56 protein-coding genes (2 of these 56 running past the window's edge) are annotated in these 55,359 nt (G+C 65.8%); 24 read left to right on the forward strand and 32 right to left on the reverse strand.

The annotated features are described in order from the left end of the window. The 4 genes in view from Hhyl2_RS02285 to Hhyl2_RS02300 are tightly spaced (at most 49 nt apart) and all read right to left on the reverse strand, a layout consistent with a single transcriptional unit that may run on beyond the window. Positions 1-914, reverse strand: partial view of an SLC13 family permease gene (locus tag Hhyl2_RS02285; protein ID WP_483549099.1) — the beginning only. It extends 1,015 nt beyond the left edge of the window; only the first 914 of its 1,929 coding nucleotides appear in the window; its start codon is at positions 912-914; its stop codon lies off the left edge, out of view. A 32-nt stretch (positions 915-946) separates the two neighbouring features. Further along, positions 947-1,990 (reverse strand): DUF7972 family membrane protein, encoded by a 1,044-nt coding sequence (locus Hhyl2_RS02290; RefSeq protein ID WP_483549100.1) that lies wholly within the window; start codon positions 1,988-1,990, stop codon positions 947-949. Positions 1,991-2,030: 40 nt separating this feature from the next. Further along, entirely contained in the window at positions 2,031-3,959 is a 1,929-nt protein-coding gene (gene thrS, locus Hhyl2_RS02295; protein ID WP_483549101.1) for a threonine--tRNA ligase, read from the reverse strand. A gap of 49 nt (positions 3,960-4,008) precedes the next feature. Continuing rightward, positions 4,009-4,569 carry an HTH domain-containing protein gene (locus Hhyl2_RS02300; RefSeq protein ID WP_483549102.1) on the reverse strand — a complete coding sequence of 187 codons (561 nt, stop codon included), beginning with the start codon at positions 4,567-4,569 and terminating at the stop codon, positions 4,009-4,011. Positions 4,570-4,718: 149 nt separating this feature from the next. On the opposite strand from Hhyl2_RS02300, the gene Hhyl2_RS02305 reads away from it, so the two are divergent. Beyond that, positions 4,719-5,150, forward strand: a complete 432-nt coding sequence (locus tag Hhyl2_RS02305; RefSeq protein WP_483549103.1) for a universal stress protein — start codon at positions 4,719-4,721, stop codon at positions 5,148-5,150. Positions 5,151-5,158: 8 nt separating this feature from the next. On the opposite strand, the gene Hhyl2_RS02310 is transcribed toward Hhyl2_RS02305, so the two are convergent. From Hhyl2_RS02310 to Hhyl2_RS02320, 3 genes are read right to left on the reverse strand one after another with little or no spacing between them, the layout of a single operon-like run. Further along, the gene (locus tag Hhyl2_RS02310; protein WP_483549104.1) at positions 5,159-6,868 is read right to left on the reverse strand and encodes an Ig-like domain-containing protein; all 1,710 of its coding nucleotides are present in this window, start codon (positions 6,866-6,868) and stop codon (positions 5,159-5,161) included. Continuing rightward, on the reverse strand, positions 6,865-9,015 hold the full coding sequence (locus tag Hhyl2_RS02315) for a type II secretion system F family protein (protein ID WP_483549105.1): 2,151 nt from the start codon (positions 9,013-9,015) through the stop codon (positions 6,865-6,867). The genes Hhyl2_RS02310 and Hhyl2_RS02315 overlap by 4 nt, the downstream gene beginning before the upstream one ends. Further along, the gene (locus Hhyl2_RS02320; RefSeq protein WP_483549106.1) at positions 9,016-10,896 is read right to left on the reverse strand and encodes a type II/IV secretion system ATPase subunit; all 1,881 of its coding nucleotides are present in this window, start codon (positions 10,894-10,896) and stop codon (positions 9,016-9,018) included. Between the two features lie 204 nt (positions 10,897-11,100). On the opposite strand from Hhyl2_RS02320, the gene Hhyl2_RS02325 reads away from it, so the two are divergent. From Hhyl2_RS02325 to Hhyl2_RS02345, 5 genes are all read left to right on the forward strand, one after another. After that, the gene (locus Hhyl2_RS02325) at positions 11,101-12,639 is read left to right on the forward strand and encodes an RAD55 family ATPase (RefSeq protein ID WP_483549107.1); all 1,539 of its coding nucleotides are present in this window, start codon (positions 11,101-11,103) and stop codon (positions 12,637-12,639) included. Next, positions 12,640-13,194, forward strand: a complete 555-nt coding sequence (locus Hhyl2_RS02330) for a DUF7504 family protein (protein WP_483549108.1) — start codon at positions 12,640-12,642, stop codon at positions 13,192-13,194. 51 nt (positions 13,195-13,245) lie between these two features. After that, entirely contained in the window at positions 13,246-13,758 is a 513-nt protein-coding gene (locus Hhyl2_RS02335) for a gamma carbonic anhydrase family protein (protein WP_483549109.1), read from the forward strand. 15 nt (positions 13,759-13,773) lie between these two features. Beyond that, a complete protein-coding gene (locus Hhyl2_RS02340; RefSeq protein WP_483549110.1) occupies positions 13,774-15,735 on the forward strand; it encodes a glutamate-cysteine ligase family protein in 1,962 nt (653 codons plus the stop codon). A gap of 67 nt (positions 15,736-15,802) precedes the next feature. Further along, complete coding sequence (locus Hhyl2_RS02345; protein ID WP_483549111.1) at positions 15,803-16,276, forward strand: redoxin domain-containing protein; 474 nt, start codon at positions 15,803-15,805, stop codon at positions 16,274-16,276. Positions 16,277-16,304: 28 nt separating this feature from the next. On the opposite strand, the gene Hhyl2_RS02350 is transcribed toward Hhyl2_RS02345, so the two are convergent. The 4 genes from Hhyl2_RS02350 to Hhyl2_RS02365 form a co-directional block, all read right to left on the reverse strand. Beyond that, positions 16,305-17,348, reverse strand: a complete 1,044-nt coding sequence (locus Hhyl2_RS02350) for a dipeptide epimerase (protein WP_483549112.1) — start codon at positions 17,346-17,348, stop codon at positions 16,305-16,307. Further along, the gene (locus Hhyl2_RS02355) at positions 17,345-18,355 is read right to left on the reverse strand and encodes an N-acetyltransferase DgcN family protein (protein ID WP_483549114.1); all 1,011 of its coding nucleotides are present in this window, start codon (positions 18,353-18,355) and stop codon (positions 17,345-17,347) included. Before Hhyl2_RS02355 ends, Hhyl2_RS02350 begins: the two co-directional genes overlap by 4 nt. Before the next feature lie 52 nt (positions 18,356-18,407). Continuing rightward, positions 18,408-19,301 carry a Vms1/Ankzf1 family peptidyl-tRNA hydrolase gene (locus tag Hhyl2_RS02360; RefSeq protein WP_483549115.1) on the reverse strand — a complete coding sequence of 298 codons (894 nt, stop codon included), beginning with the start codon at positions 19,299-19,301 and terminating at the stop codon, positions 18,408-18,410. A gap of 77 nt (positions 19,302-19,378) precedes the next feature. After that, positions 19,379-20,119: an HNH endonuclease gene (locus tag Hhyl2_RS02365; protein WP_483549116.1), complete on the reverse strand. Its 741-nt coding sequence runs from the start codon at positions 20,117-20,119 to the stop codon at positions 19,379-19,381. Between the two features lie 144 nt (positions 20,120-20,263). Here Hhyl2_RS02365 and Hhyl2_RS02370 point away from each other — a divergent pair, with 144 nt between their 5' ends. The 6 genes from Hhyl2_RS02370 to Hhyl2_RS02395 all read left to right on the forward strand — a co-directional run bounded on the left by Hhyl2_RS02370 (position 20,264) and on the right by Hhyl2_RS02395 (position 24,774). Next, entirely contained in the window at positions 20,264-21,100 is an 837-nt protein-coding gene (locus tag Hhyl2_RS02370) for an RAD55 family ATPase (RefSeq protein ID WP_483549117.1), read from the forward strand. Positions 21,101-21,167: 67 nt separating this feature from the next. After that, positions 21,168-22,031, forward strand: coding sequence for a hypothetical protein (locus Hhyl2_RS02375; RefSeq protein WP_483549118.1), 864 nt, complete (start codon positions 21,168-21,170; stop codon positions 22,029-22,031). Then, positions 22,024-22,884, forward strand: coding sequence for a DUF8135 domain-containing protein (locus Hhyl2_RS02380; protein WP_483549119.1), 861 nt, complete (start codon positions 22,024-22,026; stop codon positions 22,882-22,884). The genes Hhyl2_RS02375 and Hhyl2_RS02380 overlap by 8 nt, the downstream gene beginning before the upstream one ends. A 32-nt stretch (positions 22,885-22,916) precedes the next feature. Then, positions 22,917-23,240, forward strand: a complete 324-nt coding sequence (locus Hhyl2_RS02385; RefSeq protein ID WP_483549120.1) for a transcription factor S — start codon at positions 22,917-22,919, stop codon at positions 23,238-23,240. 24 nt (positions 23,241-23,264) lie between these two features. Next, on the forward strand, positions 23,265-23,807 hold the full coding sequence (locus tag Hhyl2_RS02390; RefSeq protein WP_483549121.1) for an NUDIX hydrolase: 543 nt from the start codon (positions 23,265-23,267) through the stop codon (positions 23,805-23,807). 61 nt (positions 23,808-23,868) lie between these two features. Continuing rightward, positions 23,869-24,774, forward strand: a complete 906-nt coding sequence (locus tag Hhyl2_RS02395; RefSeq protein WP_483549122.1) for a hypothetical protein — start codon at positions 23,869-23,871, stop codon at positions 24,772-24,774. 5 nt (positions 24,775-24,779) lie between these two features. Here the strand turns inward: Hhyl2_RS02395 and Hhyl2_RS02400 are convergent, their stop codons facing one another. Next, on the reverse strand, positions 24,780-25,325 hold the full coding sequence (locus Hhyl2_RS02400) for a cupin domain-containing protein (protein WP_483549123.1): 546 nt from the start codon (positions 25,323-25,325) through the stop codon (positions 24,780-24,782). A 51-nt stretch (positions 25,326-25,376) separates the two neighbouring features. After that, positions 25,377-26,249: a ZIP family metal transporter gene (locus tag Hhyl2_RS02405; RefSeq protein ID WP_483549124.1), complete on the reverse strand. Its 873-nt coding sequence runs from the start codon at positions 26,247-26,249 to the stop codon at positions 25,377-25,379. A gap of 137 nt (positions 26,250-26,386) precedes the next feature. Here Hhyl2_RS02405 and crtD point away from each other — a divergent pair, with 137 nt between their 5' ends. From crtD to Hhyl2_RS02425, 4 genes are all read left to right on the forward strand, one after another. Continuing rightward, positions 26,387-27,874, forward strand: a complete 1,488-nt coding sequence (gene crtD, locus Hhyl2_RS02410; protein ID WP_483549125.1) for a carotenoid 3,4-desaturase — start codon at positions 26,387-26,389, stop codon at positions 27,872-27,874. Further along, positions 27,871-28,755, forward strand: a complete 885-nt coding sequence (locus tag Hhyl2_RS02415) for a prenyltransferase (RefSeq protein WP_483549126.1) — start codon at positions 27,871-27,873, stop codon at positions 28,753-28,755. Before crtD ends, Hhyl2_RS02415 begins: the two co-directional genes overlap by 4 nt. Further along, positions 28,748-29,614, forward strand: coding sequence for a bisanhydrobacterioruberin hydratase (gene cruF, locus Hhyl2_RS02420; protein ID WP_483549127.1), 867 nt, complete (start codon positions 28,748-28,750; stop codon positions 29,612-29,614). The genes Hhyl2_RS02415 and cruF overlap by 8 nt, the downstream gene beginning before the upstream one ends. Before the next feature lie 61 nt (positions 29,615-29,675). Beyond that, entirely contained in the window at positions 29,676-30,776 is a 1,101-nt protein-coding gene (locus tag Hhyl2_RS02425) for an NADH:flavin oxidoreductase/NADH oxidase (protein WP_483549128.1), read from the forward strand. Positions 30,777-30,797: 21 nt separating this feature from the next. Here Hhyl2_RS02425 and Hhyl2_RS02430 read toward each other — a convergent pair whose 3' ends face one another. From Hhyl2_RS02430 to Hhyl2_RS02440, 3 genes are all read right to left on the reverse strand, one after another. Further along, positions 30,798-31,793, reverse strand: coding sequence for a DUF368 domain-containing protein (locus Hhyl2_RS02430; RefSeq protein ID WP_483549129.1), 996 nt, complete (start codon positions 31,791-31,793; stop codon positions 30,798-30,800). Positions 31,794-31,842: 49 nt separating this feature from the next. Then, positions 31,843-32,898 (reverse strand): hypothetical protein, encoded by a 1,056-nt coding sequence (locus Hhyl2_RS02435; protein WP_483549130.1) that lies wholly within the window; start codon positions 32,896-32,898, stop codon positions 31,843-31,845. Between the two features lie 91 nt (positions 32,899-32,989). Beyond that, positions 32,990-34,300, reverse strand: a complete 1,311-nt coding sequence (locus Hhyl2_RS02440) for a phosphoribosylamine--glycine ligase (protein ID WP_483549131.1) — start codon at positions 34,298-34,300, stop codon at positions 32,990-32,992. Positions 34,301-34,377: 77 nt separating this feature from the next. Between Hhyl2_RS02440 and Hhyl2_RS02445 the strand changes: the two genes are divergently transcribed. Then, positions 34,378-34,650, forward strand: coding sequence for a DUF7553 family protein (locus tag Hhyl2_RS02445; protein ID WP_483549132.1), 273 nt, complete (start codon positions 34,378-34,380; stop codon positions 34,648-34,650). A gap of 5 nt (positions 34,651-34,655) precedes the next feature. On the opposite strand, the gene Hhyl2_RS02450 is transcribed toward Hhyl2_RS02445, so the two are convergent. Then, complete coding sequence (locus Hhyl2_RS02450) at positions 34,656-35,597, reverse strand: hypothetical protein (RefSeq protein ID WP_483549133.1); 942 nt, start codon at positions 35,595-35,597, stop codon at positions 34,656-34,658. Further along, the gene (locus tag Hhyl2_RS02455) at positions 35,594-36,034 is read right to left on the reverse strand and encodes a hypothetical protein (protein ID WP_483549134.1); all 441 of its coding nucleotides are present in this window, start codon (positions 36,032-36,034) and stop codon (positions 35,594-35,596) included. The genes Hhyl2_RS02450 and Hhyl2_RS02455 overlap by 4 nt, the downstream gene beginning before the upstream one ends. A 188-nt stretch (positions 36,035-36,222) precedes the next feature. Between Hhyl2_RS02455 and Hhyl2_RS02460 the strand changes: the two genes are divergently transcribed. Continuing rightward, on the forward strand, positions 36,223-36,966 hold the full coding sequence (locus Hhyl2_RS02460; protein ID WP_483549135.1) for a class I SAM-dependent DNA methyltransferase: 744 nt from the start codon (positions 36,223-36,225) through the stop codon (positions 36,964-36,966). 600 nt (positions 36,967-37,566) lie between these two features. On the opposite strand, the gene Hhyl2_RS02465 is transcribed toward Hhyl2_RS02460, so the two are convergent. From Hhyl2_RS02465 to Hhyl2_RS02480, 4 genes are all read right to left on the reverse strand, one after another. After that, positions 37,567-38,811 carry an ornithine cyclodeaminase, nickel-pincer nucleotide-dependent gene (locus Hhyl2_RS02465; protein WP_483549136.1) on the reverse strand — a complete coding sequence of 415 codons (1,245 nt, stop codon included), beginning with the start codon at positions 38,809-38,811 and terminating at the stop codon, positions 37,567-37,569. An 80-nt stretch (positions 38,812-38,891) separates the two neighbouring features. Then, a complete protein-coding gene (locus Hhyl2_RS02470) occupies positions 38,892-39,275 on the reverse strand; it encodes a hypothetical protein (protein ID WP_483549137.1) in 384 nt (127 codons plus the stop codon). 49 nt (positions 39,276-39,324) lie between these two features. Beyond that, entirely contained in the window at positions 39,325-40,617 is a 1,293-nt protein-coding gene (locus Hhyl2_RS02475) for a YgdI/YgdR family lipoprotein (protein WP_483549138.1), read from the reverse strand. Beyond that, the gene (locus Hhyl2_RS02480; protein ID WP_483549139.1) at positions 40,617-41,348 is read right to left on the reverse strand and encodes a hypothetical protein; all 732 of its coding nucleotides are present in this window, start codon (positions 41,346-41,348) and stop codon (positions 40,617-40,619) included. Before Hhyl2_RS02480 ends, Hhyl2_RS02475 begins: the two co-directional genes overlap by 1 nt. Before the next feature lie 91 nt (positions 41,349-41,439). On the opposite strand from Hhyl2_RS02480, the gene Hhyl2_RS02485 reads away from it, so the two are divergent. After that, positions 41,440-42,135 (forward strand): SOS response-associated peptidase, encoded by a 696-nt coding sequence (locus tag Hhyl2_RS02485; protein WP_483549140.1) that lies wholly within the window; start codon positions 41,440-41,442, stop codon positions 42,133-42,135. Between the two features lie 55 nt (positions 42,136-42,190). Next, positions 42,191-43,120, forward strand: coding sequence for a cysteine synthase A (cysK, locus tag Hhyl2_RS02490; protein WP_483549141.1), 930 nt, complete (start codon positions 42,191-42,193; stop codon positions 43,118-43,120). 7 nt (positions 43,121-43,127) lie between these two features. Here the strand turns inward: cysK and Hhyl2_RS02495 are convergent, their stop codons facing one another. The 4 genes from Hhyl2_RS02495 to Hhyl2_RS02510 form a co-directional block, all read right to left on the reverse strand. Then, on the reverse strand, positions 43,128-43,544 hold the full coding sequence (locus Hhyl2_RS02495; RefSeq protein ID WP_483549142.1) for a hypothetical protein: 417 nt from the start codon (positions 43,542-43,544) through the stop codon (positions 43,128-43,130). Positions 43,545-43,605: 61 nt separating this feature from the next. Beyond that, complete coding sequence (locus tag Hhyl2_RS02500; protein ID WP_483549143.1) at positions 43,606-44,217, reverse strand: translation initiation factor IF-2 subunit beta; 612 nt, start codon at positions 44,215-44,217, stop codon at positions 43,606-43,608. Positions 44,218-44,279: 62 nt separating this feature from the next. Continuing rightward, positions 44,280-45,248 (reverse strand): quinone oxidoreductase family protein, encoded by a 969-nt coding sequence (locus Hhyl2_RS02505; protein WP_483549144.1) that lies wholly within the window; start codon positions 45,246-45,248, stop codon positions 44,280-44,282. Between the two features lie 143 nt (positions 45,249-45,391). Further along, positions 45,392-46,492, reverse strand: coding sequence for a CapA family protein (locus Hhyl2_RS02510; protein WP_483549145.1), 1,101 nt, complete (start codon positions 46,490-46,492; stop codon positions 45,392-45,394). Positions 46,493-46,586: 94 nt separating this feature from the next. On the opposite strand from Hhyl2_RS02510, the gene Hhyl2_RS02515 reads away from it, so the two are divergent. After that, positions 46,587-46,772, forward strand: coding sequence for a hypothetical protein (locus tag Hhyl2_RS02515; RefSeq protein ID WP_483549146.1), 186 nt, complete (start codon positions 46,587-46,589; stop codon positions 46,770-46,772). Next, positions 46,769-47,182 carry a hypothetical protein gene (locus tag Hhyl2_RS02520; protein ID WP_483549147.1) on the forward strand — a complete coding sequence of 138 codons (414 nt, stop codon included), beginning with the start codon at positions 46,769-46,771 and terminating at the stop codon, positions 47,180-47,182. Before Hhyl2_RS02515 ends, Hhyl2_RS02520 begins: the two co-directional genes overlap by 4 nt. A gap of 156 nt (positions 47,183-47,338) precedes the next feature. On the opposite strand, the gene Hhyl2_RS02525 is transcribed toward Hhyl2_RS02520, so the two are convergent. Together Hhyl2_RS02525 and Hhyl2_RS02530 are read right to left on the reverse strand one after the other, a co-directional pair. Continuing rightward, positions 47,339-47,989, reverse strand: coding sequence for a hypothetical protein (locus Hhyl2_RS02525; RefSeq protein ID WP_483549148.1), 651 nt, complete (start codon positions 47,987-47,989; stop codon positions 47,339-47,341). Positions 47,990-48,050: 61 nt separating this feature from the next. Next, positions 48,051-48,701, reverse strand: a complete 651-nt coding sequence (locus Hhyl2_RS02530) for a hypothetical protein (RefSeq protein ID WP_483549149.1) — start codon at positions 48,699-48,701, stop codon at positions 48,051-48,053. Positions 48,702-49,065: 364 nt separating this feature from the next. On the opposite strand from Hhyl2_RS02530, the gene Hhyl2_RS02535 reads away from it, so the two are divergent. After that, the gene (locus tag Hhyl2_RS02535) at positions 49,066-49,701 is read left to right on the forward strand and encodes a class I SAM-dependent methyltransferase (RefSeq protein WP_483549150.1); all 636 of its coding nucleotides are present in this window, start codon (positions 49,066-49,068) and stop codon (positions 49,699-49,701) included. 106 nt (positions 49,702-49,807) lie between these two features. Here Hhyl2_RS02535 and Hhyl2_RS02540 read toward each other — a convergent pair whose 3' ends face one another. The 4 genes from Hhyl2_RS02540 to Hhyl2_RS02555 all read right to left on the reverse strand — a co-directional run bounded on the left by Hhyl2_RS02540 (position 49,808) and on the right by Hhyl2_RS02555 (position 54,758). After that, the gene (locus Hhyl2_RS02540) at positions 49,808-50,881 is read right to left on the reverse strand and encodes an ABC transporter ATP-binding protein (RefSeq protein WP_483549151.1); all 1,074 of its coding nucleotides are present in this window, start codon (positions 50,879-50,881) and stop codon (positions 49,808-49,810) included. After that, positions 50,862-52,652: an ABC transporter permease gene (locus Hhyl2_RS02545; protein ID WP_483549152.1), complete on the reverse strand. Its 1,791-nt coding sequence runs from the start codon at positions 52,650-52,652 to the stop codon at positions 50,862-50,864. The genes Hhyl2_RS02540 and Hhyl2_RS02545 overlap by 20 nt, the downstream gene beginning before the upstream one ends. A 132-nt stretch (positions 52,653-52,784) precedes the next feature. Further along, a complete protein-coding gene (locus Hhyl2_RS02550) occupies positions 52,785-54,125 on the reverse strand; it encodes an RNA-guided endonuclease InsQ/TnpB family protein (RefSeq protein WP_483549153.1) in 1,341 nt (446 codons plus the stop codon). Between the two features lie 306 nt (positions 54,126-54,431). Then, a complete protein-coding gene (locus tag Hhyl2_RS02555) occupies positions 54,432-54,758 on the reverse strand; it encodes a DUF5658 family protein (protein WP_483549154.1) in 327 nt (108 codons plus the stop codon). Positions 54,759-54,849: 91 nt separating this feature from the next. Here Hhyl2_RS02555 and Hhyl2_RS02560 point away from each other — a divergent pair, with 91 nt between their 5' ends. After that, positions 54,850-55,359: the 5' portion of a sugar phosphate isomerase/epimerase family protein gene (locus tag Hhyl2_RS02560; protein ID WP_483549155.1), read on the forward strand. 147 nt of this gene lie beyond the right edge of the window; the window shows 510 of its 657 coding nt (coding positions 1-510); its start codon is at positions 54,850-54,852; the stop codon falls past the right edge of the window.

A 55,359-nucleotide genomic window follows, 5' to 3' on the forward strand; every position in this document is an offset into this window, starting at 1 on the left:
CGGTCGGTCGCCGACGCGAAGAAGGACTCCCCGTCCCGGTCGATCTGGAGCACGTCGATGTCCAGCAGCGTCCCGACGGCGGCGATCTCGTCCGCCGGCACGTCCTCGTCGAGCGGTTCGCCGGCGACCGTCTCGGCGGCCGCCGTCACCAGTTCGTCGGTCACGGTCCGGTCGAGCGCCTCGGTCACTGTCAGCCCGACTAGCGGTGACTCCTCACGGACCCGGAGCTGTGCGAGGTAGCGATCCATGTCGAACTCCTCGGTGAAGTCGGCGGCCGGGTGGATCCGCTCGGGGACGAGCGCGCGGCCGACCGTCAGCAGGTACGCGACGCCGACGAGGAGGACGACGATCCCGACGGGCGTCAGCGTGAACATCGAGAACGGCTCGCCCAACAGTTCCGCCGAGAGGTCGCTTGCGAGCAGGTTCGTGGCGGTCCCCACGAGTGTGAGCGTCCCGCCGAGCATGGAGGCGAACGACAGCGGAAGCAGGAGTCGCGAGGGCGAGATACCGTACCGGTCCGAGAGGCCGGTCACGAGCGGGATGAAGACCGCGACGATGGGCGTGTTGTTGACGAAGCCGGCGCTGACGCCGGTCGTCCCGACGATGGCCGCGAGCAGTCGGCTCTCGTCGCCGCCGGTGAGCGTCGCCAGTTTTCCCCCGAGCCAGTCGACGACGCCGGCCCGCTCGACGCCGGCGCTGAGGATGTACATCGCGAGGATGGTGAGCACGGCGGGGCTGGCGAAGCCGCCGATGGCCTCTCGCGCCGGTACCCGCGTGTACGGTTCGAGCACGACGAGCGCCACCAGGACGCCGATGGCAGTCATATCGGGCGAGAGCCACTCCGTGACGAACAGGACCAGGGCGACGGCGACGAGCGCGAAGACGACGAGGGCGCCCGTCGAGAGTGGCGGCATACGAGTCGCCACACGCGACGGATAGAAAAGCGTTAGTCCCAGCTGACGTCGACCGATCGGTCAGTGTCGCGGAGGATGAACGGGCCGATAGAGAGGGTCCGCTTGGTGACGGTGACGATGCGGAGGATGTACGCCAGCAGGACAGTAAAGGGCAGCACCGAGAGCGTCGTCGTCACGGCCACGAGCAACAATGCGTCCGAGACGCCCAGCGTCGCCCCGGTGAACGTCTGAGGGTCGAGAAAGAGCAGACTGGCGATGGCGACGGTCAACGCCGGGACGGCGACGTACAGCAGCGTCCGGGAGAGCGCGGTCAGTTCCCACTGGAAGTACAGCGTCTTGAAGTGCTCGCGGGCCGGGCCGAACAGCTCCAGGGTCTCGACGAGTTCGGCGAGTTCGTCGTCGACCGCCGCCGGAAGGTCCTCGGCGTAGCGCTCCCGGATACGTCGCCCGGCGTAGAGCTTCCAGGAGTAGTTGTAGTCGAGTGCGGCCCTGACGACGTCGAACGCGCCGAAGGTGGCCCCTTCGAGCTCGTCGGTGACGGCCTCGGCGTTACCGGTCACCGAATCGAGATACGTCGAGAGGAGTTCAGCCAGGTCGTCGTCGAGGGTCGCTTCCTCGGCGGCGTCCTCGACGGCACGGGCCTGTTCGGCCGTCGCGCGGACCAACGACCGGAGGAACGCGGAGGGTTCGGCGGGGCTCACGTCGGCGTCGACGGCGTCGGCCACGTCCGCCCGGAAGTCCATCGCACCCTCCATGCGCTCGCGCTGGTCGCCCACGGCACCGAGTTCCTGGGAGAGGACGAGTTGGCTCAGAGTCAACACCAGCGTCACGCCGGTGATCGTCGCCGTGACCAGCGCCTGGTACAGCGTCTCGACCGGGTCGCCACGCCGCAGGAGCGCCTCGGCTGGTGTGGGATGGAGGAGGCCCACGGCGATGACGGCGACCAGCACCACGCTGGCGAACGCCCCGCTGACGAGCCAGCGGTCGGCATCGAGGACGACCCACAGGACGGCCGAGCGTTCGCCGGCCCGCTGGCGGAACTGGTCGTCGGGCTGATCGCCGTCGGCATCTGCCATGCGAACGCCGTCGTCGGCTGCGGTGAAAAAGTCCGGGGCGCTACCGGCCGGCGAAGAAGGTCACGTCGGTGCGCTTCTGTTCGATCTCCGTCGCCAGGTGGTCGCTGAACTCCGAGAGCTCGATATCCTTTTCCTCGTTCTCCTTGCGGTCCCGCACGGAGATGGTGCCGGCCTCCTCCTCGTTGTCGCCGATGATGAACATGTAGGGGACCCGGTCGTCGTGGGCCTGCTGGATCTTCCGGCCGACCGTCCAGGAGCGGTCCTCGATCTCGACGCGGACGTCGTCGAGTTCGGCGGCCAGTTCCTCACAGTAGGGGATGTTGTCGTCGCTGACCGGCAGGATACGGACCTGCTCGGGGGCCAGCCACGGCGGGAACTTCCCGTTGTAGTGCTCGGTCAGCACCATGAAGAACCGCTCGTAGGAGCCATACAGCGCGCGGTGGATCATCACCGGCCGGTGCTCCTCGTTGTCCTCGCCGGTGTAGGAGAGGTCGAACCGCTCGGGCATGTTGAAGTCCAGCTGGACCGTCGGACCGTCCCAGTGTCGGCCCAGCGCGTCCTCGAAGGCGAAGTCGATCTTCGGGCCGTAGAAGGCGCCGTCGCCGGGCTCGACCTTGTAGTCGATCCCCTGCTCCTCCAGCACCGACTCCAGTTGGGACTCGGCTTTCTCCCAGATCTCGTCGCCGCCGACGGACTTCTCCGGGCGGGTCGCGAACTGGACGGTGTAGTCGAGGTTGAACGTGTCCAGCGTGTCGAGGATGATATCGACCGTCGCGAGCACCTCCTGTTCGATCTGGTCGGGCCGGACGAACAGGTGGCCGTCGTCGATGGTGAACGCCCAGGTCCGGGAGAGCCCCGACAGTTCGCCGCGCTGTTCCTTGCGGTAGACCTTCCCGTCCTCGAAGTACCGGACCGGGAGGTCCCGATACGACCAGGAGTTCTGCTCGAAGATGGTCGCGTGGCCCGGACAGTTCATCGGCTTGAGGCCGTACTCCTCGTCGTTGACGTCGAGCAGGAACATGTCGTCGACGTAGTTCTCGTAGTGGCCCGACTTCTTCCAGAGTTCGGTCCGGAAGACGTGGGGCGTCTCGATCTCGTCGTAGCCGGCGTCGCGGTTGAGCCGGGCGACGTACTCCGAGAGTTCGTTGAGGATCTTCTTGCCGTTTGGCTCGTACAGTGGGAGGCCCGGCCCGGTCGTCTCGGCGATGGAGAACAGGTCCATCTCCTGGCCGATCTTGCGGTGGTCCCGCTCCTGTGCTTTCCGTCGGTTTTCGAGGTACTCGTCGAGTTCCTCCTGGGTCGGGAACGCGGTCCCGTAGACCCGCGTGAGGGTCTCGTTGTCCTCCTCGCCGCGCCAGAAGGCCGCCGAGATCTCCAGCAGCGCGAAGCCGCCGATCTCGCCGGTCGACTCGACGTGGGGCCCCTGACAGAGGTCGTAGAACTCCGCCTGCTCGTAGAAGGAGACGGGGTCCTCGTCGGCGGCCTCGGTCTCTAAGATATCCTGTTTGAACGGGTTGTCCTCGTAGCGCTCGAAGGCTTCCTCGCGGTCGACCAGTTCCCGCTCGATGTCGTAGTCGGCCGCGATGATCTCCTGGGCCTCCTCGCTGATCTCCTCCAGGTCGTCCTCGTCGATGTCGACGCCGGTGATGTCGTAGTAGAAGCCGTCGTCGGTCCACGGTCCGATGGTCAGTGTCGCCTCGGGGTAGCACCGCTGGAGCGCCTGCGCGAAGACGTGGGCCGCCGAGTGGCGCAGGACGTCGACGTACTCGTCGCTGCTCGGTGTGACGATCTCCAGGTCGACGTCTGTCTCGATGGGGTCGTGCTTGTCCACGAGCTCGCCGTCGACGACGCCCGCGACGGTGTCGTCTCCGAGCCCGGGCCCGATTTCGTAGGCGACATCCTCGACCGTGCTCCCGGACGCCATCTCGAGCGTCGACCCGTCCGGTAGCGTAACCGTGACCGTACTCATATGCCTGATTAGGATAGCCGCCGGGGATAAGTGTATTGAGACGCCCGCGCTACTCGGAGGCGACCGGTTCGTTGCTCCCGATGGTCCCGCCACGGACCTCTAGCCGGTCGGTGGCCGTCTCAGCCGTCGCCCGGTCGAGCCCGGTGAAGGTGGTCGACCCGTCCGATTCCAGATCGTTCAGCCGGTCTGCGACGGACACGACGGTCTCGTCGTCGACGTGTGGTGTGACACACCGGATCGACTCGCTCTCGTACTCGACCAAGAGCAGTTGCGGGAGCACGATCGCCCGGTACTGCTCCTCGACTAGCGACGCGTCGACCGATCGGAGCGAGAACGCCGGCGAGAGCGAGCGGTCGTTGACGCGCGCCCACTTCCGGAACGCAGCGATCTGTTCGTGGATCTGGCGGCCGAACGGCGTGGTCACGTCGGCCGGCGTCGCGGGTAGTTGTTTCCCCCAGACCGTCACCGTGTACTCCGTCAGCGAACCGTCATCGACCAGCGTCTGCAGGCGGTCGGTGACCGATTGCTGGTGTGAGCGCGCCGTCTCTGGCACCAGCGATCGGACGAACAGTTCCGCTCGCCGCCCCTCCTCGGACTGGGTTGATTCCATCGTTGTACAACCCATTCACGTGAACTGACTAAAATATTCCTGTTGACAGGATTTGCGTTCGGGTGCTGATATTCAAACATTGCTAACTATCCTCCGACCGCTGGGCCAGCACGGAGAACTATGTACCATCGGTGTCCATGACGTGATACATGTACGACCACGTACTCATCGCCACCGACGGGAGTTCCGGCACGATGGAGACCGCCGAACACGCCGTCTCCATCGCACGCGACAACGAGGCAGTGTTGCACGGCCTCTACGTCGTCGACAAGCGACAGTACCGTGCCGCGGACGCGGACACCAAAGACACCGTCCGGCAGTCCCTGGAGGAGGAAGGCCAGGTCGCGCTCGACGACATCGCCGTCCGCGGCGAGGAGGCCGGCCTGGAGGTCCGGACCAGCATGGAGGAGGGTATCCCGGACAAGACCATCGTCGAGTACGCCGAGCGCGAGGGCGTCGACATGATCGTGATGGGGACCCATGGCCGGACCGGCCGCCAGCGCGTCTCGACGCTGGGGAGTGTCACCGAACGAGTGACAGAGAATTCGCCCGTGCCGGTGCTGGTGGTTCACATAGAATAACGGCTCGGTCAGTCTGGGCCGATGAAGTACGTCGCGACGGTCCGAGTCCCGTCGTCGCCATCTCTGAAGACAATCTCTACGACGAAGAAGTCACCCAGAATCGCCCCGTCCCAAGTCTTGGGATTCATCGCGCCTACCTCTGTGAACCCAGCGAAACTGAAACGATACGTCTGTGAACCACTTGGTGCGAACGAATCGAGCTTCCCCGACACATTCGTAAACGTTGTTCCGATAGCGTAGGTGATTGCAGGCGAATTACTGTCGGCGACGGTACGCCCGGTCGGTGGGGAGAAATCATTGCTCGTCGAATAGAAGCTCACCCGCATCTCTTCGATGTGTTGGCTTGAGTTGGTGTCCCGGTTCTGGAAAGTAATATCGACTTCACAGTTGTCGCTCCGCTGCTTGCAGTCATTGTTAGGTCCCGTTCTGAGTAGTTGAGCGTCAACTAGTTCGATGGTGTCGGCGGGATTGATCGGGTTCCCACCGTCGTTCTTCGAGTCGCTATCCGAGTCGGCATTGAGCACCGACAGGTCAAACCGGACCCGTTCTCGTTCGGTCATATTTCCGCCGAATCTAGCCCAAACGGTCTCGCTGGTCACCTTGTCGACATCCGCTGGGGCGGTGTACTCCATAGTCACTTCCCCGTCGGCGTCGGTCTTGTTGCTGCCGAGGAACGTGATATCTCCGTCGGTCGTGTTCGTCCCGACCGTCTGGTTTGCGACCGGGTTGTTGTATTCGTCCCGGACCTGCACGACAAGCCGCTGGGTTCCTCCCTCAGGGATTGTTGTTCCGTTCCCAGCGCTATCGACGATGTAGGCCGGGTCCGGCGTCGGGTCGTAGCCGCTGGCGATCCCGACCGCGGCGAGTCGCATGGAGTAGGTGACGCCCTGCTGGAGCGTGACGTTGACCGTCCCGCTGGGTCCAGCGGTGATGTTCTGGACGTGGCCGCCGGCGCTGACGGTCTCGTCGGCCAGTGCCTCGTTCCAGTCCGCGACGGACCGCTGGGTCGGTATCGTCAGCGTGATTGGCGCAGTATCGTTACGCACAGTGATCGTCTGTGCCGGCGCGCTCACTGGTGCCATCCCGACGGTGACGGACCGGTCGCTCGTGGTCGAGAGGTCGCCCTGGAGCGCGATCAGCGAGATCTCTCGGCCACTGATGAGCGCCCCGCGCTCGATCAGGGTCGTCCGGCCGTTCGCGTGTCTGTTGTACAGCGTCCCGTGTTCGGCGACGGTCTGGGGGGCGTTGCCGTACTCGTTGTAGTAGGGTTCGTAGGTGAGCGAACTGGCGTTGAACCGGTGACTATTCCCGTTCCAGTAGTCGCCGGTCTCGCCGGTCGCCGTCGCGTTGTCGACGACGATCTGTCCGACGTCACTCGTCCGGAGCGAGCCGCTTGGCCGCGAGGGGTTCAACAGGAAGAACCGCTGTGGGTAGCCGGTCCCGGTCTCGATCTTGACCGTCGCCTCGGTGCCGGTACTGGCGACCCGAAACTGGCTCTCCTGGAGTTCCTGCATGTCGCCCTGGACACGCTGGTTGTGCTCGAACTCGACCTGCTCGTTGGCCGCCGGCACCGCGTTGATCTGGATCAACGCGACCAGTGCGACGACGAGCGCGAACAACAGGATGCCTCCCAGCAGCGCGGAGACCCCGCGGTCGTCGTCGCCGAGCGTCGTCGAGCGGTCGGTACGTCGGTCTGGTGGTGTGTCGGTCGATTTCATACGAAGAGGAAGACGAGGATCGTGACGACGATCAGGACGATGCTGTACTTCAGCCCGCTCAGCGTGCTGTTGTCGGTCAGCTTCCCGGAGATGAGACCGATGCCGAACGCCTGGATGAGCGCCGAGTGGAAGAAGATCGCCTGGTAGGTCTTGACCGGGATGTTCGCCAGGCTCAGTGGCAATCCGCGCTCGCCGGTCGTGTCCGCCCCGGTCGCTGCGTTCTCGATCGGCTGGAGGTAACTCGCGTCCAGCAGGACGATGACCATCAGGTAGACGAGGAATCCGATGACGACGACGGCGATGTAGGTCGCCAGTTCGCTTCGGCGCTTGCGTTCGATCTTGAACCGGTCGCGAGTGTCCTCGGCCGCGATCGAGAGGACTCTCGCCAGGTCCCTGCTCGCGCGGGTCCCCTCGCCGATGAGGCGGATGGTCCGGGCGAGCTGTGGGGACTGGAGTCTGGTCGAGAGGCGTTCGAGCGCCCGGTGGATGTCGTAGTTCCAGCGGATGTCGTTGCGGACGATCTCCAGCTGGTCGGCCAGCGGGCCCGACGACCACCGCGAGACCAACCCCAGCGCGTCGACGAACTTGATCCCCATCCGGTTCGCACTGGAGAGAACGTTCAGCACTTCGGGGAATCGCATGGCGATACGGCGCTCACGTCTGGCGCGGCGCTCGTGTAACAGCGACAGCGGGACGACAGCGACGAACACCGGGACGACCGCGAGTATCGTCGTCGCCCACAGCGGCTCCTCGACGAAGACGGACAACGATGCCTCGACCGTCTCGGTCGCCAGGACGACGCCGAGGTAGGCGATGGCCACCGGCACCGTCACCAGCAACGACAGAACCGGTTTCCGACGGATCGGCCGCATCGGATTGGTGATCGCGTCCCACATCGCCTTGCGGCGCTGTGTCCGCAGGTAGCCGTCGACGCGGCGCTGTTCGCTGTCCGCGAACACACCGCCGATGTCGTAGCCGCCGTCGGTGGCTGCCGATGCGGGCTTGGATTCGAAGAGTTCGCTGATCTCACCCTTGAGGAAGGCGACGAACAGCGACGGACTGTCGCCCAGGAGCGAGGCCGTCCGTGCGTCGTGCTCCGTCGACTGGACGACCGGCTGCTCGTAGGGCTCCGAGAGCATATCGAGCAGGACGATGAACCCAGCCATCCCGAGCGGCAGGGCCGCGTACACGAGCAGTTGTAACTGCCCGAGTGTCTGCCCGCCCAGCAGGCTGATGACGATGAGAATGACGATGACGAACAGCGGCGCCGCGACGAACAGTGCGATGAAGAACTCGCTGAGGATCCCGAGGGTCTCGATGAACTGCTCCTGTTCGTCACGGGCCTCTTCGAGGTAGGTGTCGACCTCGTTCTCGTAGAACGCCGTGAGGTCGCCGCCAGCGTCCAGCACTGAGAGCATGTCGTCGATGAACTGCTCTAGATTGTCACTGACGGTGAGGTCACGTGTGTTCCGCAACGCCGTGTACAGGTCGTTCCCGAACAGCGTCAGGTCACGGTGGACCATCTGAAACTCGTTTGCCACTTCGCCGTAGGTGTCCTGGGATTCGGCCAGAATTTCGATGATCTCCGAGGTGTTCAGCCCGCTGTACGACAGCGCGTACATCATCACGATGGCGTGGGGCAGCGTGATGTCGATGTTCCGGCGGCGGCCGCTCGCGGCGAAACTTGGGAAGTAGTACCGAGCGTACCAGACGATCGTCGAGAGGAGCGACGACAGCACGATAATGAGCGCTGCACCGGTGAACCACGCCCGGTTCGCTCCGAGATAGCGGGTCAGATCGCCACGGTAGTTGAGCGGGTTCCGGAACTCGGCCAGGAGCCCCATGTCGATGAGCGACACCGTGAGCAGGAGGCCCAGGAATATCCCAACGATCACGGACGCGACGACGTACCACGCGCTCTGTGCGAGGTAGACGTCGTAGTTGACTCCCATCCGCGCCTGGTTGAGCGTGCGCTGGAGATCACGGTACGCTTCGGGGCGGGCCTTGTAGTAGCCCCGCAGCCACCCGTACTCCTCGCGGATCCGCTTGCGGTCCTCGGCCTCGGATCGGGGGGCCATCGGATACTTGTTGAGGCCGTACGCAGTGGGGCGGTCCGGATCGGTGGAGGGCGTCGAGTCGTCGCTCATCTAGAACAGGTCCTCGGCCTGGAGCGAGACGGGGGTGACCGTCGACATCGCCGGCCCCTCGTCGACAAGTTCCGCCCGGTCTAGCGACCCGTCTTCGATCTGTTCGAGTAGTCTGTCCGGCCGTCGCGTGTAGCGGTTGATCGCCCTGGCGACGGCGGCGTACTCGGTGATGTCGTTGTCCGCCAGGTACTCGAGGACCCGCTTCCGGTCGGTCAACTCCCGTTCCAGATCGCGCTCGCTCCAGCCGCGGTCCTCCGCGATCTCCTGGAGGAGTGCGGACTCGTTGACCTTCGTGTGGGTGTCAGTCGTAGCGTCCCGATCGAAGATCGTCAGGGTGTCGATGCTGTCGTCCCGGGTCCCCGCCGAGATCTCCGCGATCTCCTCGTTGCGTCGGACCCGCTTCTCGTCGAGGAACGTCTGGCGCTGGATCGAGACGATGTCCAGATCCTGGAGCATCTGTGTCGGGACGTTCAGCGGCGGGTTCTGGAGACGCGAGAGGACCGTCTCGACCGAGTCGGCGTGGACGGTCGTGTAGGCCGTGTGGCCGGTCGACATCGCCTGGAAGAAGGTCAGTGCGACCCGTTCCTCGGTCCGGATCTCGCCGACCAGCAGGTACTCGGGCCGCTGGCGCAGCGCCGACTGGAGCAGTCGGTACATCGAGACCTCGCCACGGTCGTCGGCTGTCACGCCGCCGCGGGTCACGCTCTGGATCCAGTTCTCGTGTGGCAGGTCGATCTCGCGCGTGTCCTCGATGGTGACGACCTTGCTGGACCGCGGGATGAAAAACGAGACGGCGTTCATGCTGGAGGTCTTCCCCGAACCGGTCCCGCCGGCGAAGATGAGCGACTTGTTGTTCTCGATGGCGATCCAGAAGTACGCCATCTGTTCGGCGGAGAAGGTGTTCCAGTTGATGAGGTCGACCGGGGTGTAGGGGATATCGGCAAACTTCCGGATGGTGAAGTTCGACCCGCGCGTGCTGATCTCGCCCCCCAGCGTCAACTGGATACGTGAGCCGTCCGGGAGTGTTCCGTCGATGAGCGGGTCGGAGATGGTCAGTTGCTTGCCCGCCCGCTGTGCCAGCCGGAACGTGAAGGCGTTGAGCCGCTCGTTGCTGAACGAGACGTTCGACCGGAGGTCGCGGTATCGCTGGTGGTAGACGAACACCGGGACATCGGCACCGTCACAGGAGATATCCTCGATCGTCGAATCGCGCATGACCGGGTCGATCGGGCCGTACTCCAGGAAGTCCCGAAGTAGATAGTACAGGAGTTTGTGGAGCGTCCCGTCCTCGACTGTCGAGGCGTGATCGGTGATGAGTTCCTTCGCTTCCGTCTCGAAGACGGCGGCTCGCTCGTCGTCGTCCTCGAAGTCACGGTACATCAGGTTGTTGCGCAACAGGGCGACCAGATCCTGTCTGACGTACTGCTCGAAGTTGTTCAGCACGGGTTCGACGACCTGGTATCGATACTCGTTCTCCCGCTCGTCGAACAGGATGACGACGTACGCGAACGGTTCGTTGACCCAGTAGCGTTCGACCTCCTGATACTCGTCGAGATAGCTGAAATCGAAGAACTCGGTCGCGATGAACTCCTCGTCGGGGGCGGCCGCGAACGACTCGTCGATGTCGGCGGTCTCGAAGTACCGATAGACGTCCGACAGCACGTCGGCGACGGTCGAATGGTCGCGCACTTCCACGTCGGCCGCGACGTCCTCTCCGTCGAGTCCGGACGTCTCGTGGTTGTCCATCACCGCAGTCAGATCGTTCATCGACGGCGCGTCGTGGTCGCCGTCGGTGTGTGTTTGCGACGGTGGGGAAACACCTTGTTCCGAGTCCACGTCCGCGTGCCCATCGCGGACTGGCTCGTTCTCGCTTGGTTCCATCTACCGACTAAATAATGGTCGGAGAAGATAAAACAAGTAGGTGAATATTACCCTCTCGTCGCAGAACAGGTCAGAATTCGAGTATCATTACGATCGACGTAGGAGTCGGTACGCTAGAATTACTGATCCGGTCGGTTTCGACCTCGGAACCGATATTCGGACGGTACACCTTTCCGGTATCGCACCAATAGACGAGTATCAACAATGCCGGTACCTACAGGCTCGGAGACGCTCGACCAGATTCTCGACGGCGGGGTACCCGAGAACCGGACCGTCCTCGTGACTGGCGGTCCTGGGACAGGGAAATCGACGCTGGCGATGCAGTTCCTCCAGGAAGGACTCGACGACGGTGAGGACTGTCTCTACATCAGCACCGAACAGACCTTCGACGAACTCGTCGACACCTTCGCCTCGTATCCGTTCGAGCTCGACCACGAGCACCTCACGGTGACGTCGCTGCACGCGACGCCCGGTCAGACCGTCGAGGGAGACGACGAACGGGAATTGACACTCCAGACGCTGGAGGGTGGCAAGATGCTCGGCGGAGAGTACTCGGCCCCCTTCGAGAGCAAGTACATCACCCAGTACCTCCAGCGATTCGCGCCCGCCGACCGGGTGGTACTGGACTCTGTTTCGGGACTCTCTGCCATTGGTGACGACCGTGACGTCTTCCGGCGGACACTGTTGGATTTCATCCGCCTGCTCAACGACGAGTTCGAGGCGACGGCCGTCTTCACTGCCGAGGAGTCGGAGCCGTCGGCCTCACAGGCGGACGTCAAGACTGTCGCGGCCAGCGACGCCGTCCAGTTCAACACCCACGGCGTGATTCGGCTCTGGCGCGAGAACGTCAGTGGCGATTACCACCGCTTCCTGGAGATCGTGAAGATGCGTGGGGTCGACCACGACACGCGGATCCACGAGGTGACGTTCACCGAGACTGGACTCCGGATCTCGCCACGGCTCCGGACCCACCCGGGCGAGTTCGTCCCCTCCGACCACATGTCGACGGGCATCCCCGGACTGGACGAACTCATGGGCGGGGGGATCGTCCGGGGCGGGACGCTCCTGCTGGAACACGACGGGCAGGCCAGTCCGCACTCGATCCTGACGAACCTCCTCGTCCAGGCCTACGAGCACGACATGGCTATCACCATCGCCCCGCCGGTCGAACTGCCACCCAAACGACTGCGTACCATCATCGACGAACGGATCGGCGACATGGAGGAGCTACTGGCCAACGACGAGCTGTTTCTCATCGACTTCACCAACATCTGGGAGAACACCAAACGGAACGTATTCAAACCGCAGGAACACGATACCGACAACCCCGCCGCGGTGTTTCGGACCATCGACGACCGCCGGGGCGAGACACCGATGTTCACGACACTCAACGTGGAGGCCCAGATGCCGATCCTCTCCGACGACGAACTCAGGCAGATGCGCTTCTGGGAGGAGGAGAACCTCTATCAGCCGAAAGACACGTCGATGTATCTCTACAATCCGGACTCGCTCGACGAGAAACTGGCGTCGTTCTACGAGAACGGCGCCTGGCAGGACCTCCATACCTGGGTCGACGAGAACGGGCTCCAGTACATCGAACTGAAGAAGTCACCCAGTGGGTATATGGGGTCGACCCGCCTCGTCGAATACGTGAACGAAGCGCCGTACATGCGTGTCCAGCGACCGCCGGGCGCGGGCGAGAGTACCGTGCCACGTGACGTCGAGCAGGAGGGGGACTCGTAGATGGGGGCCCCACGACCGGGAACCAACGTGCTCGTTCTGGCGCCGTCGCTGGGCGAGGCCAAACGGTCGACCTGCCTGTCGCTCCTGTCGGGGGACGACCTGGCGGAACTCGACGTCCTGCGGATCACGTATTCGGCGTCACCGCAGGAACTTGTCGACGAATGGATGGCCGAACACGACACGCTCCCGGGGCGGATGGGCATCGTCACCGTCGGCGACCAGGCTGGCCTGCGGGGCTACGACGACACCGAGCTCCCCGAGCGCGTGTTCGTCACCGACGCCAACCCCAACGACATCACCGGGCTGGGGATGCGCCTGAACAACTACCTCACCGACGTACCCGAGGAGAGTCAGCTCGTGGTCTGTTTCGACTCGCTGACGGAACTCCTGCAGTTCGCGGACGTCCAGTCGGCGTTCAAGTTCCTCCACATGTTCACCGGCCAGCTCCGTCAGGTCGACGCGATCGGGCATTTCCATCTCGACCCGGGCGCACACGACGACCAGGTCATCAGTCGGCTCAAACCGGTCTTCGACGACGCGGTCGACCGGACCTGACGGCGTCGGACCGACCGGTAACTTTTCGGATGGTCGTACCGCCGTAAGGGTATGGACAGTCGCGAGTACGAGTTCGAGGGGGCGAAACCGGACATCCACGGCTACGCGCACGTCAGCCGCGAAGCGACACTGGTCGGTGACGTCACAGTCGGCCCGAACGCCAACGTCTGGCCGGGGACGGTCCTCCGGGGCGACGTCGGCCCGGTCGAGGTCGGTCGCCAGACGGCCATCGGTGACGGCGCGGTCCTGCACGCCTCGACGGTCGGCGAGAAGGTGATGGTCGGCCACGGCGCCGTCCTGAACGACTCCCACGTCGACGACGGCGCACTCGTCGGGTTCAACTCCACCGTCACCGACGCCGACATCGGCGAGCGGTCCATCGTCGCGATGGGGACGGTCGTCCCGCCGGGCTACGAGGTCCCACCGGAGTCGTTCGTCCGCGGGAGCCCGGCCCAGGTCACGCCGCTGTCGGAGACGACGATCGACCCCGACGAAGTGTTCGAAGCCTTCTCCTCGGGCGATTACGCCAACCTCGCGGCGAGACACGAGGATCTCTTCGAATGAGATGAGCACAGGAGAATGAACAACGAGCATACCACCGAAGAACTCGTCGCCCTCGTGCGGCAGTCACTCTCCGACGACGTCGACGAGACGTTCACTCCCAGAGTCGACGAGCAGGCCGAGATGCTCAAACGTCAGATCCGTGAGGGAGCCTTCGACAACGAGGAGTTCTCGGTCGGCCTGGAGATCGAACTGTACGCGATCAACAGCGTCCCGGAGCCGCCGGAACCCGACGACGACGAAGACGAGGACGAGGAGACTGCCGACGACCTCGGCGACCCGGACGCGGACCTCTCCGGCGGCGGTGGGGGCGCCTGGGACAGCTCCCTGGAGCCGAGCGGGACCGGTAACGGTAGCGGCGCGTCGCTGGAGTCGGACGACGGCGGGGCGTCGCTCGACGCCGACGACGGACTCCTCGGCGATCCACCCGCGGACGGCGACGCCACCGAAGAGGCCGACGACGGGAGCGACGACAACTTCGGTCCCGGCGAGGGGCCGTCGCTGGACGTCGACCCCGACAGCCCGCTCGCGCCCGACGAGCCCGACGACGCGGGCGAAGACGAGGGCGAGCCAGCCGTCGAGGAGACCGAGGAGGACGACGAGCCGTACATGGACCCCGACGACTGGGCGGGCCGGCTGACACGGCTCCCCGACGTCGTCTTCGAGGGTGAGGCCAACAAGGAACTGGGCCTGCACAACGCCGAGGTCAACACCGAGCCCAACAGCTTCGACCAGACCGGCATGGAGGTCCAGACCACGGCCGTCGAGATGCAGACCAAGCAGGCCCGCCAGCAGGCCTCGAACCAGCACTGTGAGTTGATCCTCGACGCGATGTGGACCATCCCGCCCGAGGAGGGTGGCGAGGCGTACCTCTCGGCCCACGAGCGCTACGACGACGTCGTCGTCGCCGACAACATGCGCCCCGCCCCGCGCTACGTCGCACTGGACAACGAGGCGCTCGCGCATGCGGGCGGCGAGATCGGATTCGACGTGCCGGGCTACTCGGGGGCGTTCCCGACGATCCTCTTCGAGTCGCTGGCGACCTCGATCCAGCCCCATCTCCAGATCCCCGACAGCGACGCGTTCCCGGACTACTACAACGCGGCCATCCGGACGCTCGGGCCGCTGCTGGCGCTGTCGACGAACTCGCCGTTCCTGCCGGCCGACTTCTACGACGACGACGTCGACCCAGCGTGGCTCTGTGCGGAGACTCACCACGAACTCCGGATCGCCGCCTTCGAGCAGTCGGTCAACACCAGCGCGAACCCGAAGGTCAAGGTACCCGAGGACATCGACGCGACCACCGACGTCGTCGACCGCGTCGTCGCCGACGACTCCTTCGCGCCGTTCCTGCGGGAGTGGCTCCACGACGACGAGGACCGGGAGACCCTGGCCGACGAGATCTGGGAGTTCGACCACAAGCGCGGGACCTACTGGCGGTGGCTCCGCTGTGTCATCGGCGGCGACGAGGTGGCCGGCGCCAGCACCGAGGAGTCGCTACGCATCGAGTACCGGCCGCTGCCGACCCAGCCCCACGTCAACGACATGATCGGGCTGCAGGCGCTGACCGTCGGGCTGATCCGCGGCCTGGTCGTCGAGGACCACCCCCTCGAAGAGCTCCCGTGGCAGGAGGCCAGACGGAGTTTCTACGACGCTGCCCGCAACGGGCTGGACGCCGACGTGGCGTGGGTGACGGTCCACGGCGAGCGGACCACGGACCCCGAGGTCATCTACGACGAGGTGTTCCGCTACGCTCGGCTGGGTCTCGAAGAACAGGACGTACCCGAGGCTCGCATCGACGAGTACCTGGGCCCCATCGAGCGTCGCTGGGAGGCCGAGACCACCCCGAGCCAGTGGAAGATCGACCGCGTCCGCGAATACGCCACTGACGGCCACTCGCTGGACGACGCGATCTGTGAGATGCAACGGGACTACTTCGAGCACAGCCGCGAACACCACTCGTTCGACGAGTGGGTCTGACTACCGCTCGCGGCCGTATCGGCCGCCGTGGGTAGTTTTATCCTGCCGACATCCCTAGAGCCATCCGATGGTAGCAACTGGTGATTCCGCCCCGAACATCACGGCAACGCTCGCAAACGGTGACGTAGAGGAGTTCGACCTCTCGGAGCATCTGGGCGACGGTCCGGTCGTCCTGGCCTTCTTCCCCGGCGCGTTCACGAAACCGTGCTCGAGCGAGATGGTCGCACTGCAGGAACACTACGACGAGTTCCAGGAGGCCGGTGCGACGCTCCTCGGTGTCAGTGCCGACTCGGCGCTCTCACAGAACGCCTTCCGTGAGAAACACGGCCTGGAGTTCGACCTGGTGAGTGACATGGGCCGCCAGGCGATCCAGGACTACGGGCTGGAGATCGACATCGAGGCACTCGGCCTGCTCGGCGTCGCCAACCGTGCCGTCTTCGTCCTCGACGACGAGGGGACGGTGACCTACACCTGGACGACCGACGACCCGACGAACGAACCGGACTATGCGGAACTGATCGAAGCGGTCCAGAACGTCTGAGCGCGGCTCCCGTTTTTCCTGCCACCGCTCACCCTTCGAACCCGGGGTTCGGTCGCACGCCGGTCCCGAGCGCCACCGAACGCAGGTCGAACACGTCGCCGTCCAGCGTCACGCCGTCGTACGGATCGGCATCGAGCAACAGCGCGCCGTCCAGGTCCAGGTAGTCGACCAGCGGCGCGAGGTGGACCGCTCCCGCGATGGCCGCGTTCGAGGCGACCATACAGCCAAGCATCGTCGAGAGCCCGTGTGCGTCGGCGGCATGGAGCAACCGGATCGCCGGGCCGATGCCCCCACACTTGACGAGTTTGGCGTTGACGACGTCGCAGGCGTCGGCGACCCGAGGGACGTCCCGCGGGGTGACACAGGATTCGTCGGCACAGACGGGAATCCGTGTCGCCTCGGTGACCCGTCGCAACCCCTCCAGATCACCCGCGTCGACGGGCTGTTCGAGCAGCGAGACGTCGGCGGCCTCCAGCCAGCCCAGGGCCTGGATGGCCGATTCGGGTGTCCAGGCGGCGTTGGCGTCGACGCGCAGGTCGGCGTCGGGGACGGCCTCACGGATGGCCTCTAGGCGCGCCCGGTCGTCGTCGGTGCCCAGCTTGACCTTCAGGTGCGAGAACCCCTCGTCGGCGGCAGCGCGAGCCTTCTCGGCCATCCGTTCGGGCGGGTCGATGCCGACGGTGTAGGTCGTCGGTGCCACTGCGTCGGGGTCCAGTCCGAGTTGACGGTACAGCGGCGTCCCCAGTTCGCGTGCTGCCAGATCAGCCAGCGCGATGGAGACGGCCGCCCGCGCGGCCCGCCGTGTCGGCCACTCCTCGCGGAACTGCCGGTCGAGCCGCTGGACGTTGTGCGGGTCGTCGAGGTCGGCGACCACCGAGAGAAGCTCCGGTAGCACCGCGGCGACGCTGGACGCTGTCTCGTCGTAGTACGGCGAGGGCGCCACACCACCGACGCCGGTCGCGCCGCCCCGCTCCAGTTCGACGACGACGGTCTCGCTGGTCGCGCTCGTCCCGCGGGCGATGCCGAACGGCGTCGACAGCGGCAGGTCGTAGCGCTCGACCGTCCAGTTCATAGCAGGGCGTCCAGCACGTCGTCGGCGACGCCGAAGCGGACCGGGTCACACGCCGGCGCGTCGATGGCCTCGCCGTATTCCGTGACTGCCTGTTCGGCCGCGGACTCCTCCAGGTGGCGCGTGTTCAGCGATCCGGCGACCACCGCGGCGTCGGAGACGGGCGCAGCCAGCCGGTCGTAGAGGTCGACGACCTCAGGCAGCGGCGGAATGTCGAACGACTCGTAGCCGTTGATCGTCTCGCGGCCGGCCTCGTGACACAGCACCAGCGCGTCCGGTGCCGAGCCGTGGAGGATGCTCGTGGTCACGCCCGAGTACGCGGGGTGGACGATGGCGCCCTGGCCCTCGACGATCAGGAGGTCCTTGTCCTGGGGCGTCTCGACGAGCCGTTCGACCGCGCCGGCCGCGTAGTCGGCGATGACCCGGTCGACGGACAGCCCCCAGCCGGTGATGGCGACGCCGGTCTGGCCCGTCGGGACGACGGCGGCGTCCAGCCCGCGATCGCGAGCCGCGTCGCGCAACTCGAAGGAGACGGTCATCTTCCCCGTCGAGCAGTCGGTCCCGACCGTGGTGACGACGGTCGCGTCGACGTCGCCGGCGGTCCCCTCGGCGACGGTCAGGTCGTCGGGCGGTTTGCGGAGGTCCCGCAACTCGCCGCCGTGTTCGGCGGCCAGTTCCGCGAACTCCTCGTCGTCGGCCAGGAAGTCGTGCAGCCCCGAGAGGACGTCACAGCCCCGCTCCAGTGCGGCCCGAACGTCCGGCCGCCAGGACTCCTCGAAACGACCGCCGATAGGTGCGATGCCGATGACGAGCGCGTCGACCTCGGGGACATCGTCCATGGAGGCGACGATGGGAGCGTCCTGAACGCCGTCCAGTACGTCCGCGACACGCTTGCCGGCGAACTCCCGGTCGACGACGGCGCGGACCTCGTGGTCGCCGTACCTGAGCAGCCCGACCGCGGTCTTTGCCTCGTCGGGGAACGCCTCGTGTGTGAGGAGGGCGACTCTCATACGGGAACTTCGCTGCCGGTGTGCGTAAAACTACGGTCTCCGGGGGGACCAGTCAGGGGACCCGCAACTGCACCGTCCAGAACGACTCGACGGCGTCGTCCAGCGCCGGTTCCGGATCGCCGGTCGCGTCGACGGCGTTGGTCACCGTCGCGACGCCTTCGAACTCGTGGATGACCGAGCCCTCGCCGACGACATAGAGCCGGTCGGGATCGACCGCCTCGATGGCCGCCCGGCAGCGCTCGACGTGGCTGTCGATCTGCTGGTCGCGCAGCCGTTCGAACCGCGCCTGCGAGAAGCCGCCCTTCGAGTGCTGGCTCTTGAGTTCCGAGTCGAAGCCGTGGAACGCGGTCCGCTCGCGTCCCTCGTACTCGCCCAGCGCGAACAGGTCCGAGCGGACGAGCGCGACGCTGTAGCTGCCGGTCGGTTCGAACCACGACCGCTCCAGTTCGACGCTGTTGCTCCACTCCGTGAACGGTTCTGGCGGGTTCGGAGCGGTAAGTGTGGCCGAGAGGAGCCCGGCGTCGTCGGCCACCGCGAGACAGGGCGCCGCTCGCGAGACGAGTTCCGCTCGATCACCGAACGCGGTCGAGACGGCCTCGGGGACGTGGCCCTCGTCGTCGACGTAGGCCGTGAGTACGCCCTCGGGGCCCGTCTGGACGGTCGAGAGCCGGTCGAGGATTTCCGAGAGTCGGTCCCGCCGGAGTCGCTCCTCTGCCCGGAAGGCCGCCTCGCGCTCACCGGACTGGAGCCGGTCGACGCGGTCTTCCAGTTCTTCGATACGGTCTTCGAGCCTGTTCTCCCGCTCCTCTGCGCGTTGGCGGGCGGTCGTCGCCTCGGCCCGGCGCTCCTCTTCGGCCTCCAGTTGCCGTTCGAGATGGCGCTTCTCCTCTTCGAGGTCGGCGATGCGCTCTTTCAGCGACGCCCGACCCAGCACCCGGTCCAGCATGTGGTAGATGGGCGAGAGGGACGCGTATAAAGGTACAGCAGTCGCCACGGTGGTGGTCCCTGTTGCCCTCCTTCCGGCTACGAGAAGACCGAATCGTCGTCTATCGAGAAGTCGACGCTGTCACCGACCTGCGACCAGAGCAGCCCCAGCAACGGTCCGGAGACCGCCAGGAAGAACAGGTTCCCGTGCGGATGGGGCGGTAACAGTGCCCAGAACGAGCGTGGATGAACAGCGATAGCCGGCCCGAGGAGGAACCCGACCCACCAGGCGGCCCAGAGCGTCGTTGCGACGAACCGTGTGGCGACGAGTAGCCAGACGGTACTGAGCGCGAGGACCCAGACCGTCGATCCGATCGGGCCGGTGCCCCAGACTCCGATGGCGAGGAGTAGGAGGGTGGCTACTAGAAACACCGGGCCGGTGATAGCGCCGACGATAGCCCTGGTGAGAAGCGACTGGCTGCCGGACTGTCCCTGCTGCCGGCCCTGTGAGCGAGCGGACCGGGCCTGCGACCGACGTTGTGAACGACTGGACTGCCCAGCCGAAATGTCGTGGTCGTGGACACTGTCGTGACACGCTTCACACAGTGTGACGAGGTTGTCGAGGCCATTCGAGCCGCCGCGACTCAGTGGGGTCTCGTGATGGGCGTGGAGTGCAGGACTGTTCTGGCCCCCGTACGGGCCGCTCGGGGTCCCACACTGCTGGCACGTCCAGTCGTCCCGATCGTAGACGTACCGGCGCCGGGCATCCCAGTCCGGCGGGTACTTTCCGCTGTGTGTGTTCGGATCGGTGTATTTCGGGTAAATTTCGTCCTTCGACACTGTTGGTATATGGGCTGGAACGAGAGTTATATAAAGCTGTGGGATGCCCCTTCGGTACCGGCCGTTCACGGTCAAATGCGCTCGACTGACTACAGCCACTGTCAGCGCCCACAGGTTTAAGCGAGTTTGGTAGTGACTGGGAGTATGGAGCGGATTCCGTTCGGTGTCAGGCAACTGGACTCCATCGTCAACGGTGGAGCGCCGACTGGCAGCGTGGTCCTCCTGTCGGGGGAGGCCGGAGCGGGCGCGCGGGAGTTCATGCACACGAGCGCCGTCATCAACGGCCTGGCCTCGGTCGACGAGGAGCTGTTCGACCTCTACTACGGGACGCCCTCGGCCAACGCTGTCCTGCCCGAGGAGGTACACTACATCTCCTTTACCGCGAGTGGCTCCCAGCTCGTCGAGGAGATGGGCATCGCGATGGACGACGAGGTCGTGGACGTGGGAGCGAACGCCGTCGAGTTCCACGACCTCTCGGAGCGGTACTTCCACATCAGCCCGGTGCCCCGCGAGTGGTACGCCGAGCGTACCCCCAGCATCAAGGATCTTAGGGCGCGCCACGAGCGCGAGGACCTGCTGGGCGCGCTCGGGATCTTGCTGAACGAGGTCGCGACGGGGAACCTCGTCGTCATCGACTCGCTGTCTGACCTGGTCAGCGCGATGGGCGAGGAGGTCGACTGGGCCGACATCAGCTTTCTCGTCTCCGGCCTTCAGAAGGCGGCCTACGAGTGGGGTGGGCTGATTCTGTTGCACGTCAACCACAACACGCTCTCTGACGTCAGACACGGCCAGCTCAGCGACGCCGCTCACGGGACGATGCGTTTCGCCTGGGAGTCCGGCGGATCGACGCGGGCCCGGACGCTGGTCATCAAACAGTTCCGGGGTGTACTCTCGGAGATCGAGGACGAAAACATCGTCCAGTTCGAGACCGAGATCGGCGACGCGGGGTTCGACATCAGCGACGTCCGCAAGATCCGCTAAACTCTGACTTTCGGCGGGTGAAATAGGCGGCAAACGCTTAACTGTCTGGTTCAAATACCGGTACGTAATGGCCAGTGAGCCGACGGAGGACGGGTCCATCACCGTCGAGCTCTCGGGGGAGCTCGACGAGTGGCTCGACGACCGGGCCGCGCGGCTCGGAGTCCCTCGGGACGAGGTGGTCCGACAGCTGTTGGCGTCGTATCGCGCCGCCGACGATCTGGACGGCGACGTCTCGCTCTCCTCGCTCGTCGACGTCGACGAGGTTCTCCACGACGATATCACCACGACCGTCGACGACCGCGTCAACCAGCAGGCCGAGCGGGTCATCGGGGATCGGCTTCCGGACATCGTCGACGCAGTAGAGGGGCGCCTCGATGCGAACGTCACCGACGTCGAAACCGAGTTCCAGGAGAAGATCGAGGACGTCCGTGAACGCGTCATCCAGCTCAAACGGGAGATCGACCAGAAGGCGCCAAAGACACACGACCACGAGGCGTTCGACGACATCGACCAACTGCAACGGGAGATGGAGGCGCTGACACACGATCTGGCGTCGTTCCGCGACGAGGTCGACGCCGAACTCGACGAGCAGTCGGCCGCGACCGACGACCTCGCGACTCGTCTCGACGACGTCGAGGACAAACTCAAACGCGTCGCCTGGGTCGTCAACGACCTCCGGGACGAACAGGGGGGCCGTGGCGCACACCAGCAGGCGGTCGACCGGATCAAACGCGCCGCCGCACAGGAGGGCATCTCGTCGGCCAGTTGCGAGAGTTGCGGCGAACAGGTCGAGATCGCGCTCATGACGGACCCACAGTGTCCACACTGTGATACGACCGTCTCCGACGTCCGTCCCGACGGCGGGTTCCTGCGGAAGAAAGCACGGCTCGTGACTGCCTCCCAACTCGAAGCCGGCGAGAGCAATGAGTGACGAGGATCGCGAGGAGGATCCGTTCGAGCGACTCGGCGCCGACTCCGATCGTGAGGGTGATCCCTTCGAACGTCTGGGAGCCGAGACCGACGAACAGGAGTCGGCCGACGACGCCGACGACGAAGTCGACAATATCTTCGAGGAGACCGTTTCAACCCCGAATACCGACGTAGCGGACGTCTTCGAGGACGCCGACGAATCGGCGGCCGGACAGCCTTCGGCGGCGAGTGACGAGAGTGGAACTGTCGCCGAGGGCGGCGACGACCCCGACGAGACTCCAGCGCCGTTCTTCGAGAGCGGCGACGATACCGCGGAGGCCTCGCACTCCGGGGGTGCGGAGGAGTCGGGAGCAACGGACCCCTTCGAACAGGCGCTCGATCCGACAGAGACACCCTCACGGGACTCGTCGGCAGCCGACGCGACCGAGACCGTGGATGGCGCCGACCCCACAGGCACGGATCGTTCGGCAGCGGACTCGGAAGCGGCACCGGAGACAGATCCCGACGACCCCTTCGCTGGCATGGACGCACGCGAGGGCGATCCCTTCGAGGGAGGCGAGAGCGCCTTCGAACGCGTCGACGTCGGCGGTGTCGACGCCGACTCCGTCTGGGAGGAGATCACCAGCGAGGACGACGAGGATTCGACGCCGGACCTCGGGGACATGTCCGGGTCCCCCGACGCGGAGGTGTCGAAACACCGATACTGCGAGCAGTGCGAGTTCTTCTCGGCGCCGCCGGACGTGGGCTGTTCGCACGACGAGGCCCAGATCCTGGAGTTCGTCGACATGGAGACGGTCCGCTTGCGTAACTGCCCGGTCGTGGCCGAGCAGCGTGAACTGGACGACGAGCAGTAACCGTTTTCCCCGCGGCCCGACGACGGCGTGACATGCAGTTCTGCGACGACTGCGGTTCGATGATGCACGCCGACGGCGACGAGATGGTCTGTCAGTCGTGTGGCGCCCGGGTCGCCAAAGACGAGGACCGAGCCGCCGAGTTCGTGACGACGGACGAACAGAGCGACGACGACGTCATCGAGACCGAGGAGGGCGCGAACTTCGAGGGGAAGCCGACAGCAAACGACGTCACCTGCGAGGAGTGTGGCCACGGCGAGGCCTGGTACACGATCAAACAGACCGGCTCGGCCGACGAGCCGCCGACGCGCTTTTTCAAGTGTCAGGACTGTGGCCACCGCTGGCGGGAGTACAATTAACCCTCTGCCAGACGGCGTTCCAGTATGACTCTCGAAGAGCAGACCCGCGAAGCGGTCAGGGTGGAACTGGAGCGACTGGTCGAGCGGTACGGCGACGTCGACATCGAACGCGAGACGGTGACAAACGACCCGGCACTGTTCGAACAGGGACGCGAACTCGCCGAGGAGGGATGGCTGGGCGACGCCGGGGCCTGGATCACGGACGACGACGGCCGCGTGCTGCTCATCCGCCACGAGGGGGCGCCGGACACCTGGGGGACACCGGGTGGAGGCCACGAACCCGAGGCCGACGACGGCCTGGCGGACACGGCGTTGCGTACGCTGGACGAACAGACGGGTATCGAGGCGACGCTGGACGGCCTCTACTACGCCCGCTGGCAGACCATCGTCAACGAGGCCGACTCCGACGACCGACTCCACATGCTCAGCGTGGAGTTCGAGGGCGAGGCGGTCACGTCCGATATCGGCGAGGACGACGAGACGATCCTGGCGGCCGCGTGGTTCCAGAACCTCCCCCAGAAACTCCACGCGATCCCCGCCCGGAAAGTCGCCGACGAGGAGGAGTGACGGTCAAAACCGGATCGAAGCCAACTGAAGGCACTTACCGGCGTCGGGGGAACGAACGATTATGCGCCGCCGCCGTATGCTCGGACTCTGTGGTTCGCTGCTCGCCGGGACGGCCGGCTGTCTGAGCGGGACGGACGGCCCCGCCGATCCGCCGGACGACAGGACCACCGAGCGCGACACGCCGCCGACCAGATCACGGACCACCGTGGACAGCACCGAACCGCCGGGCGAGTCGTCGCATTTCGAGATCCCGCTGGCGACCGTCCAGCCAGGGATCGTCTCCCCGGACAGTCCGGACTCGATCGGTGTCTTCGAGGAGTTCGGCCAGTATCTCGTCGTCGAGTTCGAGGGGTACGGTATCGCACCGGCGTACGACGACTTCGCGTTCCGCTTCGACGGCCGGGAGTTCCCGCCGGTCGAACCCCGGAACGGACTCTATCGGGACGGTGAGTGGGGTGTCACCTACGAGGGTGGGCGCGGACCGATCGTCTTCGGCCTCCCCGAGGAGGGCGACGCCAGCGACGCTGCACTCACGCTCGACTGGGGGACCTGGGACCCCTCTGACCGGGTCCGTGAACGGCTCGAAGCACCGCTGCCGTCGTTCGACGTCTCGATGAGTGGTCCAGACCGTGTCGGGCCCGACGCCGATCCGACGCTGCTCGTGACGGTGGCCAACGGGAGCGACGTCGAGGGGCGGTACGTGCTGGCACTCAACCGGAGTGGTCCGATGATCGCGTACGCGCCGATTCGCCGTCTCTCGGGGGTGCTCGAACCCGGCCAGGAGCGGACGGTCACCATCGACGCCCGGAGCCCGCACGACACCGACAGCGACCCAAGAGAGGTCGTCTATCGACTGGACAGACCGGGCTCGGAAGCGATGCTGTCACACACTATCGAACCGACCGAGACGACGAAGACGCCGGGCTGGACAGACGAAGGGACGGCGACGGCGAGCAACTCGCAGTAGCCGGCCTACTCCGAGACGGCTTCGGGGTCCTTCCGGACGACCTCGTCGCGCTGCCGGTCGACCCAGAGGGCGATGGGCCAGTCGTCGAGGTCGTAGGGCGTCGCCCCTTCGAGGAGTTCCATCCGGCCGACCGGTTCGGGCGGCATCGTCACGACCCCCTCGTGTCGGTCGTCGCCGATGGCCTCGATCTTGTGGCGGGCCCCGCCGGGGAGATAGACGAACTCCCGAGGTTCGACGTCGACGACCTGCTCGCTGCCGTCCGGCTGGGCGAGCGTGTAGCGGGCACGGCCGGCCAGACAGAGACAGAACTCGTCGAAACTGGGGGTGTGGGTGTGCCAGTCGATGGTCGCGCCGGGGGCCATCTCGAAGTACAGTTGCTTGAACTCGTTGGTGATACAGACCGGGTACGTCTCGATGTCCTGGTCGCCCTGCTGGAAGCAACTCGCGTCGTCGAGGGACACCTTGTGCATCGTCTGGTCCGGGAGGTGGGTGTAATCGAGAGACCGTGGGGTCAGGTCGGGACGGCTGTTCGAATCACTGTGGTCTGTCATAGGGGACCGGACGGACCGTCGAGGCGACGGCACAAAAAGACCTGGTCAGGATCAGGCCGGTAGCGCCAGCCACGCGACGACCACCGCAGCCGCACCGACGACCGTGGACCCGACGGCGTGGGTCCGCAACTCGTCGAGCAGGTCGTGGGAGTGTTCGTGCAGCGAGCAGACCTCGTCGATCTCGCTCCCGGCTTCGCAGTTCGGGAGGAAGTCCATCGCGACGTGGAGGAAGATGCCGGCGGCGAACCCGAAGACGACGGCGTTGATCGCGGGCGATTCGGGGACGGCCAGTAGCGCCGAGGGGATGGCAGTCAGGCCGACACCAGCAGCGGGGAGCAACAGCGCGGTCGCGGACTTCCCGTTCCGGGCCAACCGGCGGGCGGCAGCGTAGCCCGCGGGGCCCTTGTGCGAGACGATAGCCAGGCCGAGTAGGAGTCCCAGTGTCGGCATCGATCCGTATACGAGTCCGATGATGAGGCCGGCCGAGAGCGCGTGGGCGGCGATGGCCGCCGTCGTGGTGTCGAAACTCGTCTCGATGTGGGTGAGACGGTGGCCGATGGTGTGGCTGCCGTAGCCAACCACCAGTCCGAGCGCGATACCGATGCCGCCGATACGGGGCGACCCGGCCTGCCCGCCCAGCCCCATCGCCTGCGGAACGAGGAACATCGCCGCGGAGGTGACCATCGCCCCGCTGGCGAGCCCGTAGCCCCAGACGAGACGGTGGGGGTTCGTCCGCTCGCTCCGGACGCTCAACCACGCACCCACTGTCATCGCTGCGAACGCGACCCACGAGATGACCAGGACCTTCGTGACGCCGCCGGCGACTGCCAGCGCCGACAGTGCGACGAGCGCGACCACGCTGGCGATGCCGACGACGGAGTGGCGTACGTCGTTATTAAATACTGCAACGTCGTTAATAGCCATTAGTTACTATCACAGGACAGTTACTAATAAATCCGTCGAGTGATCACGGTGGGGCCGCCGAGTCACGCGATGGCACGTGCCATACACTACGCTGTTGGGCGACCGTTTTATGGTCGCTCCGGCCTCCCTCTCAGATAATGAGTTCCCTCTCCGGAACGACAGTTACGGTCGTCGGCGGTGGCTTCGGCGGACTCTCTGCGGCCTGCTACCTGGCCGACGCCGGTGCCGACGTTCGCGTGTTGGAGAAAAACGAGCAGGTCGGCGGTCGTGCCTCCCAGCTGGAGGCCGACGGGTTCCGGTTCGACATGGGTCCCTCCTGGTACCTGATGCCCGACGTCTTCGAGCGCTTTTTCGCGTACTTCGGGCGCGAGCCGAGCGACTTCTACCAGCTGGAACGGCTCGACCCTCACTACCGCATCTTCTTCAAGGATGGCGATCAGCTGGACGTAACCGGCGACAACGAGGAGATGCGCGAGCTGTTCGAATCGTACGAACCCGGCGCTGGCGAGGCCTTCGACGACTATCTGGCGACCAGCGAGCGCCACTACGAGACGGCGATGAACAAGTTCGTCTACCAGGACCGCTCCCGGCTGCGTGACTGGGTCGACCTGGACGTGATGACAGCGGCCCCGGTCGGCCTCCAGTTGATCGGCTCGATGCAGGGCCACGTCGAGGATTACTTCGAGCATCCGAAACTCCAGCAGATCATGCAGTACACGCTGGTGTTCCTGGGTGGCTCCCCGAAGAACACGCCGGCGCTGTACAACATGATGAGCCACGTCGATTTCAACCTCGGCGTCTACTACCCCGAGGGCGGCATCTACAGCGTCGTCGACGGCCTGGTCGACCTCGGAACCGAACTCGGTGTGACCTACGAGACCGACGCCGAGGTCGACGAGATAACCCGCCGGAAGGACGGGTTCCTCGTCCAGACCGTCGACGGCGACGTCTCCCACCCCGACCGCGTGGTCGTCAACGCCGACTACGCCCACGCCGAGCGGGAACTGCTGCCCGACCACGAACGCCAGTACGACGACGACTACTGGGACGAGCGCACCTACGCTCCCTCGGCGTTCCTCATGTACATGGGCGTCGAGGGCGACGTCGAGCCCCTGGAACACCACACGCTCGTGCTCCCGCGGGACTGGGAACCGCACTTCGACGACATCTTCGAGGAGCCCGACTGGCCCGACGACCCCGCGTACTACCTCTGTGTCCCCTCGAAGACCGACGACACGGTCGCGCCCGAGGGCCACTCGAACCTCTTCGTCCTCGTCCCCATCGCGCCCGGCCTCCACGACGGCGAGGAGATCCGCCAGGAGTACCGCGAGAAGATCCTGGCCGACATCGCCGAACACACCGGCGTCGACCTGCGTGACCGCATCGTCTACGAGAAGCAGTTCGCCGTCTCGGACTTCGGCGAGCGGTATAACGCCACCGAGGGCACCGCGCTGGGGCTGGCACACACGCTGCGCCAGACAGCTCTCCTCCGGCCAAACAACCGATCCTCGGCCGTCGACGGCCTCTACTTCACGGGGTCGTTCACGACGCCCGGCATCGGCGTTCCGATGTGTCTCATCAGCGGCGAACACACTGCCAAGAGACTGATCGACGACCTGCAATGAGCATCGTCACGGACCGTCTCGCGGAGGTAGTACCCTCGAAGGAGACGCGAACAGGGTACCTGCTGCGCCTCTCGCGACCGCGCTTCTGGCTCTACCAGGGCGGTCCCGTCATCGTCGCGGCGACCTACGCGGCCGACGACCCGGGACAGCTGTTCTCGCCGCTGGCGATCGCGCTGTTCGTCTACTTCACCCTGCCAGCGAACGTCTTTCTCTACGGGGTCAACGACATCTTCGACGCCGACGTCGACGAGCACAACCCCAAGAAGGACGAGGGCCGCGAGGTCAGTTATCGGAGCGACGACACCGCCGTCACCGCGACCATCGTCCTCTCGGGCCTGCTCGCGCTGGCGTTCGTCCCCTGGCTCCCGCCGCTGGGCCTGCTCGCGCTGGGGGCCTGGGGCGTCCTCTCGGTGGAGTACTCCGCACCGCCGCTTCGGTTCAAGACGACGCCGCTCCTGGACTCCGTCTCGAACGGGCTGTACATCCTCCCCGGTGTCGTCGCCTACGCCGCCATCGAGGGCGTCGCGCCGCCGGCCTCGGCGGTCGCGGGCGCCTGGCTCTGGACGATGGGGATGCACACGTTCTCGGCCATCCCGGACATCGAACCGGACCGCGAGGCCGGCATCGAGACCACTGCGACGTTCCTCGGCGAGTCAAACACCTACTACTACTGCGTGATGTGCTGGCTGACGGCGGCGTTCGTCTTCACCTACACGCACTGGGTGTTCGGCCTGTTGCTGTTGGTCTACCCCGGGCTGGTCTTCGGCATCCTCGCCATCGGCGTCGACATCGACCAGGCCTACTGGTGGTACCCGGCGATCAACAGCCTCGTCGGGATGGTGTTCACCATGCTGGGTCTGTGGGTGATGCTCTATGGCTGAGGTGCTTGGCTGGCGGGTCCCCGAGAGCCGCACCGAGGCGACACGACGACTCGACGCGCTCGTCCGCGAGCACCGCTTTACCATCGCCGTGGTCTTCCCGCTGGTCGGCGCCGTGACCCTGCTGGCCAGCGCCGAGGGACTGCTCCCGCCACCGCTGGCGTTCAATCCGTTCTTCGTCCTGTTCGGGACGCTCGTGATGCGCCTGCCGCTGGCCGCCGGTATCGCCCCGCTGCTCGATCGGAAGGCTGTCGCCGCGCTCGGACTGTTGACGGTCTACTCCTACGGTATCGAACTCCTGGGGGTCCGCACCGGCTGGCCCTACGGACAGTTCCACTACGGCGTCGACCTCGGGCCGATGCTGTTCGGGGAGGTCCCACTGGGACTCCCGGTCTTCTTCTTTCCGCTGGTCCTGAACAGCTACCTCCTCGTCTTGCTCCTGCTGGGGCGACGTGCGGAGTCGGCGGTCCCGCGCCTGGTGGCGACGCTGGCGACGGTCATGCTCGTCGATCTGGTGCTCGATCCCGGTGCCGTGGCCATCGGCTTCTGGGAGTACGAACTCGGGCAGTTCTACGGCGTCCCCTGGCAGAACTACCAGGGGTGGCTGCTCTCCGGCTCGGTCGCGGTGCTCCTGTTCGACCTGGGGTTCGACCGGGCGGGTCTCCGTCGCCGGCTGGAGTCCTGTGAGTTCATGCTCGACGACCTGGTGAGCTTCGTCCTGCTGTGGGGCGGTATCAACCTCTTCTACACGAACTGGGTGCCCGTCGGTCTGGCCGCACTGCTGGGCGTCAGCCTCCTGTGGACAGATCGCTTCGACTTCGACCTCTCGGAGACGCGCCTGGGCCGGGCCGTCTGGCGCTGAGAAAGCGGCAGGAACGACGGCCGTCACGGGGGTTTTGATGGTCGATCCCCTACTGCTCCCGATGTCCACACTGTTTTCCCCACTCGAACTCCGCGAGACTACCATCCCGAACCGTGTGATGGTCTCCCCGATGTGTCAGTACTCTTGCGAGGACCGGGACGGCCTCGCGACCGATTGGCACCGGGTCCACCTCGGCTCGCGGGCCGTCGGCGGCGCCGGACTCGTGATGACCGAGGCGACCGCCGTCGAACCACGCGGCCGGATCTCCCCGGAAGACCTCGGCATCTGGAGCGACGAGCACCGTGCCGCCCTCGAACCGATCACCGAGTTCGTCCGTGCCCAGGGGAGCATCCCGGCGATCCAGCTAGCCCACGCCGGCCGGAAGGCCTCGACCAGTCGGCCCTGGGAGGGCCACGAGCCCGTCACGCCCGACGAGGGCGGCTGGGACGTCGTCGGCCCGAGCGGCGACCCCTGGCCCTACGACGGCGAGGCGCCACGGACCGACCGACTCGACCAGGCGGGGATCGAGGGAGTGATCGAGTCGTTCCGTACCGCCGCCGAGCGTGCGCTGGCTGCCGGTTTCGAGGTCGCGGAGGTCCACGCCGCCCACGGCTATCTCCTCCACGAGTTCCTCTCGCCCGTGACCAACCACCGCGAGGACGACTACGGCGGCGACTTCGAGGGCCGGACCCGCCTCGCTCGTGAGGTGACCGCGGCCGTCCGCGAGGTCTGGCCCGACGAGAAGCCCGTCTTCGTCCGCATCTCGGCGACCGACTGGCTCCCTGATCGGGACTCTTGGACCGTCGAGGACTCCGTCCAGCTAGCGGACCGACTGGCAGCGGCCGGCGCGGACCTGATCGACGTCAGCGGCGGCGGTATCCACCCCAAATCGCGTCCCGAGTACGCCGGCCCGAACTACCAGTTGCGCTACGCCGAACGCATCCGCTCGGCGACCGACTCGGACATCGCTGTCGGCGCGGTCGGCGGCATCACGACACCCGAACAGGCCGAAGCGATCGTCGCCAACGAACGGGCCGACCTGGCCATCGTCGGCCGGGAACACCTCCGGGATCCGTACTTCACGCTCCACGCGGCCGACGCGCTGGACGCGACCGACGAAACCGAGGGGCCGCCACAGTACCGGCGGGCGATCGGGTTCTGAGTCGCCGCCGAGCGCACGCCGTCAGACCGTATCGAGGTCGAGATCCACGGCGTACCAGTCGAGCACGAGCAACAGTGCCGCACCGACGACGCCGGCCGCGAGGAACATCACGGCGACGTCGGTCGTGAACCCGACCTCGTCGTGGACCTCCTGGACCGGTGCCCGGAGCGCGCCCACCACGAGCGCGACGAGGAAGGCGAGCGTCGCCGGACGGTTCCGGTCGAGTGCCCGCCTGATGACCCGCGAGATAGTGAACAGGCCGGTCAGTCCGCCCAGCATGAACGTGACGACGACCGTGCCGTGCGTGACGACGGCGTCGGCACCGCCACCGGTCACCAGCCCGATCAGTGCATCGATGAATCTGCTCAGCGTCTCTGACATCCGTGTGTACTGGCCCAGGATGACGAGCAACAGCGAGCCCGAGATGCCCGGGAGGATCATCGCGCTGACGGCGACAGCGCCGGCGACGAAGACCAGTCCCAGGCCGCCGCCCTCGAGGAACTCGACCTCACCGGAGAGCAGGAACGCGGCCAGAAAGCCCGTGACCCCGGCGATGGCCTGTGACGACGTCTCGACCGAGAGGCTGCGCAACAGGACCACTGCCGAGGCGGCGATGAGCCCGAAGAAGAAGCCAAACAGCAGCGTCGGCGCCGTCTGATCGAGGATATGGATCGCCCGCGTGACGAGGATCACAGCGATGGCGATGCCGGCACACAGCCCCACGACGAACCAGCCGTCGACCTCCTCGATGACTGCCAGCGCCTCCCGTCCCGATATTCCCCCGTCGAGTGGCGTCAACGCCCGGAGGAACCGGACGATGCGCTCCGGTGTAATCGCGTTGATGGCACCGATGAGCCGTTCGTAGATGCCGGCGATGAGTGCGATGGTCCCGCCGGAGACGCCCGGGACGGCGTCGGCACTGCCCATGCAGATGCCGATCACGAACGTCCGGAGCCACTCGCGGACCGGCGGCACCGAACTACGGAGCGTCGGCATCTCCTCGGGGACGGTCGTCATTGGACGCTGTTACTGCTATCGTGGTGAAGTCTCTTGTGAAGTCCAGGCCTCACCGTCGCTCTATCCTGAGGTTGTCGAACGCGGCCCAGCCGCTGTAGCTGTAACCAGTGATGTGGAACGGATACCCGCTGAGTTCGGTATCGACGAAGGTGGTCGATTTGCCCGTCGACTGGATCGTCGCCGTAATCGTCCCGTCTGTCGCCCAGTCGACGGTGAGTGTCTCCCACCGGCCAGTGCTGAACATGCTCTGTCCCCCACGAGAGATCTGTGACTTTTCCAGTTCCGCGGGCGTGTAGGTGTTCCACCGTTTCTCGATGATGATCGTCCGCCCTTTGGCGTTGTTCTGGACCTTGACGTAGTACTCCAGTTCCTGCTCGCTGTCGTACTGGAGCGCGATCCGGTGGCCCGACATCCCGCTGATGAACAGGTCCAGCGAGAACGTCAGCGGCGGTTCGAGAGTCACGTCGGCCTTAGGAGTGAGATACTGCCGCTCGGTTGCGTGACGGACCGCATACTGGCCCTTGCTCGGCTGGGAGGTGATGGAGAACGTCTCTCTGTGGCCACCACCGGGGAACGAGACGACTTCGTACTCGTCGAGTGTCCCGTCCTCGAAGTCGTCACTGAAGATGACACCCTGTTCGGGGGTGGGCGTCGGCGTCGCCGTCGGAGTGGCCGTCGCGGTCAACTCCGACTCGAACCGACCGAGTGTCGTCACTGAGCCGTCGTCCTGGGTGAACACGACACGGATCAGTTCCGTCCTGGTGACCGGTTGGTCCCAGTTGATGATCGTCGGTCCGACCACAGCCTCCGAGCCAGCTGTGACGTCGTCTTTCCCACCCTCCGTTGTCGATCCGAGTTCGCTCCAGTTGACCGTCTTTCCGCGAGAGGACCTGATCGAGAGTGCGTCAGCTGGGACTGCGCCGCCCCCCTCGTTGGTTATCGTCAGTCGCTGTTTCTCCGGTGCATACTCGAACGTGAAGTTCGCCGATTTAGGGTCCCCAGAGCCGACACCGCCGATTACGCCCTCACACCCCGCGACACCCCCCAGTGCGACGACCGACCCGGCACCGATGAACCGGCGTCGGGTAAATCGCTTTTCTTCCATATAAAGACAAATTAAATAGAATAGATTAAGTGTTGTGATAAATCAGGATACCGTCTGACTCTTTCGGACACCCGGTGTGCCGTTCCAGCGGCTACGGCCCCAGGTATCCCCACGCTTGCAGACGGTCGCCGTCGCCGTCGATCCAGCGCTCGCCGATGTCGTCCCGGTAGTAGAGGTTCGGGATGACGATGTCGTCGATGCGGTCGTAACACTGCTCCCGGGCGGCCTGCATCGTCTCGCCTTTCCCGGTGACGACCAGCGGCATCCCGCTCTCGCCGGCGGCGCGCCACTGGCCGTCGACGTTCTTGGCGTCCTCGATGTGGATCCCCTCGCGGCTGTCGGTCTCGAAGACGACAGCGGCGTTCCGGGAGTTCTCGTCGTAGGTCTTCTCGTCGTCGAACGGGAACGGCGGCAGGACGATTCGGACACCGACCTGGTAGCCTCTGTGGACGTCGAGCTCCGGGTCGTTCCCGTGTGCGAGGTCGTAGAAGAACTGCCCGGTCGAGGATTCGAACGACTCCTCCTGGAGCGCGATCGTGGGGTACCCGAACCGGGGCGTGAACTCCAGCGGGTAGATGCCGGTCTCGTTGACGATGCAGTTGATGTCGATACTGCCGACATAGTCCTCCTGGGCGAGCCAGTCTTCGAGCTTGCCGAACGTCTCCTGAAACAGTCTGTTCTGGCCCGCCCAGAACATCGAGGTCCCCATCTCGCCGGTCGAGGGGCCGATGTTCCCCGGAAACAGCTTCTTGTGCTCGAAGTTGAAGTTCACCGCGTCGACGAACTGCTCGCCGTCGAAGAACCCACAGATAGCGACCTCGACGCCCTCGACCTTCCGCTGGAGCTGGAAGCCCTTCATCCGGTGGCCCCACGCCTTCTCGTAGGCGCGAAGAACCTCGACGACGTCGCTGCCGTCGTCCTCGTTGCCGACGTACAGCAGCCGTTTGACATTCTGGACCTCACCGAGCGGTTTGACGACGTACGGGGCAGGATGCTCCTGGACGTGTCGGATGCCGGCCTCGAAATCGTGGAAGATGTGGTGCTCGACGGTGTTGACGCCGTGCTCGTCGAGAATGTCCATCGCGTAGCCACGGTCGTCTTCGAGGCGGTCCGTGTTCGGTGTCCCACCGACGACGGCGTGCCCCGCCGCTCTGAGATCCTGGGCCAGTTCCCCGGTGCCGATATCCGAGCCGACCCAGATGTCGTCGAAGACGATGACGTCGGCCCACTCTACTTCGGCCTCCCAGTCGTCGGTCTTTGGGACGAATCCGTTGCCGATCTCCCTGTCGCGCTCGGCGTCGATGTAGTACTTCACGTCGTGGCCCTCGCGGTGGACCTGCCAGGCCAGATCCGTGATCAACGCCGCGTCGAGCGAACAGAAGAGGAACCGTTTGGTCTCCATACCGAAACATGGGCCAGTGGTGACATATATCTCCGCTCGTCGCAACCGTTTTATCGGCGTTAATCGAACGGAAGAATATGACACGTGAGGAACTCGCAGCTGCGAGTGAGCTGCTCGAATCGGCTGCAGAAGACGCAGGTAGCGACGCTGCGAGCAAGCGACTGTCCGATCTGGCGGACCAGTTAGATACGCTCTCGACTGCCGACCGCGGTCCCGACCACGGGCGGCTCGCGCGTATCCAGTCGGCGCTCAACGATATCGCGAGCGGCGACGGGAGCGACGTCGCGGAGACGATCTCGGACGCCGACGATCAGATCAACGAGTACCGCAGCGGGCTCGAAGGTGTCTGAGCAGGTCAGTACGTCGCGAGGTCGGTCAACAGACTCCGGAGTTGCATCTGTGGGTCGGCCTCTACCTTCCCGGTGGGTCGTGGGGCCGTCGCGGTCCCGTACCGATCGAACTCGCTGACTCGCCGGTAACCGATGGTTCGGGGTGACTCGGGAATCCCGTCCCACTGGTTGTCGCTGTTCCACTCGTCTTCGTCGGCCATCTCCCGGGGGTCGGTGATCAGGACACGGTTGTCGACGATCCGACTGAGCCGCCCCGTCGAGTCGAGTGTCACGCGGATCCAGCAGTCCTCGCTCAGTCGCGTGATACGGCTCGGAAGCGGGACCACCTTGGCGTAGTCGTCGGTCGCCGTGATCTCGTAGGTGGTCCCATCGCCGTCCTCGGAGACGCTGGTCCACTCGGCGTCGTGGGGGCGGATGTGTTCACCGAACATCCCGGAGTTCTCGACGTCGAACTGGCGGTATCGCCCATCGTCTCCGAGGTCCGGCGTCGCTGTGGCGCTCTCGGGCGTCGGCGCGTCCCAGTTCTGGACGATCTCGCTGTCGGTCAGGAAGAGGATCGAACTGGTCGGGAGCGAATCGTCGATAGCGCCGTCCCAGTGGAGCAGTCCGGGAAGGCCGGTGAACGGGTTCGGGGCCGGTCCGGGCGGGGTCCGTTCGGTCGTGTAGACGAACAGGCGCTTCCGTCGGGAGTGTTCCAGGTGTTCCCGAAATCGACCGAGCCGATAGTCGCTCTCGCCAGCGGTGTCGTGGGCCACTCGGATCGTCGTCAGTCCGCGGTGGTCGGCGGCGTACCGGTGGCGAGCGGCGGCGACGATCCGTTCGTTCGGTGTCGACCCCGAGGGCAGGTCCGGATCGTAGGGCCGCACGTCGGCCACGCGGACGCCCGCATAGCCGAACAGCCCGGCGACGGCCGTCCCCGCAGCCGCCAGGTAGCCACGCCGGTTCATTCCGACTCACCGCCGTCGGTCGCCGTCGGGACGTGCCAGTACTCGTCTATCGCGGCGGAAGAATCACCGTCCGGCGAACTCCAGACGATCCGAAGTCGGTTCTGCCGCTTACATTCGTGGACCATCGTCGCACCCGGTTCCAGCGGGAAGTCGGCGACTGGATCGCCGCCATCGTCCGACTCGTAGTCGGGCTGTTTGAGCCAGTACTGGCGGGTGTCGTCCTCTGCGATGACACGCAGGGCTGCTGTATTCTCGGTCGTGAGCGTGTTCCCGCGGTCGAAGGTGATTCGGTAGCCGGAGTCCTCGGGGCGCCATTCGAACGAAAACAGGGCGTTTGGCGGTGACTGCGGGTACCCCTCGGTGGAGGGCCCGGAGGGAGCAAGCCCGCATCCGGCCAGCGTGGCCGCGGCCGCCGTGACGAACGTTCGTCTGAACACGCTGTTGAATTTTCTACTCGGAGACATAAGCTTACCTCCAGCGCTTCACCGCTGGCAGGACCGGTCAGTAGGTCGTGTGGTACTAGCGGGACCACAGAGCCGCTCCCCATCTTACCGTCTCTCCCGACTGTGCCAACCACTGACGATGCCGGACAATCCTCTTTATCACCCACACCCACGCCACCCGCATGGACGAGGATGATGCACTCTTCGATGGGTGGGCGGACTACTACGACGAGATCTACGACCAGCAGGAGATCGGCGACCGCGAGTTCTACGTCGAGGTCGCTCGGGACGCCGACGGTCCGGTCCTCGAACTGGCCTGTGGCACCGGGCGGATCTACCTCGACCTGCTCGACAGCGGCGTCGACGCCGACGGCCTGGATGCCTCCGGCGATATGCTCGACCGCCTCGAAGCGAAGGCCGCCGAGCGAGGGCTCGACCCGACGGTCTGGCAGGACGATATGCGCTCGTTCGCCGCACCCCGCGAGTACGCCGCGATCCTGTGTCCCTTCCGCTCGTTCCTCCACCTCCAGACGATCGAGGACCAGCTCGCCGCGCTAGAGCAGGTCCGGGCGCACCTCCAGCCCGGCGGGATCTTCGCGATGAACGTGTTCCTCCCCGACCACGAGATCATGGCCGAGGGGACGACCCTCGAACGGGAGTTCGAACTCGGCGGCGAGACGTACCGACAGCACGACGAGAGCGAGACTGTCGACCCCGTCGCGCCGATCGTCCGCACTGAGCGGAAACTGTACCGCGACGGCGACCTGCTGTGGGAGACCACCTTCGACCTGAAGGCGGTCTACCGCCGCGAGATGGAACTGCTCGTCCGCCAGGCCGGCTTCTCGGAATGGACTGTCTACGGCGACTTCGACCGCTCGCCCGTGACCGACGAGCGTACCGAGCAAGTGTGGGTGATCGAGAATTGACATCCTCCTCCGTGTAAACGCGGAAGAATCCCGAGCGGTGGGAGTTTCAGGTTCGCAGTCCAATTACCGGACTACCAGCCCTTTCGGGCAGGGGTAGTCCCACAGTATCGGACTGGTGGACTGCTGGCGATGCCAAGTCGCCGTTACCCCTATCCTCGACCGTGTTTGGCGTCCCGGTGTTGTTTTGGCCACGGGGACGCCAGCAGGCGTCAGCAGAGTCGGGGGTATCGTCTCGCGTGCTTTGAGCAGTCGGCACGTCGGCACAGCCTTCAAGGTTGTGGCGTTCACCGACTGTTCTTTCGGATACTGTCGTCCGAGAGACTTTGTCTCTCGTGATCACGGAAATCTTCGATTTCCGAACGACCTCGTTAGACGGGCGGACAGGCCGCCTCCGAAGGACGGTTCGGAATCCGATCTGTTCCGACCGATTCCCACCCCCATTCTATGGTGGCCTGTCAGTTAAACGCCAGTATTCTGACACTCAGAGTGCTGTCGAACGTGGATTCTCTCCCGAGTGCCGGCGCGTATCCACGGCGCGAACGCCGTGGTATTGCGCCTGTTCACCGTATAACGAAACAACCGCTCGCTCCGATCGCGGCCCTACTCCCCGTCTACCAACTGCTCGGCCAAGATCGGAACGAACGTACCAATGTCGGTGACCATCCCCACCGCCTGCGCGGACCCGCGGTCGAGCAACTGAGTGACCGTCGCGGGGTTGATGTCGACACAGACGACCCGGGTCGTCGAGGGCAGGCAGTTGCCGACGGCGACCGAGTGCAGCAGCGTCGAGAGCAGCAGCACCATGTCGGCCTCGTGAGCCTGCTCGCGGATGGCGTTCTGGGCCTCGACGGCGTCGGTAATGGTGTCCGGAAGCGGGCCGTCGTCGCGGATCGACCCCGCCAGCACGAACGGACGGTCGTTCTCGACACACTCGTACATCACGCCGGACTCGATGGTGCCGGACTCGACGGCCGCCTCGATGGAGCCCTCGCGGATGACCTCGCTGATGGTGTAGATGTGGTGTTTGTGGCCGTGGCGTGGATGGTCCAGGCTCTCGGTATCCATCCCCAGCGAGGTGCCATAGAGGTCCTGCTCGATGTCGTGGACGGCGAAACCGTTCCCGGCCGAGAGCATGTCGATGTACCCCTCACGGACGAGCGTAGCGAGGTCCTCCCTGGCGCCGGAGTGGATGAGCGCGGGACCACAGACCGCCAGCACCGTCCCACCCTCCTTCTTCGTCTCCTCGATGGCGGTCGCGATCTTCCGGATGGTCGACTCCGACGGACGCTCCGACGAGACGCCGCCTTTCATGAAGCCGAACGCGCCGCTGGTGTCTCGCGGTCGGTCCGGGGGGCGGACCCGGATGCCGGTATCGCCGGTGACGATACGGTCGCCCTCCGTGACGGCGTTGAGGACCTTCGTGTACGCTCGTGGCTCGCCGGTCGGGCTCTCCGCGGCGTCCTCGACGACCACGGCACAGTCCATCTCGACGTTCTCGACGGGGAGCCACTCACCATCGTAACGGATGTCTGTCGGGTGATTCGTCGTCGAGTAGAAACCGTGTGGGACCACTTTGTCGGCAGGCGCCGGGTCGAGGCTGGCATCCTTCGGGTCGGCCGGATTGGCACCGATCTGGTGGAGTTCGTGGACGATGGTCTGGAGTTCGGCCTCGTCGTCGGCCTCGACGAGCAGACGCGCGTACGATTCCTCGTCCTTCCGACGGCCGATGTCGAACTCCTCGACGGTGAACGACCCGCCGAGGTCCATGATCAGGCCGAAACAGGCCTGCATCGTTCCGGAGTCGATGATGTGGCCCTCCAGTTCGACGACGCGAGAGACGGTCATAGTGGGAGTACCCGGCACGCGAGTAAGTCGGTTCGGGTGGTCGGGCCGCGACGCCCGCCTCCCGTCCATGGGCGGCCGCGCTACGCGGCGTCGACGCGTCGCTCGACAGTCCACTCGGTGTCCGTACTGTCTCGCAACCGCTCGTAGAACTGCCGGAGCCCCCCCGATTCGGTCGTCGGCAGCACGTGCAGGCGGACCGTGCCGTCCCGAACTGCTACCCGGAACACGTCGGCGGTCTCCTCGTCGCGGACCAGCCACAGCGGCATCGGCAGATCGTGGAAATCGCCGTGGCGGTAGGGCCCGGACGAGAGGATCTCGACCACGAGGTCGGCCAGGGACCCGTCGTCGTACACCTCGTCGGGGACCAACCGGAACTCGGTCCCGCCGCGGTACTCGACGCCGCTGTCGTGAGGAAAGCGCCGCTCGGGACGGGCGGGAATCTCGAACGACGGGTCGGTCGTCATGCGGATGTGTGGCAGTGTTGGGCGCCACCGGGTTTAAAAATGCGCCCGCTCAGCCGGACCGGAGCACGTCGACGGTCCGACTGACTGCCTCGGGTGTCGCCCGTGCCATCGCCGTCGCGGTGACGTAGCCGACGATGGGATCTTCGAACTCGGCCGCTCGGGCGCGCCCCTCCATCCGCCCGAGTTCCCAGTCGGCCGAGACGACGTGGCCAGCGGCGTCTGCGAGGACAGCCCGCGCCAGCGGTGAGGCCGGGCTCTGGGACAGCGCAGTCTGGAGTGCGTCGTAGGCCGTCGTCCGGTACTCGGTGACGTCCTCGGCACTCTCGACCGTGAACTGCTCGCCGGAGTCGATGCGCTGCTGGACTCGATCGAGTGCGTCCATCCTGGTCAGTGCCCCCGCACCGGCGACGACAGCGTTCGCAGGGCCCGCCGTCTCCCGCACCTGTTCGGCCCCGTCTTCGAGCCGCCACAGGAGTTCCTCGACGAGTTCCTCTCTCGGCCCCCACTCGTCGGCGGTCGGTTCCTGTGGGAGGTCGTCCTCCCGCTCGCGGAGTGTCGTCGCCAGCGTCGACCGTGCGTCGCGGAACCGCTCGTCGAGGGTCCCGGCGTCCTCGGGGAGCGTCGCGGTGAACTGCGCCTCGATGTGGCGGGCGTTTTCGAGGTGTGCCCGTGCGGCCTCGGTCTCCTCGCCCCACTCGGCAGCGGTGAGGAGCGCTCCGCCGTGGTTCGAGTGGACGTGTCCGCCGTCGGCCGCGAACTCCAGTGCTGCCTCCAACCACGCGTGGACCCGCACCGCTCGAACTGGGTCGGTGCCGACATACGAGTGGTTCTGCCGGGCCGACAGTGCCTCCGAGGTGACCTGCTGGTGCTGCTGTCGCATCTCCGCGACGGTCGTTCCGTCCTCGACGACGGCCCAACCCGCCGCCGCGTAGCGGGCCCGCTCTCGCGCTCGGCGAAGCCGCTCGAGCGACACCAGATCCGTCGGCGCCCGCAACGCTTCTGTCAGGTTCGTCCGTGCGTCGCCGGCGGCCGTCGCCAGGTGTGAACGGATGTGGCCGTTGGGGATCTCGTCTGCGCTCAGGGTCGTGGGCAGCGCCGACAGTAGCGTCGTCGTCCGTTCGCGGGCACTGTCGCGGTGGTCGGCCGTGATGTCGACCGGGAGCGACTGGGGGACGGGACTCTCGGGGGGCTCGTCGGCCTCCGTGTCGATATCCGGCAATCCGTAGGTACTGATCTCGGGGCCACTGTCGGAACTGACGCTTTCGAGCGTGGAACAGCCCGCAAGCGCCCCGGCACCGACCAGCGCCAGGAAGCCCCTCCGGGTCGCGGTACCCTCGCGCATCACTCCTCACCTCCGGCCTCGGCGGTCGTCCCGTCGCTCGTCTCGTTTCCGGAGGTCGCGTCCATGGATGGGTCACCCTCGCCACCCCCACTTTCGGCCTCGGGACGGGGTGGCCGGCGATCACAGCCGCCGGATCCGACGGAGGAGCCGTAGCTGTGGACCTCGTCCCTGTCCAGCGCTGCGGGGATCCGGATGAGGCGTGCCTCGTAGACCCGGGTGTCTGCCGCACACGCTTCGTCGTACGGCCGGATGGTGCGTGCGTAGTCCGTCTGGACGTCGTCGGGCCGCCAGGAGATGCTACACAGCGTCAGTTCGAAACACTCCTCGACGCGGTTGGTCTCCAGATACAGCGTCTCTGTCTCGAAGTCGGTCGCGTCGACGAACGACTGGACACGGTCGCGGCCCGCTCCCTGGGCGACCCTGACACGGTCGGCCCGGTCGGTCGTGTCGATGACCTCCGAGGAGATGTGTAGCCGTTCGTCGCTGCGGTTGGGGCGCTCGTCGCTGTCCTCGGAGGCGAGCCAGACGGGTGCCCGCTCGCTGTCGACTCGCAGGCGGACCATCTCGGGATCGGTCGCGGTGTCGGCACCGGGGCTGCGGGCGCCGCGCTCGCCCGCTGTGGCCGTGTTCGTGCTACTGTCGGAACCGCCGGTCAGCCCGCTACACCCGGTGAGGGCGGCGGCCAGTCCTGCGGCTCCCTGGAGGACGCGTCGTCGCGTTGGAGGGACCATTGTCTCGCCTGGGTCTGGGAGCGCCACAGGTATATTCTTCCTGGGTTCGCTCGGGGCCGCGCTTTTGCCTCCTCGGTCCGTCAACCCAGATATGTGTGGCCGTTATAGCCTGTTCACCCCGCCTGACGACCTCGAAGACCGGTTCGGTGCGACGTTCGATTTCGCGTTCGAACCGCGCTACAACGCCGCACCGAGCCAGTCACTGCCCGTGATCACCGGCGAGGAGCCAGAGACCATCCAGCGCATGGAGTGGGGGCTCGTCCCGTCGTGGGCCGACGACCGCTCCGAACACGGCTACATCAACGCCCGTGCCGAGACGCTGGCCGAGCGAGCCTCCTTCGCCGACGCATACGAATCACGGCGCTGTCTGGTCCCCGCCGACGGGTTCTACGAGTGGGTCGACCGCGAGGGGGGCAAGCAACCGTATCGGGTCGCGCTGCCCGACGACGACCCGTTCGCGATGGCCGGCCTCTACGAGCGCTGGCGGCCGCCCCAGCGCCAGACCGGCCTCGCCGAGTTCGGCAGCGAGGGGGCCGACGCCGGCGACGACGTCGTCGAGACGTTCACCATCGTCACGACCGAGCCCAACGACGTCGTCGCGGACCTCCATCACCGGATGGCCGTCGTCCTCGACCCCGAGGAGGAGTCGACGTGGCTCGACGGGGACGGCGACCTCGCATCGCTGCTGGACCCCTACGACGGGCCGATGCGGGCCTACCCGGTGTCGACAGCGGTCAACAGCCCGGCCAACGACAACGCGGGACTGGTCGAGCGAGTCGAGGTGTAGGCACCCGTCATATTCTGGGTGGTCGCTTACCCGCCGGACCGGACAAGAGCGCCGTATGCAATCCACAGCGGTGTCGCGAGAGGAGACACCAGTTGCATCGAGCGTGACCGACCACATCGGCGACACTCCGCTGGTCTGCCTGGACGCCTTCGCCGAGAACCTCTACGGGAAGTACGAGGCCGCAAACCCCTACTCTGTCAAGGACCGAATCGCGCTGTACATGATCGAGGCGGCGGCCGAATCGGGCGCGTTGCCGCCGGGTGGGACCGTCGTCGAGGCGACCAGCGGGAACACGGGTATCGGCCTGGCGATGGTCGCGGCCGCGCGGGGCTACGACTGCGTGCTGACGATGCCGGAGTCGATGAGCGAGGAGCGCCGGCGATTGCTCTCTGCACTGGGCGCCGATCTTGAGCTGACTCCGGCCGACGACGGGATGAGCGGCGCCATCGACCGTGCCGACGAACTCGCGCAGGCCGACGACGCCGTCCGTGCCAGACAGTTCGAAAACGAGGCGAACCCGCGGGCTCACCGGGAGACGACCGGTCCGGAGATCTGGCGTGACACGGAGGGCGACGTCGACGCCGTCGTCGCCGGCGTCGGCACAGGTGGCACGATCACCGGCATCTCGGAGTACATCGAGGAGGAACAGGATGCCGACCTCACGTCGGTGGCCGTCGAACCCGAGGCCTCGCAGTTGCTCTCGAACGACGACCCCGACAGCCACGACATCCAGGGGATCGGCCCCGGTTTCGTCCCCGACATCCTGCGGACGGAGCTCGTAGACGAGGTCAGGACTGCCAGCGCCGACCAGGCCCGCGGCGCGGCCCGTCGGCTGGCACGCGAGGCGGGGCTCATGGTCGGTATCTCCTCCGGCGCTGCACTGCACGCTGCGACGGCCTACGCCCGGGAGAGTCCCGACGAGAGCGTGGTCGTCGTCCTGCCCGACACCGGCGAGCGGTACCTGTCGACGGACCTGTGGGGCTGAGCGCGACTCAGCGAACGAAGTCGTGTGCGCTCTCGTCTTTCGAGAGGGGGCGCTCGTCGTCGCTTTGCTCGAAGGCTTCGCCAGCGAACAGGAGATACAGCGTACAGCCCAGCGAGACGGCCAGTCCGACGACCGGGACACCGGCGCCACCCCCGCTCAACAGCGGTGTGACCTGAAGCAGGGCGACACCGGCGAAGCCGGCGATCCCGAGGGCCCGACCCCATCCTTTGGGCAGTGCGATTCCGACGCCCGCGGGGAGCAGGAGGACACCGGCGACGATCTGGGCGAGCGTGAGTAACACCTGCGGTAGGCCACCGACGACGAACGCCAGGCTCGCCACACCGGAGACGATCTGGAGGAGGCCGAGGCCAACGGCGACTGCGGCGACGACGTAGAGCCCCGGTTCGTTCCCTGTGCGTGCCATACCTCGTCTCACGCACCACGTGATAAGTGTCTTGTCACAGACCGAAAAACGAGTCCGCGCGCTACTGGACGCGACCGAACGCCAGCGTCCCGCTGATGCTCTCGATGTAGGCGTTGACGACCTGGCCCTCGCGGGCGCCCGAGACGAAGATGGTGTACTTGCCCTTCTCGGCGACGCCGTCACCCTCGCGACCGGTGCCGGTGATCTTGACCTCGTATGTCTCGCCCTCTTCGAGGGTCGGCCGGTCGTGCTGTTTTGCGGAACTGCCACCCTTGGCGACCGGACGGAAGGCACCACAGGCCTGACAGCGGAGCATGTCGACGCCGTCCTCGGTCTTGAGGACGGTGTCCGGGAGGCCACACTCCGAACACGTCACGTACTCGGCGATGTAGGCGTCGATGGCGGCCTGGAAGTCCGCGATGTCGAACGACCCGTTGTAGCGGGCCTCGTTGCCGTCGAACTGGCCGTTGGTCCCGAACTCCCGCTGGATCGCGCGGTGGAGGTGGCGCGGTTCCCGCGAGAGCGCGTCCGCGATGGCGCCGAGGTTGGTCAGTCGTGTGAACGCACCGTCGGTCTGTCCCTCGGGGTCGGGGACAGAGAGCCGCTCACCGGCCTCTCTGGGCTGGTCGGGCAGTACGTCGTACGCTCGTTCGAGTGCCTGCTCGTAGTTCATACGGGAAGGAATAGCCACAGACGTAAAGCGTCTCTGTGAGGCGTGGTGACAGGCCCCCGTCGTCAGGGTTCGAGGACGACCTTGCCGCTGGAGGCCCGGCTCTCGATGTGCTCGTGAGCCGCGGCAGCCTCCGTCAGGTCGAACGTCTCGCCGACGACGACCTCCAGGTCGCCGCTGGCCAGCCCCTCCTGCAGATCCGGGACCGCTGCCATGACGCGACCGGGTTCCAGCGCTAGCCCGCGCCCGAGGTGGTAGCCGATGGCCCGCTGGTTCGCAAAGAGGAGGTCGGCGGTCGAGAGCGACCCCGGCCGGCCGCTGGCTGCGCCGTAGACGACCATCCGGCCGAACTGACGCAGCGCGTCCAGCGAATCAGTGGACGTCTCGCCACCGACGCCGTCGAGCACCATGTCGACCCCGTGGTCGGTCTGGGCCCGGACCGCATCGACGAAGTCGTCCTCGGTGTAGTTGATCGGGTGCTCACAGCCCAGGCGCTCGGCGAGCGCGAGCTTCTCGGCCGTGCTGGCGGTCCCGAAGACCTCCGCACCGGCCCGACTCGCCAGCTGGACGGCGGCCGTCCCGACGCCGCCGGCGGCCGCGTGGATCAGGACCGACTCGTCGGCGTCCAGGTCGCCCCACTCGAACAGGCAGTTGTGGGCCGTCAAGAACTGGACGGGGAAGCCGGCGGCCTCGGTCAGTGACATCTCGCCGGGGATGGGGAACGTGAGCTGTGGGTCCGCCAGCGCGTACTCGGCGTAGCCGCCCGCGTCGACGAGCGAGACGACGCGGTCGCCCACGTCGAGGTCGACGTCCGCGCCGACGGCGTCGATACGACCCGCGACCTCCATACCCGGGACGTACGGCGGCTCCGGGCCGCCCTCGTAGTGGCCCCGCCGCTGCATGATATCCGCGAAGTTGATGCCCGCGGCCTCGACCGCGATCCGTATCTGGTCGGAGTCGGGCTCGGGAACCGACCGCTCTGTCACCGACAGTACCTCGCGCCCGCCGAACTCGGTCACCTCGATCGCGTCCATGTGACACGCCACCGGCCCCACGCCCCTGAAGGCTTCTGAACGGTCGAGAACGACCGGCCAGTTTCATACTGCAGGCTATCCCTTCGTGACGGATTTTGCCACCTCGGGTGGCAAAAATCGTCACGTGTGTATAGCCGGTAGTATCAGCACTGTCCGAGGGGGATCCGGAGGCCGTCGTCCGCCCGCTCGACGGTCGTCCCGAACGGTTCAGAGAGCGTCCGCATCCGGTCACGGAGCCACGCGGCCGCCGTCTCGCTGGCCCGCCCGACCGCAGAGCCGGCAATCTCGACGGGGACCAGTCGTAGTGCCTCGAAGGTACCGTCGTCGACGACCAGTTCGAACAGGAAGCTCCGGTCGTTGTGCAGGCCCTCCTTGACGAGGTAGTCGTCGACGAAATCGCCCGCGTCGTAGATGATCGGCCGCCCGCGGTAGGTTTCCACGCCCTGGATGACGTGGGCGCTGTGGCCGTGGACCACGTCGACGCCGCGGTCGACGAGCCAGTGGGCGACCGCTTGCTGTGTCTCGGACGGGCGCACCTCCCAGTTGGGGCCCCAGTGTAGCGTCGCAACCAGGATGTCCGGGTCCTGCTCGCGAGCGCGGGATAGCGCCGCATCGACACGGCGCTTCGACAGCGGGTCGTCCGTCGACAGCGTCGTGAAGGCAGTCCCCGGACTGTTCTCGCGGGCCGCGTACAGCGGCGCCTGGTCGGTCAGTGCGACGACCGCCACGTCGACATCGGCGATGGACGTCGTCGCGGGGGCGAACGCAGCTTCCCGGTCGTCGCCCGCACCGGCCGTGGCGATGCCGGCGTCTTCGAGATGCGTGACGGTATCGCGCAACGCCTGTGGCCCGAAATCCAGCAGGTGGTTGTTCGCCAGGCTGGCGACGCTGGTCCCCGCGTGCTGGAGTGCCGGCACCGCCCAATTCGGACTCGCACGGAAGTAGAAGCCCCGGCCGGGCGTCTTCTCCCCGCGATCGGAGACGGCACACTCCAGGTTCACGACGAGGCCGTCGAGGGCCTGCAGTCGCTCTCCCATCGAGCCCCAGACGCCGGCAGAGTCGCGGTCGCGCCACGTCTCGTCGACGTTCCGGCCGAGCATCACGTCGCCGGTGAACCCGATGCGGACCCGCTCGTCGGTCCCGACGGTCGGTGGACAGTCGGGTTCGGCCACGCTCCCGAGACAGCCAGCGAGGCCGGTCCCGGCCAGCACCGCTCCGAGGAGCGCCCGGCGAGTCGACTGCATAGTCGGAGTTCGTCCGGAGTGGTCTTGAAAACGACGGGGCCAGCCGTCGCCGGATTGTCCCTACGATTATGATGGGCCGACTGAAAGTCAACATATGGAACAACTCCGGGACGAACGGAAGGAGACGGTGATCGCCCGATGGAACACCGTCTTCGGGGCCCTGGCGGCCGAACCCCGCCGCCAGATTATCGTCTCGCTGATGGAGTCGCCGCCCGAGCGTGCGCTGTCGCTCCCCGAAGCCGCGAATCCGTCGTACTCCTCCGGGACCCCGAGCGGTTGACGATCGAACTTGGCACCTCCCATCTGCCAGCACTGTCCGACGCCGATCTCGTCCGCTGGGAGCAGTCGCCGCTGACCGTCAGTCGCGGCCCAGCGTTCGAGGAGGCCGCGATCGTCTTCGATGCGCTCCACAGGTGTGCCGAGGACATCCCGCCACGGCTCGCGGCGGGGTGGCAACCGCTCGAAGACCGCCGAGGTGGACGGGACGGAACCGCACGCGCTGGATTGCTCGCTCGCGAACTACGTCGACACCGACGCGATCGAACGGCTGCGGCGATGGACAACCACGACTGGGAACTGACGTTCAGTGTCCCGGACCGCGAGGTGACGGTCAACGGGCAGGGAGATATTGCCTTCGAAGGCGATAGCGTCAGGGAGTTCGCCGTCGACGAACTCTCGGAGCAGTCCTGACGTCCCAGTCCAGCTGCGATCATCGTCAGGTGATCGGTTCCAGAACCCGCGGATACGGGGCGCGAATACATCATCTTCCCCGGTTCGCTGACAGCCCTGTCCGGGTATCATCCTCGTGAGAGTGGGGGCTGGTCGGGGTCCCGATCCTGGGAGTCGTCAGTGGTCTCGTCTTGGTCCTGTCGTGGTACGGCTCCGGAGTTCCGCGAGGTCCTGGCGGAAGACGAGCAAGGGGAGAAAGACGAACACGACGGCGACGACGAGAAGCGGAACGAGGTCGTCCCGGAGATCTTGTGCGATGGTGAGGTCGAACCCTCCCACCAGTAGATGGGCAGCGACTCCACCGAAGAGACCAACCACAGCGAGTGTCCAGAGCCCCGTAATTGCGAGGCCGAGCGTGGCGATCTGTCGGAGAAGTCGATCTGCTTCGAGGAAGCAGAGGAGTCCGGCGAGGAGCAGTGTGGCCCCGAGCACCCAGATGCTCCCGAGCACGACGACGTACACGGGCGAGAGCGATAATGCGCCGGCAGCGGCACCGAGTAGCGTGACGAGGAGTGCGACGACGAGGACGAACCCACCGAGGACGGCGTGTGCCAGAATCCGAAGGGTACGATTTCTGAAGACGGAACTGGTCGTCGCCAGAGCGATTCCAGTAAGAACTGCAGCAACGAGCGTCGAGACCACGACAAACCAGGGCGGGTTTCCCGAGAGCCACGTCCCGGCGAAGACGGCGACGGAGATCACCGCGAAGATGGTGAGTACCCATGGAAGCGGAAGCTGGAGGCGTTGTCGGAGTGTTTCGACCGTCATCGATGGATCACATTCGACTGCGATGGGAGTCGACTCTCAGAACCGTTCTGGACTGGTCTAGTCATCTCTCGCCCGCCTGCTCTCGGTCCTTTGGACGTGTCTCGCGGAGATCCCAGCGGAAGACGATACTCGGCAGCGCGACGACCACGACGAGGATGACCCAGTAGGAAACCGCGCCCGCCGTGAGATCGGACCCGATGTTCAGCGCCCCCGAAACGACGGCGATCACGACGTATCCGATGACCGCTATCCCCCAGGCGAGGGAGGCTCCGAGTCCGACTTTCGCGACACGGCGTTCCAAGCTGGGTGCGCCCTGGTACACGAAGACACCGTTGAGAAGCAGCGAGACCGAGACGACCCAGAGACCGGCCAGGAAGACGTATCCCGGTGCGGTCATGAATCGGTCAGCGAACTGGAGCACAGTCAACAAGAATGCGGGGACCAGGACGAAAAGTCCCAGAAAGACGTGGACCATGATCCTGATACCGCGACGGCCCGCCACTGCATGGAGCACGACGACGCCGACGACGGCCAGGACAGCCCCGGCGATGGCGAGGCTCCCCGCCTGCCAGGCGGACCGCCCACTCTCGACCAACACAGCGAATGCCATCGCGGCGACTGCGGCGAAGACGAGAACGGCCCACGACAGTGGAAGCTGAACCCACTGCAGCCACCCGTCGAACGAGCGCTCACCGTCCGTTCTGGACACCATTGCTCCTCTACGTCGGTTGTCTGTCCGTTGGTCCGTCACGGATTCGTTCGTAGACGAGTTGTACCGCCAGAATCACGATTGTCCAGACGACCACGTCGACGACGGGTCCGAGCCAGTTCACCCGCCACGGAAAGTACTCAGGTGCGAGTACCTGCCCAATCAACCACGCCATCGGAAACCCGTAGTGTGTCCCCCCAGAAGTGGGCTAATGGGTAGCAAACCTGAACTGAGCGTACCGTCGATACCCCCGAGGAGTGAGTAGCCGACGAATTTGGATCGATCCATTGGATGCATCGTCAGTACGCACGAATCCCACATCGTTAGTTGCTGCATACAGGGCGCGAGCCGGTGGTACGTGTCAGTGATGATTCTTGAGATCTTTATGCTGCATCTCCCTCTACTCGCCTTACCGATAACCGACACGGAACGCGAGTATCACGGCTACACTCCGATGGATTACGATGCGGATTGCGAGGCAGACGAAGTCTCCCAGACCTGTCTGTCCTCTCTGCTCACGCACGCGTCGATCGAGCGCGACGATACCGTGCTCGATATGGGGACGGGTATCGTCGCGCTCGAACTCGCGTCGGCGTGTGCGCACGTGGTCGAACGGGACAGCTACGACGAGTGGCTCCAGTACGCCCGGGAGAAAGCCGAGCAGCGCGGCATCGAGAACGTCTCGTTCGACCACGGGTCGTTCCGTGAACCGAACGTCGACGAACCAGTCGATGTCGTGGTTGCGAGCTCCGCACTGTACATGACTTACGATGAGGGGGGCCAGGACGAATTACGCGCCGCTATCGACGGTCTCGTCTCGCTCCATCCGCGGTGCGTAGTGGTGGCCGACAAGATGCGTTTCGGGCCGATGCTGTCCCCGAGCGAGTACGAGACGCTGCCACTGATGGGAACGATCGCTACTCTCCTCGTGGATTCGGGTCTCACTCTCACCGATGTCGAGATACTCTCCGAGTCGGTCGGTGTCCTCGTCGCCACCCGATAGCAGCAGCGCATTCAGCGACAATCTACCGAACTTTCGCTCAATATTGTTCTGAAACCAGCACACTGCAACCGCCCGCTGTACACACCATGGGTCCAACAGAGCCGATTCACTCGCTCTCGATCACGTGCGCGTCCGCCGGGTCGAACCCGACTGTCACCGCCCCACTCGGGGGGTCCTGGGTCTGCAGTCGCAGTTCGCGCTCGCACCAGTCGAGGTGGACGCGCGTGGTATCGCCCAGGAACTCCGTGCTCGTCACGGTCGCCGACAGCGCGTTCTGGCCACCACCGAGCGAGAGCCGTTCGGGCCTGATACAGAGGCTGACACGGTCTCCACCTGTCAGGTCGCACCCGTCGACCGCGACAGCGAGTGTCGCTTCGCCCACGTCGACGTCGGCGACCGCCCCATCCTCTCCCGATCTGAGGCCGGCCACCGTCCCCGAGAGGACGTTGTTGTCCCCGACGAACCCCGCGACGAACGTCGTCGCCGGGCGTCGGTAGATCTCGCGGGGCGGCCCGACCTGTTCGGGAGTCCCGTCTTGTATCACTGCCACGCGGTCGGAGATGGCCAGCGCCTCCTCCTGGTCGTGAGTGACGTAGACCGTCGTGATGTCCAGTTCTTGCTGTATCTCCCGGACCTGGACCCGGAGCCGTTCGCGCAGTTTCGCGTCCAGCGCGCTCATGGGTTCGTCCAGCAGGAGGACCTCCGGACCAGGCGCCAGCGCCCGTGCGATTGCCACCCGCTGTTGCTGGCCGCCCGAGAGCGTGTCCGGGTCGCGGGCTGCCATCCCAGCCAGGTCGACCAGGTCGAGGAGGGTCGCCACGCGCTCGCGGTCGCTCACGCCGCCCGGGGGGTCGGCGAACTGCAACCCGTAGCCGATGTTCTCGCCGACGGTCATGTGCGGGAACAGCGCGTAGTTCTGGAAGACGACGCCGACGTCCCGGTCCTCGGGCGGGACGCCGGCGACGGACTCGCCGCCGAACCGGACGGTCCCCTCGCTGGGTGCCTCGAACCCGGCAAGCAGCCGGAGCGTCGTCGTCTTCCCACAGCCCGAGGGACCGACCAGTGTGAAGAACTCCCCGTCACGCACCGACAGCGAGAGGTCGGCGACGGCCGTCGCGTCGCCGTACCGTTTCGTCACACCGTCGAGTTCGACCGCGGGCTCAGAAGCCAACGTCGTCACCCCCGAGTCTGTCGATGACGAGGAAACTCGCGCTCGTGACCAGGAGCAGGACGACGCCCATCGCCGTCGCCGGCCCCAGCCGCCGGCCGATGAACCGCTCGATGGCGATGGGCATCGTGAACTGGCTCGTCCCGGTCGCCAGCACCACCGTCGCGGAGAACTCCCCGATCGAGAGCGCGACGGCGAAGGCGGCGCCGGCGACGACGGCCGGCCAGACCAGCGGGAGCTCGACGTCCAGCAGCGTCCGCGCCCGCGGTGCCCCCAGCGCCCGCGCCGACTCGACGAGCGACCGGTCGAGGCTGTCCAGTTCCGGCGCGACCGTCCGGACGACGAACGGGTAGCCCCCGACGGCGTGGGCGCCGACGATAGCTAGCGCCCCGCCGACGGCCAGTCGCGTCCCGCCGACCTCGACGCCGAAGACAAGCCCGCGTAGCAGGCCCAGGCCGACGACGATACCCGACACCGACAGCGGCGCCATCGCCAGGGTATCGACGAGTTTCCGGCCGTGGAACTCCCGCGTCGTGAGGACGGCGACGACGACGCCCATCGGCAGCGCGACCAGCAGCGACGCGGCGGCGAACAGCAGCGAGTTGCGCACTGCGTCCCAGGGCTTGACCTGGAAGGCGGCCCCGGTGGCCTGGCGCTCCAGCAGGAAGCGGTAGTGTTCGGTGGTCAGGCCCGTCGGGTCGGTCACGCTGGCCAGGAGCATGCTCGCGATGGGCCCGACGAAGACCGCCAGCGCGACGAGCGCGTAGACAGCCAGCCCGAGCCGCGGGACGAGCGCTCGCCAGGACCACGACTCGGGGACCAGCGGGCGCCGTGGCAGTGGTCGCCCGCCGCTGCGCTCGACGGTGTGGCGCGCCTCGTACCGGAGGTAACCGTACAGCAGCCCCAACGAGATGCCGAGTTCGATCAGCGCCAGCGCTGCGCCCTCCGCGTACTCGAAGTCCCGGATGAGCTGGTAGACGAACACCTCGACGGTCGCGAGCTGGAATCCGCCCAGCGCGAGGACGATGGGGAACGTGCTGAACGTGAAGACGAACGTCAGCGCGGCGCCCATCAGCACAGCCGGGTAGAGCTGTGGGGCGATCACGTCGCGGAACGCCCGGAGCGGGCTGGCGCCCAGACTCCGCGCCGTCTCGAACGCGCTGGCGTCGACGGACTCCCAGGCGGCCGTGGTCACCCGGGCGACCAGCGGCGCGTTGTAGAAGGCGTGGGCGATGACGACCGCCTCCAGCGTAAACAGGAGGTCGACCTGGCCCAGGCCGACCGCGTCGAGGACGGCGTTGAGCGTTCCGTTCGTGCCGAACGTCGCGACGAAGCCCACGGCGACCATCATCGACGGCAGCACGAACGGGAGGATGGTCAGCGAGCGGAGCGTCCGCCGGCCGGGGAACTCGTAACGGGCCAGCAGGTACGCCGCCGGGAGCCCCAGCAGCACGCTGGCAACCGACGACACCGCCGCCTGGTAGGCAGTGAAACCGACGATACCCAGCCGGCGGTCCGGCGAGAGCATGTCCCGTGCCACCTCGCCGGGAGCGGCGCCGGTCAGCAGCCGTGCCGGCTCCCCGAAGTAGAACGGGTCCGAGACGATCCGCCAGAACACCGACAGCGTCAGCCGCCCTTCGACGAGGATGCTATCGACGAACACCGTCGTCACCGGATAGTAGAACAACACGACGAGGACGACCAGGGTCCCGGCAGCCAGTGTGGGGAGCGCCCGCCGGTCGACGCGCTCGCGGACCGCAGTCGGGAGCCCCGGGCCGTTCATCACGCGGTGGTCACACCCAGTGGTACTTAGGTGCCCCGTTCCAGCGTGACTACACGCCCAGCAACAGCGCCGTGTTATGACATCCTCCCCGTCGTGAACGACGGGGTTTCCTCCGTGAGAGTCTCAGCCGGTCTAAGACTCGCCGGAAGCAACATTCCCGTTGTGGTGGACGGTACTCGGGTCTGTGCGCTGTTCTTTGGGACGGTGAGAGCGTGGTGACTCCGACCAGTTGTGGTCGTCCCACTCGAACCGCACGGGCCGTGCCATCGGCCTGACTGCTTTCTCTGTGTGCCGCTTCAGAAACGTTTCTGACGCCGTAAGGTCGGCGTGCCCCTCGAATCCACACGGGCAGGTGAGCGTGTCCTGATGCCGGTTCGTTCGGTCTGTGCCGCCACATTGCGGGCACTCCTGACTGGTCCACGCTTCCGACCGGACTTCGACCGAGATACCGTATTCCTCAGCGGTACAGACCAGTCGCTCGGTGAATTGCTTGAACGCCCAGAAGTTGTGCGTTTTCGCGTTGGTTTCGACCGACCAGTGTGTTTCGAGTACGTCGGTCAAGCCACCGATATACACCGTATCGACACCTTCGGCGTACAGTCGGTCCAGCAGGTCACGACACAGTGCTTCTTGGGCGTGGTTGCGGCGGCGGATTCGCTTCCGATACAGTCGCCGGATACGGTTGCTACTGTATCGGCCTTCCCGTAGCTTGGACTGTAACCGGGCGATTTCTCGCGTCGTCTGCCGGAAACGGTCGAATAACTTGCGGCCTTCGTACAGGTATTGCTCGCCGGTCGTCGTGGTACAGGCAACGAGATTGTTTGCACCAATGTCCAGAGCGGCCGTCTCGTCGGCCAGTGGAGTGTCCCGTGTCTCGTCAGAAACAGTCACAGGTTGCGAAGCTCGGAAGGTGCTGTCAGTCTCGTCATACCACAATTCTAATCGGCTCTGGTCTTCGTAGTCAGGCCAATTCGGGTCGCCAGCGATTTCGAGGCGGAGACGCCCAGTGTGGTCGTATCGGTCTTTCAACTCGCTCCCGACCAGTATCTCAAGCCGGGACCGCTCGCCCCATTCGACAGTGTACGACGTGTTTCGAATGACGGTTTTGAGAACACGTCCATCATCCTCGTTGCCACGGAATCCCGGCGGTTCCGGGTGTTCCGTAACCGACGTGTTCGACTCGTCGTGGTACTTGTTCTTCGTATCGAAGAACCCGCGCCAGGCTTCACTGTTTTTGCGAATGACCTGTTGAGCGGTGGACGCACCAAGCACGCCTTTGTATTTGCCTTCGAGACTGCCCGTATCGGCGTCCCACACGTCCTCGCCCTCGAAGCCGCCCTCGTCGTTGTATCGCATGAGGCGCTGATAGTTAACTTCGTTCCAGAGAGCGGCGGAAGCGTCCAACAGGTCCCGTAGCAGTTGCTCACCATCGTCGGAGAGCGGTCGCACGGCGAACGTGTTGGTACGCTTCATGCCACAATCGTTTTCACGACTCTCCGTCAAATAAGTCTTGTGAGACAATGCGACCAGCAATAGATATTTCGCATGGACTACACGGACGGGTGAAAGACTACGCCGAAGCAAACGACCTGTCGCTCGATGAGGCGTATATCGAGGTTCTGGAAACGGGACTCGAAACGTTGGAGACTCAAGACCAGCAGTAACGGGGCGGTTTCTCACCAGAGCTTACGCGATTCACGCCCGCCCTGTTCGGTCCTCGGTTCCGACTTGCGGTCGGAACACTCGTCCCTCACGGGAAGGGCGGGGACTCTCTCGCTGTCACAGGTAGACGACGACCGCGACGGTGACGACGGCGAAGATGGCGAGGAACACCGTCGCGTTCCGGTCCGAGAGCAGTGCCCAGCCGCCGACGAGCCACACCATCGCGGCGAACTTCACGAGCCAGAGGCCGGCCAGTCCCAGTTCCGCGAGCAGCGTCGCGACGACGACGTTGCCCTCCTGGTAGCCGCTGGCCAGTCCGGCCATCGTCAGGAGGATGTCGGCCACCGTCGCCAGCAGGATGACCGTCCACAGCACCGCGTGACGACGGGTCATCCGCCGGCGCCGTCGCAGCGTGAACAGTCGCTCGCTGGAGCGATCCGGCATCGTCCGTCCCAGGGGTCCGACCAGCAAAAGTGCTGTGTCGCCCGCGATTGCACGTCGTTTAACCCGACTCGTCGCGTGCCTGCTCGTGGGAATGCATCTCGTCGGAAAGTGCCCGCCGGACGCCGAGTCGCTGACGGCAGCGGCGGACAGGGGCTTCGATGCCGTCGAACTGTATCTGACTGCCGAGCACCTCGACGACGTCGCGGAGACGGTCCGGACGGTCCAGACATCGCCGGTTTCGGCCGCGTCGGTGCACACGCCACACGCACGCCCCGAGGAGGGTGAGCCGTTCCGCCGGGCCGACGACCTCGCCGCTCGACTCGACACGTATCTCGTCGTCCACAGCCAGTACCTCCAGCACTTCCACGTCCCGGTGCTGGAGTCCTACGACTTCGCGGCCGACTACGGCTACGAGAACAACCCCGGTGCGAGCCTCTTCCACCTCCGGAACACGATTCTGGACCGGGGCCACGAACTCGTCCTCGATACCGCTCACCTCTACGCGACGACCGAGCGGTACCACGAGACGCTAGAGCGACTGCTCTCGGAGTACGGAAGCCAGCTATCGGTCGTCCACCTGACCGACGGGACGACGACAGCG

The sequence above is a fragment of the Haloarcula sp. H-hyl2 genome (assembly GCF_056934385.1).

Bases quoted from the DNA above. Each gene is read 5' to 3' on its own strand.
- Hhyl2_RS02290 (WP_483549100.1), bottom strand. From the start codon at position 1,990: ATGGCAGATGCCGACGGCGATCAGCCCGACGACCAGTTCCGCCAGCGG.
- thrS (WP_483549101.1), bottom strand. From the start codon at position 3,959: ATGAGTACGGTCACGGTTACGCTACCGGACGGGTCGACGCTCGAGATG.
- Hhyl2_RS02300 (WP_483549102.1), bottom strand. From the start codon at position 4,569: ATGGAATCAACCCAGTCCGAGGAGGGGCGGCGAGCGGAACTGTTCGTC.
- Hhyl2_RS02305 (WP_483549103.1), top strand. From the start codon at position 4,719: ATGTACGACCACGTACTCATCGCCACCGACGGGAGTTCCGGCACGATG.
- Hhyl2_RS02310 (WP_483549104.1), bottom strand. From the start codon at position 6,868: ATGAAATCGACCGACACACCACCAGACCGACGTACCGACCGCTCGACG.
- Hhyl2_RS02315 (WP_483549105.1), bottom strand. From the start codon at position 9,015: ATGAGCGACGACTCGACGCCCTCCACCGATCCGGACCGCCCCACTGCG.
- Hhyl2_RS02320 (WP_483549106.1), bottom strand. From the start codon at position 10,896: ATGGAACCAAGCGAGAACGAGCCAGTCCGCGATGGGCACGCGGACGTG.
- Hhyl2_RS02325 (WP_483549107.1), top strand. From the start codon at position 11,101: ATGCCGGTACCTACAGGCTCGGAGACGCTCGACCAGATTCTCGACGGC.
- Hhyl2_RS02330 (WP_483549108.1), top strand. From the start codon at position 12,640: ATGGGGGCCCCACGACCGGGAACCAACGTGCTCGTTCTGGCGCCGTCG.
- Hhyl2_RS02335 (WP_483549109.1), top strand. From the start codon at position 13,246: ATGGACAGTCGCGAGTACGAGTTCGAGGGGGCGAAACCGGACATCCAC.
- Hhyl2_RS02340 (WP_483549110.1), top strand. From the start codon at position 13,774: ATGAACAACGAGCATACCACCGAAGAACTCGTCGCCCTCGTGCGGCAG.
- Hhyl2_RS02345 (WP_483549111.1), top strand. From the start codon at position 15,803: ATGGTAGCAACTGGTGATTCCGCCCCGAACATCACGGCAACGCTCGCA.
- Hhyl2_RS02350 (WP_483549112.1), bottom strand. From the start codon at position 17,348: ATGAACTGGACGGTCGAGCGCTACGACCTGCCGCTGTCGACGCCGTTC.
- Hhyl2_RS02355 (WP_483549114.1), bottom strand. From the start codon at position 18,355: ATGAGAGTCGCCCTCCTCACACACGAGGCGTTCCCCGACGAGGCAAAG.
- Hhyl2_RS02360 (WP_483549115.1), bottom strand. From the start codon at position 19,301: ATGCTGGACCGGGTGCTGGGTCGGGCGTCGCTGAAAGAGCGCATCGCC.
- Hhyl2_RS02370 (WP_483549117.1), top strand. From the start codon at position 20,264: ATGGAGCGGATTCCGTTCGGTGTCAGGCAACTGGACTCCATCGTCAAC.
- Hhyl2_RS02375 (WP_483549118.1), top strand. From the start codon at position 21,168: ATGGCCAGTGAGCCGACGGAGGACGGGTCCATCACCGTCGAGCTCTCG.
- Hhyl2_RS02380 (WP_483549119.1), top strand. From the start codon at position 22,024: ATGAGTGACGAGGATCGCGAGGAGGATCCGTTCGAGCGACTCGGCGCC.
- Hhyl2_RS02385 (WP_483549120.1), top strand. From the start codon at position 22,917: ATGCAGTTCTGCGACGACTGCGGTTCGATGATGCACGCCGACGGCGAC.
- Hhyl2_RS02390 (WP_483549121.1), top strand. From the start codon at position 23,265: ATGACTCTCGAAGAGCAGACCCGCGAAGCGGTCAGGGTGGAACTGGAG.
- Hhyl2_RS02395 (WP_483549122.1), top strand. From the start codon at position 23,869: ATGCGCCGCCGCCGTATGCTCGGACTCTGTGGTTCGCTGCTCGCCGGG.
- Hhyl2_RS02400 (WP_483549123.1), bottom strand. From the start codon at position 25,325: ATGACAGACCACAGTGATTCGAACAGCCGTCCCGACCTGACCCCACGG.
- Hhyl2_RS02405 (WP_483549124.1), bottom strand. From the start codon at position 26,249: ATGGCTATTAACGACGTTGCAGTATTTAATAACGACGTACGCCACTCC.
- crtD (WP_483549125.1), top strand. From the start codon at position 26,387: ATGAGTTCCCTCTCCGGAACGACAGTTACGGTCGTCGGCGGTGGCTTC.
- Hhyl2_RS02415 (WP_483549126.1), top strand. From the start codon at position 27,871: ATGAGCATCGTCACGGACCGTCTCGCGGAGGTAGTACCCTCGAAGGAG.
- cruF (WP_483549127.1), top strand. From the start codon at position 28,748: ATGGCTGAGGTGCTTGGCTGGCGGGTCCCCGAGAGCCGCACCGAGGCG.
- Hhyl2_RS02425 (WP_483549128.1), top strand. From the start codon at position 29,676: ATGTCCACACTGTTTTCCCCACTCGAACTCCGCGAGACTACCATCCCG.
- Hhyl2_RS02430 (WP_483549129.1), bottom strand. From the start codon at position 31,793: ATGACGACCGTCCCCGAGGAGATGCCGACGCTCCGTAGTTCGGTGCCG.
- Hhyl2_RS02435 (WP_483549130.1), bottom strand. From the start codon at position 32,898: ATGGAAGAAAAGCGATTTACCCGACGCCGGTTCATCGGTGCCGGGTCG.
- Hhyl2_RS02440 (WP_483549131.1), bottom strand. From the start codon at position 34,300: ATGGAGACCAAACGGTTCCTCTTCTGTTCGCTCGACGCGGCGTTGATC.
- Hhyl2_RS02445 (WP_483549132.1), top strand. From the start codon at position 34,378: ATGACACGTGAGGAACTCGCAGCTGCGAGTGAGCTGCTCGAATCGGCT.
- Hhyl2_RS02450 (WP_483549133.1), bottom strand. From the start codon at position 35,597: ATGAACCGGCGTGGCTACCTGGCGGCTGCGGGGACGGCCGTCGCCGGG.
- Hhyl2_RS02460 (WP_483549135.1), top strand. From the start codon at position 36,223: ATGGACGAGGATGATGCACTCTTCGATGGGTGGGCGGACTACTACGAC.
- Hhyl2_RS02465 (WP_483549136.1), bottom strand. From the start codon at position 38,811: ATGACCGTCTCTCGCGTCGTCGAACTGGAGGGCCACATCATCGACTCC.
- Hhyl2_RS02470 (WP_483549137.1), bottom strand. From the start codon at position 39,275: ATGACGACCGACCCGTCGTTCGAGATTCCCGCCCGTCCCGAGCGGCGC.
- Hhyl2_RS02475 (WP_483549138.1), bottom strand. From the start codon at position 40,617: ATGCGCGAGGGTACCGCGACCCGGAGGGGCTTCCTGGCGCTGGTCGGT.
- Hhyl2_RS02480 (WP_483549139.1), bottom strand. From the start codon at position 41,348: ATGGTCCCTCCAACGCGACGACGCGTCCTCCAGGGAGCCGCAGGACTG.
- Hhyl2_RS02485 (WP_483549140.1), top strand. From the start codon at position 41,440: ATGTGTGGCCGTTATAGCCTGTTCACCCCGCCTGACGACCTCGAAGAC.
- cysK (WP_483549141.1), top strand. From the start codon at position 42,191: ATGCAATCCACAGCGGTGTCGCGAGAGGAGACACCAGTTGCATCGAGC.
- Hhyl2_RS02495 (WP_483549142.1), bottom strand. From the start codon at position 43,544: ATGGCACGCACAGGGAACGAACCGGGGCTCTACGTCGTCGCCGCAGTC.
- Hhyl2_RS02500 (WP_483549143.1), bottom strand. From the start codon at position 44,217: ATGAACTACGAGCAGGCACTCGAACGAGCGTACGACGTACTGCCCGAC.
- Hhyl2_RS02505 (WP_483549144.1), bottom strand. From the start codon at position 45,248: ATGGACGCGATCGAGGTGACCGAGTTCGGCGGGCGCGAGGTACTGTCG.
- Hhyl2_RS02510 (WP_483549145.1), bottom strand. From the start codon at position 46,492: ATGCAGTCGACTCGCCGGGCGCTCCTCGGAGCGGTGCTGGCCGGGACC.
- Hhyl2_RS02515 (WP_483549146.1), top strand. From the start codon at position 46,587: ATGGAACAACTCCGGGACGAACGGAAGGAGACGGTGATCGCCCGATGG.
- Hhyl2_RS02525 (WP_483549148.1), bottom strand. From the start codon at position 47,989: ATGACGGTCGAAACACTCCGACAACGCCTCCAGCTTCCGCTTCCATGG.
- Hhyl2_RS02530 (WP_483549149.1), bottom strand. From the start codon at position 48,701: ATGGTGTCCAGAACGGACGGTGAGCGCTCGTTCGACGGGTGGCTGCAG.
- Hhyl2_RS02535 (WP_483549150.1), top strand. From the start codon at position 49,066: ATGATTCTTGAGATCTTTATGCTGCATCTCCCTCTACTCGCCTTACCG.
- Hhyl2_RS02545 (WP_483549152.1), bottom strand. From the start codon at position 52,652: ATGAACGGCCCGGGGCTCCCGACTGCGGTCCGCGAGCGCGTCGACCGG.
- Hhyl2_RS02550 (WP_483549153.1), bottom strand. From the start codon at position 54,125: ATGAAGCGTACCAACACGTTCGCCGTGCGACCGCTCTCCGACGATGGT.
- Hhyl2_RS02555 (WP_483549154.1), bottom strand. From the start codon at position 54,758: ATGCCGGATCGCTCCAGCGAGCGACTGTTCACGCTGCGACGGCGCCGG.